Genomic DNA, 56,569 nt, shown 5'->3' on the forward strand with positions numbered 1-56,569 from the left:
CACCACGCTCGCGCTCGTCGACGACTTCATCAACGACAACCGCGAGCGCGTGAAGTCGAACGTCGACAAGCTGGCCGACGTCACCCAGGTGCTCGTGGATCAGCGCGCGGCACTGGCCGAGACGCTCGACATCGCGCCGCTCGCGCTCGGCAACCTCGCCAACACCTACAACGCCGCATCGGGAACCCTCGACGCCCGGCCCAACATGAACGAACTCACCGAACCGCCGATCCTCATGGTCTGCAACTTGCTCAGGCAGACCCCCGAGGCGCTCGACGTGCTCGGCAACCTCTGTGCCGACGTGGCGGGGGTCCTGGACGGCGTCCTGGAGCTGCCGTCGCTGGCCGAGTCGGTGAACGCCTTGAACAAGGGCAAGCTGCCACCACTGCCGCTTCCGCTGGTCGGACAGCTCACGAGCTCGGGAGGCCAGCGATGAGGCGACTGCGCACGGCCCTCGCCGCGGCGAGCGCCGCCACGCTCCTCGTGATCGGGGGATGCGGTTTCTCCGGGGCCCACGACATCCCCCTCCCCGGCGGCGCGGACCTCGGGGACGACCCCTACACGGTTCGCATCCACTTCCGCGACGTGCTCGACCTCGTCCCCCAGGCCGGCGTCCGGGTAGGTGAGGTGCCCGTCGGCACCGTCGAGGAGATCAAGCTGGCCGACGACGGATGGACGGCCGAGGTGGTGGTCTCCGTCAACCGGGACGTCGAACTGCCCGCGGGCGCCATCGCCAACCTGCGCCAGTCGAGCCTGCTCGGGGAGAAGTACGTCGAACTCGCCGCGCCCCCCGAGAGCACGGACACCCCGGCCGCGGGACGGCTCTCCGACGGTGACCTCATCCCCGTCGAGCGCACCAACCGTAGCGTCGAGGTCGAGGAAGTCCTCGGTGCGCTGTCCATGCTGCTCAACGGCGGCGGGGTGGAACAGCTCAACACGATCACCAGGGAGCTGGGCGCGGCCCTCAAGGGCAACTCGCCCGACGTCAAGGCGCTGCTGCGGAACGCGGAGGAACTCGTCAGGGCACTCGACGAGCAGTCCAGTGACATCACGTCCGCACTCGACTCGCTCAACCGGCTGTCGTCCACCCTCAGCACCCAACGCGACAAGATCGCCGTCGCCGTCGAGGACCTGAGTCCAGGCCTGGAGGTCCTCGAACGGCAGAGGGGCCAGCTCGTCGACATGCTGAGCGCGCTCGACAACCTGTCCGAGGTGGCCGTCGAGACCGTCAACGCGAGCCAGGAGGACCTCGTCGCCAACCTCGAGGCCCTGCTGCCCACGCTGCGCAAGCTCGCCGAGGCCGGGGCCGACCTGCCCAACGCCCTGGAGCTCCTGCTCACTTACCCGTTCACCGACGCGGCGGCCGAGGGCGTCAAGGGCGACTACATGAACCTCTACCTCGAACTGGACCTGAACCTGAAGGAGATCCTCGCCAACCTCGGCCGCAGCAGGCAGAACCCGTTGCAGAACCTGCCGATCGTCGGCGACCTCACCAACCCGCGCGAGACCGACCCCGAGGACACGTCGTCGTTGCTGCCGCTGCCGGGCGACGAGGACTACACCGAAGGCGGTGACGGCGGCGCCGGCCTCGGCGGCCTCATCGACGAGATCGTGGGAGGTGACCGCTGATGCTCGTTCGCAAGACGAAGATCCAACTCGTCGTCTTCCTCGTCGTCTCGGTCTTGGCCGTCGGCTACGCGCTGGTGCGCTTCACCGACGTCGAGAAGATGTTCGGCTCCGGCGGCTACACCGTTCACCTCGAACTGTCCGAGTCCGGTGGCATCTTCACCGGCGCGGAGGTCACCTACCGCGGCTACAACATCGGCGAGGTCGGCAAGCTCAGCCTCACCGCCGACGGCTTGTCCGCGGCCCTGCTCATCGACGCCGACGCCCCGCCGGTGCCGAAGAAACTTCACGCGGCCGTCGCCAACCGGTCCGCGGTCGGGGAACAGTACGTCGACCTGCGGCCCGTCACCGACGAAGGCCCCTACCTCGCCGACGGCGACGTCATCCGGGCCGTGAAGGTCGACACCCCGGTCTCGGCCCAGGAGATCATCACCGACCTCGACGGCCTCGCCTCCTCGGTGCCCACCGAGTCGTTGCGCACGGTGGTCGACGAGTCCTACGAGGCGTTCAACGGCACCGGCCGGCACCTCCAGGCGCTGCTGGACGCCACCGACGAGTTCACCCGCGTCGCGGGGGAGTACCTGCCGCAGACGGTGCGGCTGCTGGAGTCCGGCACCACGGTGCTGAGCACCCAGAACGACCTGAGCACGCACATGCGCTCGTTCAGCTCCGACCTGAAGGAGCTCTCGCAGACGCTGAAGGACTCCGACGGCGACATCCGCGAACTGCTCCGGACCGCCCCACCGGCGGCCACCACCGTCAGCGAGGTGCTCGCGGAATCCGGTGACAACCTGAGCACGGTGCTGGCCAACCTCCTGACCACGTCCAACGTCCTCATCACCCGGCTCGACGGGCTGGAGCAGGCCTTCGTCAGCTATCCCGTCGTCGCGGCGGGCGCGTACAGCGTGACGCCCGGCGACGGCACCGCCCACCTCGGGCTCGTGCTCAACCTGTTCAACCCGCCCGCGTGCACGAAGGGGTACCGTCCGCCAGAGGACTACCGGCCGGGCAACGAGACCAGCGAGCGCGAACCGTACGCCGACGCCTACTGCGCCGAACCCGAGGGCAGCCCCATCGCGGTGCGCGGCTCGCAGAACGCCCCGTTCAACGGCGTTCCCGTGGCGCCGACCGAGCAGCAGGTGCAGGCCCACCGCAACCGCGACTCCGAACAACTGGAGTTCCTGCGGCGGAACGCGCTCGGCCGCGTGACGGAGGACGCCGTGTCCATCACCAGCCTGCGGCAGCTCGTGGGCGTGGAGGACTGACCAGGAATTACCGACGAGTTCACCGCGACAACACCCACCCCGATCCAGTCTGGAGCGCCATGAGTTCGGACGAGCAGCGGCCGGAACCGGACGAGCAGGAGACTCGTCCGTCCGCCGGCACCGAGCACGACGACAGCGAAGCCGACACCGAGGCGCGTGAGCGCACCCCCGAGCCGGACGAGGAGAGCCCGGACGAGGAGGCGGACGCAGAGGGCCCGGACGGCCGGTCCGAGGTTCGGCGCCCGAAGCGGTCCGGGCCACCTCGGGCGCTCGTGTTCGGGGCCGCCGCCCTGGCCTCGGCTGCGCTCGTGGTCGCGGTGGTCTGCGGGGTGATGTGGCAAACCGCCGCGAGCAGCGACGACGTGAGGATCGCCGAGGCCAGGGAAGCCGTCGTGGCGGCGACGAGCAAGGCGGTGGTGGCGTTCACGGGGCTCGACTCGACGAATCCCGACGAGTACTTCCGCGGGCAGAAGGAGATCGCCACCGGGGACCTGTTGAAGGAGATCGAGGAGACCGAGCAGGAGTACCGCGACCTCCTCGGCAAGACCAAGGCCGAGGTGGAGTCCCGCGTGGCGGACGTGGCCGTCGAGGAGCTCAACGTCCACGAGGGCAAGGCGCTCGCCCTGGCCGTGGTCGAACTCACCGTCACCCAGGAGAACGACACCGGGACGAAGACGCTGCGGATGCAGTTGCAGCTCGAACGCGACCCGAGCGCGGGGGACGTCGAGGACCACCCGTGGAAGGTGTCGGGCATCTCGCCGGTCGGCTACGGCGCCGGCGGCTGACCCGTGGCGTCCCGTTCTCCCACACCATCCGCGCACGAGACCTGAGTCAGGAGATCCCGAAATGCCTCCCTCCCGGCGCCGTATCCCCGCCGCGCAGCGGCCGACCCCGACCCGCCGTCCCAAGGTCGCCGGACTGCGCAAGCCGTCCCCGACGAAGCGCGTTCCGGAGCCCACCGAGGAGACCGGCTCACCCGCCGAGACCACGTCCGAGGCCGAGGAGGCGGTCGAGCCCCGTCCCGAGCGGGCGCCGGAGTCGGTGTCCTCCGACGCTTCCGCACCCGCTCCCTCGGAGGACGAGGGGCCCCGCGAGACCGAGAGCGACCGGCCGAGGCCGCGACCCAAGACACGCGATCGGGGGACGGTACGGCCCACGGACACCGAGGAGGCCGGCGGCTCCGACGAAAACGCCGCGGCGACCACGTCCCGCGCCCTTCGAGGCTCCGCCGACGAAAGCGCCGAGCCGGACTCGGAGGGGGCCGCGGCGGCTCCCCGCTCGCGCCGGACCGGCTACCCCGTCCTGGCGGCTCTGCTGGCGGCCACGCTCGTCCTGGCGGGGCTCGCCGTGTTCTTCAAGACGAAGTACGACGAGGTCACGAGGCTGACGGGCAACACGGCGATGGTGGACGTGGCCGCGACCGCCGAGGTCAAGCAGGCGATGGAGGATGCCGCCCAACGCCTGTTCTCGGTCAACTACCAAAATATGGAGGCCACCAAGGAGGCCGCCGACCGCTTCCTCGCCAACGAGGAGGTTCGGAGCACCTATGACGCGCTCATGGGTGACTACCGACGGGAAGCACAGAAGCAGAAGATCGTCGTCACCACCACGGCGGTCCGGAGCGCTGTGGTACTCCTAGATGGTGACCGCGCCAGGGTCATGGTCTACGTTGATCAAGTGGCGACCCGAGCCGGTCAGGATCAGCCCATGGGTGGTCCCGCCGCCATGTGGTTCGAGGCCGAGCGTCGGGACGGCACGTGGAAGGTCGCGGGCTTGGACGTCTACGGTGCTGATCAACCCGATACTCGATCGGGGACGGCACCAACGGGGGCGGAAACACCGTCGTCGCAGGCAGAAGATTTGACGGAGGGTAACTGACGCTGCGCCAACTGGTGGTCAACCGCTGAAGGACGCTTGACTCAGAGTCTTCGGGGGTTCACGCTTACAGGCAACACGGCACGCCTTGCGGGAGGCGGGCCGGGGACACGAGAAGGAGAGCTCCGAGAACGAGGCGGGGCCCGGATCGCTGGACGATCGGGTGGCCCCCTCGACAACTCTCCTATGGCAGGCTAGACTGCTTCTTTGCGCTGCCCACTTTCAGGCTGCCCATGTCCGGTAGCTAGGATGGTCGGCAACACCGCACCCTTGACAGTCCGCGTTACGAGTTGCTAGCGCGGCTGCTCAACCAGCTATGTCCCCGGAAGGACGCATCTTGGCAGTCTCTCCCGCGAATCAGGCCACTGCTGCGACCAACTCGAATCGACCGTCAACGGGTGTTCCAGGAGCACCGAAGCGAGTCTCTTTCGGGGAGATTCGCGAGCCGCTCGACACCCCGCACCTGCTTGATGTGCAAATCCGGTCGTTCGAATGGTTCGCCGGCTCGGAGGCGTGGTACGAACGCGCCGTCAACGAGGGTGAGGAGAACCCGGTCAGCGGTCTCGAGGAGGTCTTGAACGAGATCTCCCCGATCGAGGACTTCTCCGGCTCCATGTCCCTGTCCTTCTCCGATCCGCGCTTCGACGAGGTGAAGGCCTCCGTCGAGGAGTGCAAGGACAAGGACATGACGTACGCGGCGCCGCTGTTCGTCACCGCCGAGTTCGTCAACAACAACACCGGTGAGATCAAGAGCCAGACGGTCTTCATGGGCGACTTCCCCGTGATGACCGACAAGGGCACGTTCATCATCAACGGCACCGAGCGCGTCGTGGTGTCGCAGCTCGTCCGTTCGCCGGGTGTGTACTTCGACCAGACGGTCGACAAGTCCACGGACAAGGACGTCTTCAGCGTCAAGATCATCCCGAGCCGTGGTGCCTGGCTGGAGTTCGACGTCGACAAGCGCGACACCGTCGGCGTCCGCATCGACCGCAAGCGTCGCCAGCCGGTCACGGTTCTGCTGAAGGCCCTCGGCTGGACCACCGAGCAGATCCGCGAGCGCTTCTCCTTCTCCGAGACGCTGCTCGCCACCCTGGAGAAGGACCACACGGCCAGCCAGGACGAGGCGCTGCTCGACATCCACCGCAAGCTGCGGCCGGGCGAGCCCCCGACGAAGGAGAGCGCCCAGGCCCTGGTGGAGAACCTCTTCTTCAAGGACAAGCGCTACGACCTCGCCAAGGTCGGCCGCTACAAGATCAACAAGAAGCTCGGTCTCAACCTGCCGTACGGCAACGGCACCCTCACCGAGGAAGACATCGTCACCACCATCGAGTACCTGGTCCGCCTGCACGCGGGTGAGGAGACGATGCGTGTCGGCGACGTCGAGGTGCCCGTCGAGACCGACGACATCGACCACTTCGGTAACCGGCGGCTGCGCACCGTGGGTGAGCTGATCCAGAACCAGATCCGGGTCGGTCTCTCCCGTATGGAGCGCGTCGTCCGGGAGCGGATGACCACGCAGGACGTCGAGGCCATCACGCCGCAGACCCTGATCAACATCCGCCCCGTGGTCGCGGCGATCCGGGAGTTCTTCGGAACCTCCCAGCTCTCGCAGTTCATGGACCAGAACAATCCGCTGTCCGGGCTGACCCACAAGCGCCGTCTCTCGGCGCTCGGCCCCGGCGGTCTGTCCCGTGAACGCGCCGGCATGGACGTCCGCGACGTGCACCCGAGTCACTACGGCCGCATGTGCCCGATCGAGACGCCGGAAGGTCCGAACATCGGTCTCATCGGCTCGCTGTCGGCCTACGCGAGGGTTAACCCCTTCGGGTTCATCGAAACCCCGTACCGGAAGGTCGTCGACGGCCGGGTCACCGACGAGGTGCACTACCTGACCGCCGACGAGGAGGACCGCTACGTCAAGGCGCAGGCCAACGCGCCGCTGACCGAGGACGGTTACTTCGCCGAGGACCAGGTCCTGGGTCGCCGGAAGGGCGGCGAGGTCGAGCTGCTCGATCCGATGGAGATCGACTACATGGACGTGTCGCCGCGGCAGATGGTGTCCGTGGCGACCGGCATGATCCCGTTCCTCGAGCACGACGACGCCAACCGCGCCCTGATGGGTGCCAACATGCAGCGCCAGGCCGTGCCGCTGCTGCGTAGCGAGGCCCCGCTGGTGGGCACGGGCGTGGAGCTGCGGGCCGCCGTTGACGCGGGCGACGTCATCATCGCCGAGGAAGCGGGCGTGGTCGAGGAGCTGTCGGCCGACATGATCACGGTCATGCAGGACGACGGCACCCGCCGCACGTACGGCCTGTACAAGTTCCGCCGCACCAATGCGGGTACCTGCTTCAACCACCGGCCCATCGTCAACGAGGGCGACCGGGTGGAGAAGGGCCAGGTCCTCGCCGACGGCCCGTCCACCGACAAGGGTGAGATGGCGCTCGGCAAGAACCTCCTCGTGGCGATCATGCCGTGGGAGGGCCACAACTACGAGGACGCCATCGTCATCTCGCAGCGGCTCGTGCAGGACGACGTGCTCACGTCGATCCACATCGAGGAGCACGAGATCGACGCCCGCGACACCAAGCTCGGTGCCGAGGAGATCACCAGGGACATCCCGAACGTCTCCGAGGACGTGCTGGCCGACCTCGACGAGCGCGGCATCGTGCGGATCGGCGCGGAGGTCCGCGACGGCGACATCCTGGTCGGGAAGGTCACGCCCAAGGGTGAGACCGAGCTGACCCCGGAGGAGCGCCTGCTGCGTGCCATCTTCGGTGAGAAGGCTCGCGAGGTCCGCGACACGTCGCTGAAGGTGCCGCACGGCGAGACCGGCAAGGTCATCGGTGTCCGCGTGTTCTCCCGCGAGAACGACGACGAGCTGCCCCCCGGCGTTAACGAGCTCGTCCGCGTCTACGTCGCCAAGAAGAGCAAGATCCAGGACGGCGACAAGCTCGCGGGTCGGCACGGTAACAAGGGCGTCATCGGCAAGATCCTGCCGGTGGAGGACATGCCGTTCCTGGAGGACGGCACCCCGGTGGACGTCGTGCTGAACACCCACGGTGTGCCGCGGCGTATGAACATCGGGCAGATCCTCGAACTCCACCTGGGCTGGCTGGCCTCCCAGGGCTGGAAGGTCGAGGGCAACCCCGAGTGGGCGAAGAACCTCCCCGAGGAGCTGATGGACGTCGAGCCGGGTACGAACACCGCGACGCCGGTGTTCGACGGTGCTCGGGAGCACGAGCTCACCGGGCTGCTCGGCTGTGCCAAGCCCAACCGCGACGGTGACCGCCTGGTCAACTCGGACGGCAAGGCGACGCTGCTCGACGGCCGTACCGGTGAGCCGTTCCCGTACCCCGTGGCGGTCGGCTACATGTACATCCTGAAGCTGCACCACATGGTGGACGACAAGATCCACGCGCGGTCCACGGGTCCGTACTCGATGATCACGCAGCAGCCTCTGGGTGGTAAGGCGCAGTTCGGTGGTCAGCGCTTCGGTGAGATGGAGTGCTGGGCCATGCAGGCCTACGGCGCCGCCTACACCCTCCAGGAGCTGCTCACGATCAAGTCCGACGACGTCGTCGGCCGCGTCAAGGTCTACGAGGCCATCGTCAAGGGCGAGAACATGCCGTCGCCGGGCATCCCCGAGTCGTTCAAGGTGCTGCTGAAGGAACTTCAGTCGCTGTGCCTGAACGTGGAGGTGCTCTCCACCGACGGAGCCGCCATCGAGATGCGCGACTCCGACGACGAGGACCTCGAACGCGCGGCCGCCAACCTCGGCATCAACCTGTCCCGCAACGAGTCGCCCTCCGTGGACGACGTCGTGCAATGACCCAGCCGCCCGGTGGGTCCGGGAGCACCGGACCCACCGGGTAGCCGAACCCCTCTAATCCGATGGGGTCGGGAAAGCACCCCGGACCCCCGAGAAGAACCCCAAGGGGATGCAAGAACGTGCTGGACGTCAATTTCTTCGATGAGCTCCGGATCGGTCTCGCCACGGCCGACGACATCCGTCAGTGGTCCTACGGCGAGGTCAAGAAGCCGGAGACCATCAACTACCGCACGCTCAAGCCGGAGAAGGACGGGCTCTTCTGCGAGAAGATCTTCGGCCCCACCCGCGACTGGGAGTGCTACTGCGGTAAGTACAAGCGCGTCCGCTTCAAGGGCATCATCTGTGAGCGCTGTGGTGTCGAGGTCACCCGCGCCAAGGTGCGTCGCGAGCGGATGGGCCACATCGAGCTGGCCGCTCCCGTCACCCACATCTGGTACTTCAAGGGTGTTCCGTCGCGCCTGGGCTACCTGCTCGACCTGGCGCCGAAGGACCTCGAAAAGATCATCTACTTCGCCGCGTACGTGATCACCAGCGTGAACACGGAAATGCGGCACAACGACCTGCCCACGCTGGAGAACGAGATCAGCGTCGAGCGGAAGACCATCGAGTCCCGCCGCGACGCCGAGATCGAGCAGCGTGCGCAGAAGCTCGAGGCCGACCTCGCCGCCCTGGAGGCCGAGGGCGCCAAGGCCGACGTGCGCCGCAAGGTGAAGGAGAGCGGCGAGCGCGAGATGCGGCAGATCCGCGACCGCGCCCAGCGGGAGCTGGACCGCCTGGAGGAGGTCTGGACGACCTTCACCAAGCTGGAGCCGCGTCAGCTCATCGTCGACGAGCAGCTCTACCGTGAGCTCTACGACCGCTACGGCGAGTACTTCACCGGCGGCATGGGCGCCGAGGCCATCCAGAAGCTGGCCAGCGAGTTCGACGTCGACGCCGAGGCGGAGGCGCTGCGCGAGACCATCCGCACCGGCAAGGGCCAGAAGAAGCTGCGGGCGCTGAAGCGGCTGAAGGTCGTGGCGGCCTTCCAGTCCACCGGCAACGACCCGCGCGGCATGGTGCTGGACGCGATCCCGGTGATCCCGCCGGAGCTGCGTCCGATGGTGCAGCTCGACGGTGGCCGGTTCGCCACGTCGGACCTCAACGACCTGTACCGCCGCGTCATCAACCGCAACAACCGTCTCAAGCGACTGATCGACCTCGGCGCGCCCGAGATCATCGTCAACAACGAGAAGCGGATGCTGCAGGAGGCCGTTGACGCGCTGTTCGACAACGGCCGTCGTGGTCGTCCGGTGACCGGTCCGGGCAACCGGCCGCTGAAGTCGCTGTCCGACCTGCTCAAGGGCAAGCAGGGCCGCTTCCGTCAGAACCTGCTCGGTAAGCGTGTCGACTACTCGGGCCGTTCGGTCATCATCGTGGGTCCGCAGCTCAAGCTGCACCAGTGCGGTCTGCCGAAGGACATGGCGCTGGAGCTGTTCAAGCCCTTCGTGATGAAGCGGCTGGTGGACCTCAACCACGCCCAGAACATCAAGTCGGCCAAGCGCATGGTCGAGCGGGCCCGCCCGCAGGTGTGGGACGTGCTGGAAGAGGTCATCAACGGCCACCCCGTGCTGCTCAACCGTGCTCCGACGCTGCACCGCCTCGGTATCCAGGCGTTCGAGCCGCAGCTCGTGGAAGGCAAGGCCATCCAGCTGCACCCGCTGGTGTGTGAGGCGTTCAACGCCGACTTCGACGGTGACCAGATGGCGGTGCACCTGCCGCTGTCGGCCGAGGCGCAGGCCGAGGCGCGCATCCTGATGCTGTCGGCGAACAACATCCTGTCGCCCGCGTCGGGTCGTCCGCTCGCCATGCCGCGTCTGGACATGGTGACCGGTCTGTTCCACCTCACGAAGCTCGACGAGAACGCCCAGGGCGCCGGCACGGCCTACTCGTCGCCCGCCGAGGCGATCATGGCCTACGACCGCAAGCAGCTCTCGCTGCACGCCCCGGTCAAGATCCGCATCCGCGACCGGCAGCCGAACAAGGAGCAGGAAGCGGCTCTGCGCGAGCAGGGTTGGGAGCCGGGCCAGCCGTGGCTCGCCGAGACCACGCTCGGCCGGGTGCTGTTCAACGACCTGCTGCCCGCGGACTACCCGTTCGTCAACGAGCCCCTGCCGAAGAAGCGGCAGGCCGCGATCGTCAACGACCTCGCGGAACGCTACTCGATGACGCAGGTCGCGCAGACGCTCGACGCCCTCAAGGACGCCGGCTTCCACTGGGCGACCCGCTCCGGCGTCACGGTCGCCATCTCCGACGTCCAGGTGCCGCCGCAGAAGAAGGAAATCCTCGACCAGTACGAGGCCAAGGCCGCGCAGGTGGAGAAGCGCTACCAGCGTGGTCAGCTCTCCCACGCCGAGCGCAACAACGAGCTCGTCAAGGTGTGGAGCCAGGCGACCGAGGACGTCGCCAAGGCGATGGAGGAGAACCTCTCCGACGACAACCCGATCGCGATGATCGTGAAGTCGGGTGCGGCGGGCAACATGACCCAGGTGCGGTCGCTGGCCGGTATGCGTGGTCTGGTGTCCAACCCGAAGGGTGAGTACATCCCGCGGCCGATCAAGTCCAACTTCCGTGAGGGCCTGTCGGTGGCGGAGTACTTCATCGCCACGCACGGTGCCCGTAAGGGTCTGGCCGACACCGCTCTGCGTACCGCCGACTCGGGTTACCTCACCCGTCGTCTGGTGGACGTGTCACAGGACGTCATCGTGCGCGAGACCGACTGTGGCACCAGCCGCGGCATCACGATGACGGTCGCCGACGAGCTGCCCGACGGCCGCCTGGTGCGGGCCGAGCACGTCGAGACCAGCGTCTACGCCCGCAACCTCGCCGCCGACGCGGTGGACGCGCAGGGCAACGTGGTGCTCAACGCGGGTGACGACCTCGGTGACCCCGCCATCGAGCGGCTCATCCAGGCCGGCATCAGCAAGGTCAAGGTCCGCAGCGTCCTGACCTGCGAGTCGGCGATGGGTGTCTGCGCCACCTGCTACGGCCGGTCGATGGCCACCGGCAAGCTGGTGGACGTCGGCGAGGCCGTCGGTATCGTCGCCGCCCAGTCGATCGGTGAGCCGGGTACGCAGCTGACCATGCGTACGTTCCACCAGGGTGGTGTCGCCGGTGACGACATCACCACAGGTCTGCCGCGTGTCACCGAGCTGTTCGAGGCCCGCGTCCCGAAGGGCAAGGCGCCCATCGCCGACGTCGACGGCCGCGTGCGCATCGAGGAGAGCGAGCGGTTCTGGAAGATCACGCTCATCCCCGACGACGGCAGCGAGGAGATCGTCTTCGACAAGCTGTCGAAGCGGCAGCGACTCGCCATCGGCCCGAACGGCCCGCTGGCGGACGGCGACCACGTCAAGGTCGGCCAGCCGCTGCTGGAGGGCACGCCGGACCCGCACGAGGTGCTGCGCGTGATGGGTCCCCGCGAGGCGCAGATGCACCTGGTGGAAGAGGTCCAGAAGGTGTACCGCGCCCAGGGTGTGTCCATCCACGACAAGCACATCGAGGTCATCGTGCGGCAGATGCTGCGCCGCGTGACGATCATCGATTCGGGTTCGACCGAGTTCCTGCCCGGCGAGCTGCCCGAGCGCACCAAGTTCGAGCAGGTCAACCGGCAGGCGGTGGCCGAGGGCGGCGAGCCCGCCTCCGGTCGTCCGGTGCTGATGGGTATCACCAAGGCGTCGCTGACCACGGACTCGTGGCTGTCGGCGGCCTCGTTCCAGGAGACCACCCGCGTGCTCACCGACGCGGCCATCAACGGCCGCAGCGACGCGCTGATCGGTCTCAAGGAGAACGTCATCATCGGTAAGTTGATCCCGGCCGGTACGGGCATCAACCGGTACCGCAACATCCAGGTGCAGCCGACCGAGGAGGCCAGGGTCGCCGCGTACGCGATCCCGTCCTACGACGACGGCTACTATACGCCTGACGTGTTCGGTACCGGTACCGGCGCCGCCGTCCCGCTGGACGACTACGACTTCGGTCGCGACTTCCGGTAGACGAACGCGGAAAAGCCCCCGACCCACCACGGTGGATCGGGGGCTTTCCCATGTCCGGGGACGGAGCGAACTTCGACCGGCCGTTCGGGGGAACTTTCGACCCCGCACCGTCCGTCCAGCGGTCCACGCTTGTGGGATGTCAGACCGACGTCGAAGATCGTTTTTGTGATCACACCTGACACCGAGGACTGGACGTGGGTGCTGGAACGGCCCTGCGCGGAGTGCGGCTTCGACTCGAACACCGTCGACCGGGAAGGCGTATCCGCGCTGGTGCGAGCCAACGCGGCCACGTGGTGTGACCTACTGAGTGCCGGCGTGCGGCTGCGGACCCGCCCGGGCCCGGACCGGTGGTCCACGCTGGAGTACGCCTGCCACGTCCGTGACGTACTCCGCGTGTTCGACGAGCGGCTGGTCCTGATGCTCACCGAGGAGGACCCGACCTACGCGGAGTGGGATCAGGACCGCGCCGCCGTCGAGGGCCGCTACAACGAGCAGGACCCGTCGCTCGTCGCCACCGACCTGAGCGTCGCCGCCGAGCGAGTCGCGACCCGGCTCGACCGGCTACCGGACGGCGCGATACGACGCGGCGGCAAACGCTCGGACGGTACTCGGTTCACAGTGGAGACCCTCAGCCGATACTTCGCGCACGAGGTGGTCCACCACCTCCACGACGTCGGCGTACCGGCCGCGGGGAAGTGACCCTGCCTCACATGTCGAGCAGGTCGCGGGTCTCCTGCGCACTGGCGCCCGAACCGATGTCGCCCTTGTCGACGGCGTCGGTGGCGTCCGAGATGTTGTCCCTGATCGTGCGGGAGGCGTCGAGAACGGTTTTGCCCACCTCGAGCGGAGAGGACTTGAGGTCGCTCGGCGATTCGATACCGGCGATGGAGGAAAGGGCCGCGGAGCCACCCGCCTTCAGCGACTCGGTGGCCGCCTCCTTCAAGGCACCACGTCGACCGAGTTCACCGACCTTCTTGATCATCTCGTCCTTGAGCTCGGTGTAGTTCGTCTGCTTGGCCCCGAGCCTCTCCCCGAGCTTGGCCAGCTTCGAGACAAACTTCTTGAAGAATTCGATGATCTTGTCCAGCAGCTTGCCGAGCTTGCCCATCTTGCTGGTGACTCGCGAGAACGCACTCGCGGCCTTGGCCACCGAGGCCGACATCGCCGTGGCGACCGAGGTACCGAAGGTCACCCACGACGACGCCAACGCGGGTATCCAGATCCAGATCAACCACGAGACGAACTCGGTGATGATCGCCTTGATGACCTCCTCGACGACCGTCATGATCATCGACGAGATCTTCAGGATCTGGGCCACACCACCCGCGCTGGTGGCCACACCCTCGATGCCCTTGGCGAAGTCGGCGAGGGCGTTGCGCGCGGCGTTGCTCGCCTCGCCCTGCCAGTCGGCGAGCGTCTCGTCGGCCACCCGCACGAATTCGTTCGAGTACTCGACGAGACCCTCACCGATCGCGGAGAAGTCGTCGGAGGCGGCGCTCAACGCCGGACCGTCCCCCGAGACCATGTGCAGGGCGTCCTGCAAGGGGGAGACGAGGTGGAGCACCATGCCGAGGCCGTTTTCGACCAGCCAGTTCACGGGGTCCGCCACGGCCGCGCCCGCTTCCAGGGCGCATTCGGCGGTGAAGCTGGCGGCGTCGGCCGCCACGTTTCCCACGTGCATCATGATGTCGGCGGCGTCGGGGTCCTCCGGCAGGCCCTGCCAGATGTTGGTGACGGTGTCGTAGCCCTTGATCACATGTTTGACGACGGGTGTCTGGGCCCCCAGGCCCAGCGCCATGTCGAGGACAGTTTCCTTGTTGTCACTCGACAGCTCGATGGAGCCCGCGATGTCGTTGACCTCGGTCATGAGTCCCCCTCCTCGTTCTAGGCCCCGGCCGGCCGGGCCTCGTCAACCTTGTCGATCTCGCCTTCGTATCTGCCGAGCAGGAAGACCCCGTGATCCTCGTTGCTCGCGTACAGATCCGCGGCCTTGTTGAACTTCTCGCCGGTGACGCTGAGCCCTTCCTGCATGCGCGCGAGGAGGTCACGAAGCTCCCCGAGCGCTTCGGTGTAGGCCCCTTTGGTGGCCAATCCGACGAGTCCCCAGGACTCGTCACCGACGTCGGCGCGGTCCACCAAGGCTCCGAACTTCTCGGCCTGCGACTTGAAGTCCTCCAACGCGTCACGGTAATTCCGTAGCGCCTTGACCTGGACTCTGAAGCCGCCCTGCGTCATGGTGTCCTCCTCGAGATCGGATTCTGTTCAGCGGGAGTTGTTCGGGTTCAGCTCGGGCGGGAGCTTGGCGAGCAGATCGATCATCGCGTCCGCGGTCGGAATGATTGCTTCGGGCTCCAGCCGGACTCCCTTGATGGTTCTGGCATGCATGACGCCCTTTTCGAGAACGATCGGCCCGACGGGCATACCGAACCGTTCGTAGATCCAGGTGAGCAGCTCCAGATCGACGACGGAGCGGGCGAACTGTTGGTCGTGCGCGGCCACCACGACGCGTCGGTGGAACTTGTTGATGGCGAGACCGGGAACGATGTGCCTGTACATAAGGTCGGTCGCCCATTTGTGGCCGATCCAGAGGAGCGGGCAGGGCGCGATGGGAATTTCGACGGTGGCGCTGTATTGAAGGACCGACCTTCCTTTCGGGTCCTTTCCCGCTCGTCGATACTCGTACGCGAGCACCTTGAAACCCCGATGTTTGAATTCGACCGCGTAGAAAAACGGTTTGTCGGGATTTTCCCTGAGGCTTTGCGGAAAGTGTCCGAACGAGGGCCGTGCCGGCTGGTCGGCGTGGTACTCGGTGCCGCCCACCTGGAGGGCGAACTCGTGGAGGCGGGCCTGTAGCTCCGCGGTCTGCTTGCGGTCTCCCCTCCCCATGAACGGGAGCAGAATTAGGCTGCCCACGACCATGAGTACGAGCAGGATGATTCCGGGGTCGTCTGGCATGGCGGCTTTCGTGGTACGGGATCTCGGCGTTGCTCAGTAGACCACGCCGACGAACCCGGAGGGTGTCGTTTTCGATACTTGGTGTTGTGGTGTTCCACGCAGAGCGCATCCCCGTGGTGAAGGGGACGGCGATTCCTCCGGGCGGGGCCGTGTGGCCCCGTTACAGCGACACCGCCAGCACGACGCAGAAGACCGTCAGCAGGAAGACGCCGGCGCTCACGAGGACCACTGTCGTCACTCTCGGGCGAGCCAGAGGGTCCGACCGTGGCGGCTCGGCGTCGAACAGGGCAGCGGGTGGCCCCGCCGGGGTCTGCTCGCCGTGCGGCCAGGCGTGCGTCGGGACCCGGCCCAGGAAGGCGATCAGGGCGTCGACGGCGGCCAACACCCGTTCGGCCGTCGGTCCCCCCTCCGTGACCAGGAACAGAAGGCCACCTTCGAGTCGAACGACACCGGGTAGGTGCTCCCAGGTCCGGACCAGCGCGTCAACGGCTTCCGGGGTGAGCACGAGCGAGGCGAACCGGGGATCGGTCGTTTCGACACCGAGATGCCGGGTGAGTTCCGAAGGGAGTCGCAGCTTCTCGGGGTGAGGGGCGGCGGAGCGGTTCGGACCGATCTCGATCCGCGGTGACGTCGGAGCCGGAACGTCGATCCGGCATTCCCAACGCACGTGGGAGTCGCCCCTGCTGGCGGCGAACCGCTGCTTCACCAGCATCGCCTCCGAAACCCGTACCGATCGACCGTGTCGGACGAAGTCGGTCGCGTGCGGGTACTCGGGCGGGGAGAACACGGTCATCCGGGCGAGGGGACCCGCCGTCACGATGCTTTCGAAAGCGGGTCTGAAACGGGCCGACCAGGGTGCCGTGTCGGCGGGAGGAGTACTGAGCCGGCCACCGGTCAGCGTGGCCAGCCGGGCCATCTCGTCGTGGTGGCGGCGGCGATCGCGGCGCAGGCCGCGGGCCTGGACCCGGAGCACCAGCAGGGGAATGACCGGGCAGAGAACGAGGACGACGACGAGCAAGGGGTTCATGGCGTGCGGTCACACCGTCCCGTGAGGTGATTGAAGCCGTGTCGCGGGCAGGCGCGCCACCGACCCCGCGAAGAGCGTCACAAAATGGTCCGACGCCGGAAATGTATTTCCACTGTGGACGTACTTGGTGGGTTCGACCAACGGGAGATCGACGCCGAGGCCGGACCGATTCGCCCCTCCGCCGTCCCGGTCCGGCTCCGCCGGGAGCCGGACCCGGCCTCATTTCCGGCGTCCCGACCTCGACGATCCGTTCCTTTCGTGACGACCGCGTCGGTGCCCGGTCACCCGGCCGGGCAAACCCGGCTCTCGACGGCGGGAGACCGATACCGGGCGCGATCGCCCCGACGTTCGTGTCGTCGGGGCCTTCGAGGCGCCGTGGAACGACGTCAGTGGCCTTCCTCGCCGAAGAGGTTCCGGAGGAACTCGTCACCGGCCGAGCCGCCGCTCGACGAAGGGGGAGGCGTGGGGGCTTGCGGGGCGCTGTCGGCGTCGAGGAAGTCCTGCTGGGAGTAGTCCTCGTGGTACTCCTCCTCGGGAGGCGGGCTCGGCTGCCTGGTGGGACGCTGCTGTTCCATCCGCTCCCGCAGCGCCTCGGGCGAGGTGCCGAAGAGCTGGGCCTGCGTCTCCAGGACCTGGTCGGTGACCCCGAGGCCCGCCACGTGCTCGTCGACGATCCCGGCCTGCTGGCGGGCGGCCTCGGCCACGGCCTGCTGGATGGTCGACATCAGCTCCGAGGCGAGAGCCTGCGGCTGCTGAGCGAGCGCCCGGTCGGTCAGCTGGATGTCCTTGATCGCGCCTCCGGGCCCGGCCACGACGGTCACGCTGCGATCGGAGTTCGACGCGGACGCTTCGATGGCCGCGATCTCGCTCTGCATTCTTCCCACGTTCGCGAGCTGATCGTCGACCTTCTTCATCTTCGACTGGAATCGCTCGAACTCCGCGACCAGTCGTTCGAACTCCGCTGACACCCGTTCCTCCGTCGTTACCTTGATCATTTACTCGGCCACGATGCGTGATCAATCATGGACGATGGTCGAAGGAGGCGGGGCGGGTCCGATCGGATTGGACGTAAGTCACTCACGACCGGCCCGAAAGAGCGGGACCGCCACCGTATGTGCCCACGTCAGGTAGACTGTGAAAACAAAGCCACCCGGTCGGATACCCACCGGCGGTCGTAGCCGACCCCCGATGTGGTAGCCCTGAATGCGGGCGGGTATCTTTGACGACCGTGCCCGGCACGCTGTCGGGCCCTCCGTGTGCCTTCAGGTCACGGCTGGGCGTTACGGCGCCTGTCCGCGGTCGAGTCAGGCGGAGTTCCACGGCAATCCCGATGGGAAGTTGAGGGGTCGTTAATCGATCCCGAAAGCGGGCCGACACGCCCGACCGCGGGGACCGGGGAGACAACGTAGAGCTAGGTAGACGCAACAGAAGGCTGGTCCATTGCCCACGATCCAGCAGCTGGTCCGTAAGGGCCGCCAGGACAAGGCTGCCAAGCAGAAGACGGCGGCGCTCAAGGGAAGCCCGCAGCGTCGTGGTGTGTGCACCCGCGTGTACACGACCACGCCCAAGAAGCCGAACTCGGCCCTGCGCAAGGTCGCCCGCGTGAAGCTGAGCAACGGCATCGAGGTCACGGCCTACATTCCCGGTGAGGGTCACAACCTTCAGGAGCACTCGATGGTGCTCGTCCGTGGCGGCCGTGTGAAGGACTTGCCGGGTGTTCGCTACAAGATCATCCGCGGTTCGCTTGACACCCAGGGCGTGAAGAACCGTAAGCAGGCGCGCAGTCGGTACGGCGCGAAGAAGGAGAAGAGCTAATGCCCCGCAAGGGTCCGGCCCCGAAGCGGCCGTTGACGGCTGATCCGGTGTACCAATCTCCGCTTGTCACCCAGTTGGTGAACAAGGTGCTGCAGGACGGCAAGCGTTCGATCGCCGAGCGCATCGTCTACGGAGCACTGGAGGGCGCGCGTGAGAAGACCGGCACCGACCCGGTCGTCACGCTGAAGCGTGCACTCGACAACGTGCGGCCCACCCTTGAGGTGAAGAGCCGGCGCGTCGGTGGTGCCACTTACCAGGTGCCGATCGAGGTCAAGCCCGGTCGCTCGACCACCCTTGCACTGCGTTGGATCGTCACCTACGCGCGTCAGCGTCGCGAGAAGACGATGATCGAACGCCTCCAGAATGAGCTGCTCGACGCGAGCAACGGCCTCGGGGCCAGCGTGAAGCGCCGCGAGGACACCCACAAGATGGCCGAGTCCAACAAGGCCTTCGCTCACTACCGCTGGTGAGCCAAGAAGCAGTGAACTTCAGGCAACACCGTCGGCCCGGTCCGATTGACGGCGCCAATGCCGGGTTCCACGTTCGAGACAGGGGAACATCAAGTGGCACGTGACGTGCTGACCGACCTCACCAAGGTCCGCAACATCGGCATCATGGCCCACATCGACGCCGGTAAGACCACCACCACCGAGCGGATCCTGTTCTACACCGGGATCAACTACAAGCTCGGCGAGACCCACGACGGCTCGGCGACGATGGACTGGATGGAGGAGGAGCAGAAGCGGGGTATCACCATCACCTCGGCTGCTACCACCACCTTCTGGCACGGCAACCAGATCAACATCATCGACACACCCGGCCACGTCGACTTCACCGTCGAGGTGGAGCGCTCCCTGCGTGTTCTCGACGGTGCGGTCGCCGTCTTCGACGGCAAGGAAGGCGTCGAGCCTCAGTCGGAGCAGGTCTGGCGGCAGGCCGACAAGTACGACGTTCCGCGTATTTGCTTCGTCAACAAGATGGACAAGCTCGGCGCGGACTTCTACTTCACCGTCGGCACCATTGAGGAGCGCCTCGGCGCCAAGCCGCTGGTCATCCAGCTTCCCATCGGCGCCGAGAGTGACTTCCAGGGTGTCGTCGACCTCGTCCGCATGAAGGCGCTGACCTGGCGTGGCGAGACCAAGAAGGGCGAGGACTACGAGGTCGAGGAGATCCCGGCCGACCTCGCCGACAAGGCGGCGGAGTACCGCGAGAAGCTCATCGAGACGGTCGCCGAGGCCGACGACGAGCTGATGGAGCGCTACCTCGGTGGTGAGGAGCTGACGGAGGCCGAGATCAAGGCCGGTATCCGCAAGCTCACCATCGCCCGCGAGGCCTTCCCGGTGCTGGCGGGTTCGGCGTTCAAGAACAAGGGCGTGCAGCCCATGCTCGACGCCGTGATCGACTACCTGCCCTCGCCGGTGGACATGCCGCCCGTCCAGGGTGTGCTGCCCAGTGGTGAGGAGGCGTCGCGTAAGCCCTCGATCGATGAGCCGTTCTCCGCGCTCGTCTCCAAGATCGCGGTGCACCCGTTCTTCGGCAAGCTCACCTACATCCGGGTCTACTCCGGCAAGATCTCCTCCGGTACCCAGGTTGTCAACGCGACCAAGGACCGCAAGGAGCGCATCGGGAAGCTCTTCCAGATGCACTCCAACAAGGAGAACCCGGTCGACGAGGCCCAGGCCGGCCACATCTACGCCGTCCAGGGGCTGAAGGACACCACCACGGGTGACACGCTCGCCGACCCGCAGAACCCGATCATCCTCGAGTCGATGAGCTTCCCCGAGCCGGTCATCAAGGTGGCCATCGAGCCGAAGACGAAGGCCGACCAGGAGAAGCTGTCGACCGCGATCCAGAAGCTCGCCGAGGAGGACCCGACCTTCCGGGTCAGCCAGGACGAGGACACCGGTCAGACGATCATCGAGGGTATGGGTGAGCTTCACCTTGAGGTGCTCGTCAACCGGATGAAGAGCGACTTCAAGGTCGAGGCCAACATCGGTAAGCCTCAGGTGTCCTACCGCGAGACGATCCGCAAGACGGTCGACAAGCTGGAGTACACCCACAAGAAGCAGACCGGTGGTTCGGGTCAGTTCGCTCGGGTGATCATCAAGCTCGAGCCGCTCGACACCACTTCGGCGGAGGGCGCACTCTACGAGTTCGAGAACCAGGTCACCGGTGGGCGTGTGCCGAAGGAGTACATCCCGTCGGTGGACGAGGGTGCGCAGGACGCCATGCAGTACGGCGTTCTGGCCGGTTATCCGCTCGTCGGGCTCAAGGTCACGCTGCTGGACGGCGCGTACCACGAAGTCGACTCGTCGGAGATGGCCTTCAAGATCGCCGGTTCCATGGCGCTCAAGGAAGCCGCGAAGAAGGCGAATCCGGTACTGCTGGAGCCGATGATGGCGGTCGAGGTGACCACGCCCGAGGACTACATGGGTGACGTCATCGGCGACCTGAACTCCCGTCGTGGCCAGATCCAGGCCATGGACGAGAGGGCCGGTACGCGCGTCGTCAAGGCGCTCGTGCCTCTGTCGGAGATGTTCGGGTACGTGGGCGACCTGCGGTCGAAGACCCAGGGTCGCGCCAACTACACGATGGTCTTCGACTCCTACGCGGAAGTTCCGTCGAACGTCGCGAAGGAGATCATCGCGAAGGCGACGGGGGAGTGAGCTCGCGCTGCTGAGCGCGTAGTCGAGCGATCTCGGAGTCGAGCAGTGAAGTCCGTGAAGGGCGAAGGGACCGGGAACGGTGTCGGTGCGGGTCTTCCGCACCGGCACGGTGAACGGATTCCACACCTTCGATCCGACACCGTGGCGACGGGGGAGTAAGAACCCGGAGCACCCAAACGCGGGCGCGAAAGGGGCCTTCCCCTAAGGTCCGCACAACCGAGCAGAACGAGTCGTCGATCGGCAGCCACGCCGGTCGGCAGCAAGAAAGTCCAGGAGGACATTCCAGTGGCGAAGGCGAAGTTCGAGCGGAGCAAGCCGCACGTCAACATCGGGACCATCGGTCACGTCGACCACGGCAAGACCACCCTGACCGCGGCGATCACCAAGGTTCTCCACGACCGGTACCCCGAGCTGAACGAGTCGCGCGCGTTCGACCAGATCGACAACGCGCCCGAGGAGAAGCAGCGCGGTATCACCATCAACATCTCGCACGTCGAGTACCAGACGGAGAAGCGCCACTACGCGCACGTCGACGCTCCGGGCCACGCCGACTACGTGAAGAACATGATCACGGGTGCGGCGCAGATGGACGGTGCGATCCTCGTGGTCGCCGCCACCGACGGCCCGATGCCGCAGACCCGCGAGCACGTGCTGCTCGCCCGCCAGGTCGGTGTGCCCTACATCGTCGTGGCTCTGAACAAGGCCGACATGGTCGACGACGAGGAGATCCTCGAGCTCGTCGAGATGGAGGTCCGTGAGCTGCTCAGCTCGCAGGAGTTCCCCGGCGACGACGCTCCGGTCATCCGTGTGTCCGGCCTCAAGGCGCTCGAGGGCGACGAGAAGTGGGCCGACAGCATCATGGAGCTGATGAACGCTGTCGACGAGTTCATCCCGGACCCCGAGCGGGAGATCGACAAGCCGTTCCTGATGCCGATCGAGGACGTCTTCACGATCACCGGTCGCGGTACGGTCGTCACCGGCCGTATCGAGCGCGGTGAGATCAAGCTGAACGAAGAGGTCGAGATCGTCGGTATCCGGCCCGAGTCGCGCAAGACCACCGTCACCAGCATCGAGATGTTCAACAAGATGCTGGACTCCGGTCAGGCCGGTGACAACGCCGCCCTGCTGCTGCGTGGTATCAAGCGCGAGGACGTGGAGCGCGGTCAGGTCGTTACGAAGCCCGGCACCACCACCCCGCACACCGAGTTCGAGGCTTCGGTGTACATCCTGTCCAAGGACGAGGGTGGCCGTCACACGCCGTTCTTCAACAACTACCGTCCGCAGTTCTACTTCCGCACCACCGACGTGACCGGTGTGGTCTCCCTTCCGGAGGGCACCGAGATGGTCATGCCGGGCGACAACACCGAGATCAAGGTGCAGCTGATTCAGCCGATCGCCATGGACGAGGGTCTGCGGTTCGCCATCCGCGAGGGTGGCCGCACCGTCGGCGCCGGCCAGGTCACCAAGATCATCAAGTAAGGCACCCACCCCGGGTGCGGGTGCCACGAGGCAGTGTGGCATCCTACTAAGGTTGCTCGACGCGGGGCGGTCGATTTCGCAAGGACATATCGCTTGAGAAATCGGCCGCTCCGCCGTGAGCGCCACGGGCTCGCGTATGGGCGAGTCAGGAGTCGTCGACCCTGTGGTTGGCGCTCCGTGGAGCAAGAAGACCTAGCGGCACGACAACGATTCCTGCGGGATCAGTCTGCGCAATGGGCGCGACACGCCCGACCGCGTGGACCGGAGGCAGGGCGCTGACGTGCGGTAACAGCGGTACGAGACGATTCCTCGACCGTCCGACGTCCCCCGCGGGGAGGCGCCTCGACGATCGAGGGCAGGCCGAAATGGCCGGCCCGAGGAGTCGATGTCGGGCCGGTCGAGGACGAGACGGTAAGGAACCATGGCGGGACAGAAGATCCGCATCAGGCTCAAGGCCTACGACCACGAGGCGATCGACGCCAGCGCGCGCAAGATCGTCGAGACGGTGACGCGCACCGGCGCCTCGGTCGTCGGACCTGTGCCGCTGCCCACCGAGAAGAACGTTTACTGCGTCATCCGTTCGCCGCACAAGTACAAGGACTCGCGCGAGCACTTCGAGATGCGCACGCACAAGCGTCTGATCGACATCCTCGACCCGACGCCGAAGACGGTGGACGCGCTCATGCGCATCGACCTTCCGGCGAGCGTCGACGTCAACATCCAGTAAGCGTTGGTCGAGCGGCGGAGATAGAGACTCATGTCTGAAAGGCAAGTGAAGGGCATTCTGGGCACCAAGCTCGGTATGACCCAGGTCTTCGACGAGAACAACCGGGTCGTCCCGGTGACCGTCGTCAAGGCCGGGCCGAACGTGGTGACCCAGGTGCGCAACAAGGAGAAGGACGGTTATTCGGCCGTCCAGTTGGCCTTCGGCGCCATCGACCCGCGTCGGGTCAACAAGCCGAAGGCCGGGCACTTCGCGAAGGCCGGTGTGACGCCCCGGCGCTACCTCGCCGAGCTGCGCACGGCCGACGCGGACACCTACGAGGTCGGTCAGGAGATCACCGTCGACGTGTTCTCCGACGGTGCGATCGTCGACGTCACCGGCACCACCAAGGGCAAGGGCTACGCGGGTGTCATGAAGCGCCACGGCTTCCGCGGCCAGGGCGCCAGCCACGGTAACCAGGCCAAGCACCGCGCTCCGGGTTCGATCGGTGGCTGCGCCACCCCCGGTCGCGTGTTCAAGGGCATGCGCATGGCGGGCCGCATGGGCCACAACCGTGTGACGACCCAGGGCCTGACCGTTCACTCGGTTCGTGCCGAGGACGGCCTTCTCCTGATCAAGGGCGCGGTCCCCGGTCCCAAGGGCGGCCTGGTGTTCGTGCGTAGCGCCGCGAAGGGTGGTGTGACCCAGTGACCGCGACGGTCGAGTTGAAGAGCCCCACGGGCGAGGCCCAGGGCACCGTCGAGCTCCCGGCCGAGATCTTCGACGTGCAGGCGAACATCCCGCTGATGCACCAGGTCGTGGTGGCCCAGATGGCGGCCGCCCGGCAGGGCACGCACGACACGAAGACCCGCGGTGAGGTTCGCGGTGGTGGCCGCAAGCCGTACCGCCAGAAGGGCACCGGCCGGGCCCGCCAGGGTTCGGTCCGCGCTCCGCAGTTCACCGGTGGTGGCACCGTCCACGGCCCCACGCCGAGGGACTACACGCAGCGCACCCCGAAGAAGATGAAGGCGGCCGCGCTCCGCGGCGCGCTTTCCGACCGCGCTCGTGCCGGTCAGGTCCACGTCATCACCGAGCTGGTCAGCGGCGAGAAGCCGTCCACGAAGGCGGCGAAGTCGGCCCTGGCCGCGGTGACGCAGGCCAAGCGTGTGCTCGTGGTGCTGCACCGGGACGACGAGGTGGGTACCTACTCGGCGCGGAACCTGCCGAACGTGCACCTGATCACGCCGGACCAGCTCAACACCTACGACGTGCTGGTCAACGACGACGTGGTGTTCACGAAGGCCGCCTTCGACGCGTTCCTCGCCGGCCCGGTGAAGGGCAAGCGCCCCGTGGCCGCGTCGAGTCAGGCTGAAGGGAGTGACGAGCAGTGAGCTCCGTGGCGATCCCCGACCCGCGCGACGTCCTGATCGCGCCGGTGATCTCCGAGAAGTCCTACGGGCTGCTCGACGACCACAAGTACACGTTCCTGGTTCGCCCGGACGCCAACAAGACCGAGATCAAGATCGCGGTCGAGAAGATCTTCGGCGTGAAGGTGGTCAGCGTGAACACGCTGAACCGGCCGGGCAAGCGCAAGCGCACCCGCTTCGGCTACGGCAAGCGCAAGGACACCAAGCGCGCGATCGTGACGCTGTCGCCCGAGAGCAAGCCGATCGAGATCTTCGGCGGACCAGCCGCGTAAGGGACTGAGACGACATGGGCATCCGCAAGTACAAGCCAACGACTCCGGGTCGCCGGGGCTCCTCGGTCTCCGACTTCGCCGAGATCACGCGGTCGGAGCCGGAGAAGTCGCTGCTGAGGCCGCTGCACGGTCGCGGTGGCCGTAACTCGGGCGGCCGAATCACCACTCGGCACAAGGGTGGCGGTCACAAGCGTGCGTACCGGGTCATCGACTTCCGGCGCAACGACAAGGACGGCATCCCGGCCAAGGTCGCTCACATCGAGTACGACCCAAACCGTAGCGCTCGCATCGCGCTGCTGCACTACGCCGACGGCGAGAAGCGCTACATCATCGCCCCGGACAAGCTGAAGCAGGGCGACCGGGTCGAGAGCGGCCCCAAGGCCGACATCAAGCCCGGCAACAACCTCCCGCTGCGCAACATCCCGGTCGGCACGATCGTGCACGCGATCGAGCTCCGGCCCGGTGGTGGCGCCAAGATCGCTCGTTCCGCGGGCGCACGAGTGCAGCTCGTCGCCAAGGACGGTCCGTACGCTCAGCTGCGGATGCCGTCGGGCGAGATCCGCAACGTGGACGTGCGCAACCGCGCGACGGTCGGCGAGGTCGGCAACGCCGAGCACTCCAACATCAACTGGGGTAAGGCGGGTCGTAACCGCTGGCGTGGCAAGCGCCCCACGGTTCGTGGTGTGGTCATGAACCCGGTGGACCACCCCCACGGTGGTGGTGAGGGTCGCACCTCGGGTGGTCGCCACCCGGTGAACCCGAACGGTAAGCCGGAAGGCCGGACCCGTCGTCGTAAGCCGAGCGACAAGTTGATCGTCCGCCGCAGGCGCACCGGCAAGAAGCGCTGAGTAGGGAGGTAGCCACAGATGCCACGTAGCCTGAAGAAAGGCCCGTTCGTGGACGACCACCTGCTCAAGAAGGTGGACGCGCTCAACGAGTCGGGCAAGAAGACAGTCATCAAGACCTGGTCCCGCCGGTCCACGATCATTCCCGACATGCTCGGCCACACCATCGCGGTGCACGACGGCCGTAAGCACGTCCCGGTGTTCATCACCGAGGCGATGGTCGGGCACAAGCTGGGCGAGTTCGCCCCGACGCGGACCTTCAAGGGCCACGTCAAGGAAGACCGTAAGTCGCGCCGCCGCTGAGCGCGCACCGAGAAGGGGAAGCAGCGATGAACGCGCGTAATGACGCGGTGGTCGAGGCAGAGGAGCTGCCTACGGCTTTCGCGCGGGCTCGCTTCGTCCGGGACTCGCCGACCAAGGTGCGCCGGGTGATCGAGCTGATCAAGGGTCGTAACGCGAACGAGGCGCTCGCCGTGCTCCGGTTCGCGCCGCAGGCGGCCAGCGACTCCGTGGCCAAGGTGCTCGCCAGCGCCATGGCCAACGCGGAGAACAACCTCGACCTCGACCCGGACACGCTCTGGGTGAAGAACGCCTACGCCGACGAGGGTCCGACCCTCAAGCGCATCCGCCCGCGGGCGCAGGGGCGTGCGTACCGGATCCGCAAGCGGACCAGCCACATCACCGTGGAGGTCGAGTCGCGTCCGGCCGACAAGGCGAAGTCGAAGAGCAAGAAGAAGGCAGGTGGCCGGTAGTGGGCCAGAAGATCAACCCGCACGGCTTCCGGCTCGGGATCACCACGGACTGGAAGTCCCGTTGGTACGCCGATAAGCAGTACTCGGAGTACGTCGGCGAGGACGTCAAGATCCGCAAGCTCCTGTCCACCGGGATGGAGCGTGCCGGCATCTCCAAGGTCGAGATCGAGCGCACCCGTGACCGGGTCCGTGTCGACATCCACACCGCCCGGCCGGGCATCGTCATCGGCCGCCGTGGTGCCGAGGCCGACCGGATCCGTGGCGCGCTGGAGAAGCTCACCGGCAAGCAGGTGCAGCTGAACATCCTGGAGGTCAAGAACGCCGAGGCGGACGCCCAGCTCGTGGCTCAGGGCATCGCCGAGCAGCTCTCCAACCGCGTGGCGTTCCGCCGCGCGATGCGCAAGGCGATCCAGACCTCGATGCGCTCGCCCCAGGTCAAGGGCATTCGCGTGCAGTGCAGCGGTCGTCTCGGCGGCGCCGAGATGTCCCGTTCGGAGCACTACCGCGACGGCCGGGTCCCGCTGCACACGCTGCGCGCCGACATCGACTACGGCTTCTTCGAGGCCCGTACGACGTTCGGTCGCATCGGCGTGAAGGTGTGGATCTACAAGGGCGACCTGATCGGCGGCCTGAAGGCGAAGCAGGAGCGGGAGGCGGCGGCCGCTGCCGAGCGTGCACCGCGCCGTGAGCGTCCTTCCCGTCGGCGTTCCGGTGCTTCCGGCAGCGCATCGTCTGCGAACGAGTCGAGCCGGGCCTCCGCGTCGCAGGGTGGCGCCAAGAGCGACACCGCGGCTGGCCAGGCCCAGCAGGTGGCGGCTACGGACGCCACAGAGAAAACGGAGGGCTGAGGCGTGCTCATCCCACGCAAGGTCAAGTACCGCAAGCAGCACTCACCGAGGCGTTCCGGCGCCGCCAAGGGCGGCACGAAGGTCAACTTCGGCGAGTTCGGCATCCAGGCGCTCGAGCACGGTTACGTCACCAACCGGCAGATCGAGTCCGCTCGTATCGCCATGACCCGGCACATCAAGCGTGGCGGCAAGATCTGGATCAACATCTTCCCGGACCGCCCGCTGACCAAGAAGCCCGCCGAGACCCGTATGGGTTCCGGTAAGGGTTCGCCGGAGTGGTGGGTCGCCAACGTGAAGCCCGGTCGGGTCATGTTCGAGATGAGCTTCCCGAACGAGGCCGTGGCCCGCGAGGCGATGCGTCGTGCGATCCACAAGCTGCCGATGAAGTGCAGGATCGTGACTCGTGAAGGTGGTGAGTTCTGATGGCGAAGGCCGGAGGAGTGGCGGCGTCAGAACTTCGTGAGCTCACTGCTGAAGAGCTCGTGCTGCGCCTGAAGGAGTCCAAGGAGGAGCTGTTCAACCTCCGGTTCCAGATGGCGACCGGGCAGCTCGACAACAACCGCAGGCTGCGCACGGTGCGCGCGGACATCGCCCGCATCTACACCGTGATGCGGGAGCGGGAGCTCGGTCTGTCCGTCTCCCCCGAGGAGAACGAGAGTGAGGGTGCCGCATGACGGAGGCGGTGCAGAACAAGGACGCCGGACGTAACTACCGGAAGGTCCGCGAAGGACTGGTCGTGTCCGACAAGATGGACAAGACGATCGTCGTGGAGCTCGAGGACCGGAAGAAGCACCCGCTGTACGGCAAGGTCGTGCGTAGCACCAAGAAGGTGAAGGCACACGACGAGCAGAACGCCGCTGGTGTGGGTGACCGGGTCCTGCTCATGGAGACCCGACCGCTGTCGGCCACCAAGCGGTGGCGGCTCGTCGAGATCCGCGAGAAGGCCAAGTAATCAGGGGCTGGGCAACAGCCCCCTTCGTTCCGCCAGGCTCGGCAAGGCCGAGAACCGGCGCGACATACAGGAGTTGACGTGATCCAGCAGGAGTCGCGACTGCGAGTCGCCGACAACACGGGTGCCAAGGAGATCCTGACCATCCGGGTGCTCGGTGGCTCGGGGCGGCGCTACGCGGGTATCGGTGACGTCATCGTCGCCACCGTCAAGGACGCCATCCCGGGCGCCAACGTGAAGCGTGGTGACGTCGTCAGGGCCGTCATCGTCAGGACCGCGAAGGAGAAGCGTCGCCCCGACGGCTCCTACATCCGGTTCGACGAGAACGCTGCGGTGCTCATCAAGAACGACAACGAACCACGAGGCACACGCATCTTCGGGCCGGTGGGCCGCGAGCTGCGCGATCGGAAGTTCATGAAGATCATCTCGCTCGCGCCGGAGGTGCTCTGAATGAAGGTCAAGAAGGGCGACACGGTCCTCGTCATCGCAGGCAAGGACAAGGGCGCCAAGGGCAAGGTCATCAAGGCTTACCCCGAGCGTCAGCGAGTTCTGGTCGAGGGTGTGAACCGCATCAAGAAGCACACCCGCATCACCCAGACGCAGCGCGGTGCCCAGTCCGGCGGGATCGTCACCCAGGAGGCTCCCATCCACGTCTCGAACGTGATGGTCGTCGACTCCGACGGCAAGCCGACTCGGGTGGGCTACCGCATCGGCGAGGACGGCAAGAAGGTTCGTATCTCGCGTAGGACGGGCAAGGACATCTGATGACGACCGCAGAGAAGACGTATCCGACACCGCGGTTGAAGACCCGGTACCGCGAGGAGATCGCCGGCCAGCTGCGCGAGGAGTTCGGCTACACCAACCCGCACCAGATCCCCGGTGTGGTCAAGGTCGTGGTCAACATGGGCGTCGGTGACGCCGCTCGGGACAGCAAGCTCATCGAGGGCGCTGTCCGCGATCTCGCCACCATCACCGGGCAGAAGCCCGAGGTGCGCCGGGCCCGCAAGTCCATCGCGCAGTTCAAGCTGCGTGAGGGCCAGCCGATCGGTGCTCGGGTGACGCTCCGTGGCGACCGCATGTGGGAGTTTTTGGACCGGCTGCTGACCATCGCGTTGCCGCGTATCCGTGACTTCCGCGGGCTGTCGGACAAGCAGTTCGACGGCAACGGCAACTACACGTTCGGTCTCACCGAGCAGTCGATGTTCCACGAGATCAACCCCGACTCCATCGACCGCCCGCGCGGCATGGACGTCACGGTTGTGACCAGCGCCAACACCGACGACGAGGGTCGCTCGTTGCTGCGCAAGCTCGGTTTCCCCTTCAAGGAGGCGTGATCAGATGGCCAAGAAAGCTCTGATCGCCAAGGCTGCCCGCAAGCCCAAGTTCGCGGTGCGCGCCTACACCCGCTGCCAGCGTTGCGGACGTCCTCGCTCGGTGTACCGCAAGTTCGGCCTCTGCCGGATCTGCCTGCGGGAAATGGCGCACGCGGGACAGCTCCCCGGCGTGAGTAAGTCGAGCTGGTGAAGGCTCTTTGACGTCCCCTGCCACCGTGCAGGGACCCATCCAACTTCGCCACAGGCCCCGACAAGGGGAACCAGGGCGAGAAAGGTTGACAGGTCACCATGACGATGACCGACCCGATCGCAGACTTCCTGACACGTCTGCGGAACGCGAACTCGGCGTACCACGACAAGGTCGTGCTGCCGCACTCGAAGATCAAGGCGAACATCGCCGAGATCCTCAAGCGTGAGGGCTACATCGCTGACTACCGCATCGAACCGGGTGAGAAGCACAAGAACCTGGTTGTGGAGCTGAAGTACGGCCCGAACCGTGAGCGCAGCATCGCCGGCCTCCGGCGCGTGTCCAAGCCCGGTCTGCGCGTGTACGCGAAATCGACCAACCTGCCCAGCGTTCTGGGTGGACTCGGCGTGGCGATCATCTCGACGTCCTCCGGGCTCCAGACCGACAGGCAGTGCAAGCGCAACGGCGTGGGCGGCGAAGTCCTCGCCTACGTCTGGTGAGGAAGGGGGACTGGCATGTCACGCATCGGTAAGCTGCCGATCACTGTCCCCTCCGGGGTCGATGTGACCATCGACGGGCAGCACATCACGGTCAAGGGCCCGAAGGGCACGCTGGAGCACACAGTTCCCGAGCCGATCACCGTCGAGCGCGGCGAAGACGGCGCCCTGCTGGTGAAGCGTCCCGACGACGAGCGGGAGAGCCGCGCGCTGCACGGCCTCACCCGCACTCTGGTGAACAACCTCGTCATCGGAGTGACGCAGGGCTACGAGAAGCGCATGGAGATCCACGGGGTCGGTTACCGCGTGCAGGCCAAGGGCTCGGACCTCGAGTTCGCCCTCGGCTACAGCCACCCGGTGCTGATCAAGGCTCCGGAGGGCATCACGTTCAAGGTGGAGAGCCCGACCAAGTTCTCCGTGTCCGGTATCGACAAGCAGAAGGTCGGCCAGATCGCGGCGGTCATCCGGCGCCTGCGTCGTCCGGACCCGTACAAGGGCAAGGGCTTGCGTTACGAGGGTGAGCGCATCCGCCGCAAGGTCGGGAAGACGGGTAAGTGATCATGAGCGAAACGGTTACGAAGCGCAAGCCGGTCGGCAAGGACATCTCCACCCGTCGTCGCGCTGGCAGGGTCCGTCGGCACAACCGGCTCCGCAAGAAGGTCAACGGCACCCCTGCGCGTCCGCGCATGTCGGTGAAGCGCTCCTCGCGTCACATCGTCGTTCAGCTGATCGACGATCTCGCGGGGCACACCCTGGCCTCGGCGTCCTCCTTGGAGGCGGACGTCCGAGCCGTCGAGGGCGACAAGAAGGCCAAGGCCGCCAAGGTCGGCGAGTTGGTCGCGGCCCGCGCCAAGGCCGCGGGCATTTCCAAGGTGGTGTTCGACCGCGGTGGCAACGCCTACCACGGTCGTATCGCCGCCCTGGCCGACGCCGCTCGAAAGGGCGGGTTGGAGTTCTGACATGAGCAAGATTCTCGAGAACGGAAGGAACGCCTGATGCCGGGACGTACGCGGCAATCCGGCGGCCAGGGCGGACAGGGCGACCGCGAGCGCGGTGGCCGGGACCGCAGGGACCGTCGTGACGGTGGCCGTGGCGGGGCGGCCCAGGACAAGACCCCGCACCTCGAGCGCGTCGTAGCGATCAACCGCGTGGCCAAGGTCGTCAAGGGTGGTCGTCGCTTCAGCTTCACCGCGCTGGTCGTCGTTGGTGACGGTGACGGTCAGGTCGGTGTCGGCTACGGCAAGGCCAAGGAGGTGCCCGCGGCCATCGCCAAGGGTGTCGAGGAGGCGAAGAAGAACTTCTTCCGCGTGCCTCGCATCGGTGGCACCATCCCGCACCCCGTGCAGGGTGAGGAGGCCGCCGGCGTCGTGCTGCTCCGTCCGGCCAGCGCCGGTACCGGTGTGATCGCCGGTGGCGCGGTCCGCGCCGTGCTGGAATGCGCCGGAATCCAGGACGTGTTGTCGAAGTCCCTCGGCAGCGACAACGCGATCAACATCGTGCACGCGACCGTGCGGGCCCTGAAGGACCTCCAGCGTCCCGAAGCGGTGGCTGCTCGGCGTGGTCTGCCTCTCGAGGACGTGGCTCCGGCTCGGATGCTGCGTCAGCGTGCGGGACAGGGGGTCTGACATGGCTCAGCTGAAGATCACCCAGACCAAGAGCACGATCGGGACCAAGCAGAACCACCGGGCGTCGCTTCGTACCCTCGGGCTGCGCAAGATCCGGCAGTCCGTGGTGCGTGAGGACACGCCGCAGGTGCGTGGTCTCATTCACACGGTCCGGCACCTGGTGACCGTGGAGGAGGTCAAGTAATGGCCATCAAGATCCACCACCTGAAGCCCGCACCCGGCGCGAAGCGCGAGAAGATCCGCGTCGGTCGTGGTGAGGGTTCCAAGGGCAAGACGGCTGGGCGCGGTACGAAGGGTACGAAGGCCCGGAAGAACGTGCCCGTCGGTTTCGAGGGTGGGCAGATGCCCATCCACATGCGGTTGCCGAAGCTGCGTGGCTTCAAGAACCGTTTCCGGACCGAGTACCAGGCGGTCAACGTGGGCGACCTCGCCCGCCTGTTCCCCGAGGGGGGCAAGGTCGGCAAGGACGAGCTGATCGCCCGTGGACTCGTCCACAAGGGTGAACTTGTGAAGGTTCTCGGCAACGGTGACCTGGAGGGCGTGAAGCTCGACGTCACCGCCGACGCCTTCTCCAAGTCCGCGAAGGAGAAGATCGAGGCGGCCGGTGGCACGGCCACCGCGCTCTGAGATCGCTTCCGCGCGGCTGAACCGCACCGATTCGAACAAGGCCCGCCGGACCGGAACGACGAGGTCCGGCGGGCCTTGCCATGTGGTCCGAACCGTTTTTGGCCCGCTAAACGTGGTCCGGGGGCCGCTGTGCCGGCCCCTTTACCGCAATCTGCCCGCTAAACGCGAGGGGCCGGGCGGCCGCGTCCTACTTTCGTCGTTCCTTGGGCGTGTGAACCCCGCACTAGATGCGGCACCCCTTGGCGATGCTGTTAGAGTCGAACCCACGCTTGGGACACCCCTGTGCCCCGAGCGTGTCTGGTTCACTGCCAGTGACAGAGTGTCCAGCCGGTCCAGTGCCGGCCAAAGCCGATCGTCGGTTCGCCGACGACGCCGAGGAGGTCCCCCGCGTGCTCAGCGCCTTCCGCTCGGCTCTCGCGACGCCGGACCTGCGCAAGAAGATCCTGTTCACGCTGATGATCGTGGTCGTGTACAGGATCGGTGCGGTCACACCGGCGCCTGGGGTTTCGTACCCGAACGTTCAGGCATGCCTGGAGCAGGTCGAGGATCAGAACATCTTCTCGCTGCTGAACCTGTTCAGCGGTGGCGCGCTACTACAGCTTTCGGTCTTCGCCACGGGCATCATGCCCTACATCACGGCGAGCATCATCATCCAGCTGCTCACCGTGGTGATCCCTCGCTTCGAGGAGCTCAAGCGAGAAGGTCAGGCCGGCCAGAGCAAGCTCACGCAGTACACGCGTTACCTCACCATCGCGCTGGCCATCCTGCAGGCCACCGGCGTCGTCGCGTTGGCCGACCGCGGTCAGCTCTTCTCCAACTGCGCGCAGCCGGTCCTGCCCGACAACAGCGTCTTCACGCTGTCGCTGACGGTGTTGACGATGACGGCGGGCACGGCCGTCATGATGTGGCTCGGCGAGCTCATCACCGAGCGCGGTGTCGGCAACGGCATGTCGCTGCTCATCTTCCTGAACATCGCCGCCCGAATCCCGACCGAGGGTCTCGCCATCCTCAACAACCAGGGCGGGCTGACGTTCTTCTTCATCTGCCTGCTCGCGCTGGCGATCATCGCGAGCGTCATCTTCGTCGAGCAGGGGCAGCGCCGGATTCCGGTGCAGTACGCCAAGCGGATGATCGGCCGCCGCATGTACGGCGGTACCTCCACCTATCTGCCGATCAAGGTGAACCAGGCCGGTGTCATCCCGGTCATCTTCGCGTCGTCGCTGCTCTACCTGCCCGACCTTCTCGGACAGCTCATCGGCGACCCGAACCAGGCCTCGGGCTGGCAGCGCTTCCTGCAGAACTACGTGACGAACCAGTCGCACTGGGTGCACATCGCGTTGTACTTCGCGATGATCATCTTCTTCACGTACTTCTACATCACGATCACGTTCAACGTGGACGATCGAGCCGAGGAGATGAAGAAGTTCGGCGGGTTCATCCCCGGCATCCGGCCGGGACGGCCCACCGCCGAGTACCTCGGGTACGTGCTCAGCAGGATCACCCTGCCGGGCTCCATCTACCTCGGTATCGTGGCGATTCTGCCGAACTTCTTCCTGTCGGTCACCGGCGAAGGGAACAACCAGAACTTCCCGTTCGGCGGAACAGCTGTGCTGATCATGGTGGGCGTCGGGCTCGACACCGTGAAACAGATCGAAAGCCAGCTGATGCAGCGTAACTACGAAGGGTTCCTCCGATGACGCGTGTAGTTCTTGTCGGCCCGCCCGGAGCGGGTAAAGGCACACAGGCAGCGGCGCTGTCGCAGCGGCTGGGGATCCCTCACATCTCGACCGGTGACCTCTTTCGCAAGCACGTTGGTGAGCAGACGCCCCTGGGCAAGGAGGCCAAGCGCTACCTCGACTCGGGTGAACTCGTCCCGGACACCGTGACCAACGAGATGGTCCGCGAGAGGCTGGCGGAGCCGGACGCCAAGGAGGGCTTCCTCCTCGACGGTTTTCCCCGCACCACCAAGCAGGCCGACGTGCTGGGGGAGCTGCTCACGGAGAACGGTTCCTCGCTCGACGCCGTGATCGAACTCAAGGTTCCCGAGGACATGCTCGTGGAGCGTCTGCTCGGTCGTGGGCGTGCCGACGACACCGAGGAAGTCATCCGGCGTCGGCAGCAGGTGTATCGCTCCGAGACCGCTCCGCTGCTGGAGTACTACTCGGACATCCTGGTCACCGTCGACGGGGTCGGTAGCATCGACGAGGTGACCGCCAGGATGCTCGACGCGCTCGGCAAGCGTGCGTGAGTCGACCGGTTCGTGCTCGGTATGTTTCGACGGCGGCGAATGATTGAGATCAAGACGCCCGGCGAGCTGGAAGCTATGCGGGCGGCGGGCCTTGTCGTCGCACGCACACTGCGGAAGGTGACGGAAGCGGCGCGGCCCGGAGTCAGTACGGGTGAGTTGGACGAGCTGGCCGAACAGACCATCCGCGAGGCGGGTGCGGTGCCGTCGTTCAAGGGCTACCACGGTTTCCCTGCCTCGATCTGCGCGTCGGTGAACGAGCAGATCGTGCATGGCATTCCCTCGAAGGACACGGTGCTCGCCGACGGGGACCTGTTGTCGGTCGACTGCGGGGCCATCCTCGACGGCTGGCACGGTGACTCGGCGGTCACGATCGAGATCGGCGAGGTCTCCGAGCGCGATCGCATGCTGTCGGCGGCCACACGGGCGGCTATGCTCGCGGGGATTGAGGCCGTGGCCCCCAACGCTCGACTGACGGACATCTCGCACGCCGTCGAATCCGCTGCTCGTCGGGCGAGCGCGAAGGACGGGGTCGAGTACGGCATGGTCGTCGAGTACGGCGGCCACGGCATCGGCCGCGAAATGCACATGGAGCCGTTCCTGCCGAATGTCGGCAAGCCCGGCAAGGGGCCCAAGCTGGCTGTCGGCATGGCGCTCGCCATCGAACCGATGTTGACGGGTGGCTCGGCCGAGACCATCGAACTGGACGACGGCTGGACGGTCATCACCGCGGACGGCTCCCGCGCTGCCCACTGGGAGCACACCGTCGCAATCACCGAGGACGGTCCGTGGGTGCTGACTGCCCCCGAGGACCACGTTTAGCGGGCTAAAAACGGTACGGCCGCGATCGGCCGGGTCCCAGTGACCGCATTTGGCCCGCTAAACACGGTGCGTGTTCATCCGTTACGCTGTCATACCAACGCGTCCTTCCACAGGGCCCCGTGGTCCGGCTTGACAACTGTTGCGTACACTGTTTAGTCGGCGTGCTCATCATGTCGACTCCAGCGTGCTCACGTAGTCGCTTGGGTCGAGGTGACGTGTGTGCCACCCAGGCAAGCACTCAAACGCTCACACCGATCACGAAACGCGGAGTACATGGCGAAGAAGGACGGGGCCATCGAGGTCGAGGGCCGCGTAATTGAGCCGCTTCCCAACGCGATGTTTCGCGTCGAGTTGGAGAACGGCCACAAGGTCCTGGCACACATCAGCGGGAAGATGCGGCAGCACTACATCCGCATCCTTCCGGAAGACAGGGTTGTCGTGGAGCTCTCGCCCTACGACTTGTCCCGTGGTCGCATCGTCTATCGCTACAAGTGATCACGGTGAGCGCGGTGGGAGGTGACTCCCGCCAGGGGGCGCGCAGCAACTCAGCACGAGCAGGAGAGCAGGAGACGTGAAGGTCAAGCCGAGCGTCAAGAGGATCTGCGACAAGTGCCAGATCGTCCGTCGTCACGGACGCATCATGGTCATCTGCGACAACCTGCGCCACAAGCAGCGTCAGGGCTGATCGCGGTCGTCGTCAGTGATCTGACAGTCGAATCGCAACCTCCCCGCGCCTGCCGGGTCGTGACGACCCGGTTCACCCCCGGAGCTTCGGGCCGGGGCCGGGATACCGTCCGCGAGAGCGGGCGGGTGACGGCGAGTCGTCCCGGGACGGGCAGGGAGCAGACCCGAAGAGAATGAAACGAAGGAGCACAACCGCCAATGGCACGACTCGCTGGCGTTGACCTCCCCCGCGAGAAGCGGTTGGAGATCGCGCTGACCTACATCTACGGCATCGGCCGTACACGCTCGAAGGAGATCCTCGCAGCGACGCAGGTCAACCCGGACACCCGCGTGAAGGACCTGGGTGACGACGACCTCGCCAAGCTGCGCGAGTTCATCGAAGAGAACTACAAGGTCGAAGGTGACCTTCGGCGCGAGGTGAACGCCGACATCCGTCGGAAGATCGAGATCGGGTGCTACCAGGGGCTTCGTTGGCGCCGCGGCCTGCCCGTTCGTGGCCAGCGCACCAAGACCAACGCCCGTACCCGCAAGGGCCCGAAGAAGACGGTCGCCGGAAAGAAGAAGGCGGGCAAGAAGTGAGTGCCAGCGGCAGACGAGTCCGTGCGGGCGCGGTCCAGCGTCGCGGGGCCCGGATGTCGCCGAAGGCTCTCTACGCCCGTCCGATGGCGCTGCGCCAGCTGTACACCGACGCCGGCACTTTGATGCGACGCGGGCAGCGTGAAGCCGCAGCAGCCCACCAGCAGAACTCGCGCTAACGAGGAGACACCCGACCATGCCACCGAAGTCTCGTACGTCGGGGACCAAGAAGGTCCGGCGTAAGGAAAAGAAGAACGTCGTTCACGGGCACGCCCACATCAAGAGCACGTTCAACAACACCATCGTTTCGATCACCGACCCCAACGGTGCGGTGATCTCCTGGGCGTCCTCGGGCCACGTCGGCTTCAAGGGTTCCCGCAAGTCGACCCCGTTCGCCGCTCAGATGGCCGCCGAGAACGCTGCGCGCAAGGCCGCCGAGCACGGCATGAAGAAGGTCGACGTGTTCGTCAAGGGCCCCGGTTCCGGTCGTGAGACCGCGATCCGCTCGCTGCAGGCCGCTGGCCTCGAAGTCGGCACCATCCAGGACGTGACCCCGCAGCCGCACAACGGCTGCCGCCCCCCGAAGCGGCGCCGGGTCTGAGGAACGGGGAGGAGTAAGGACTTATGGCTCGATACACCGGCCCCGCGACTCGTGTCTCGCGTCGGCTCAAGGTTGACCTCGTCGGTAACGACAAGGCGTTCGAACGTCGCCCCTACCCGCCGGGCCAGCACGGCCGCGGCCGGGTCAAGGAGAGCGAGTACCTGCTGCAGCTCCAGGAGAAGCAGAAGGCCCGCCACACGTACGGCATCCTTGAGCGCCAGTTCCGGCGCTACTACGAGGAGGCGGCCCGGCGTTCCGGCAAGACCGGTGACAACCTGCTGCAGCTGCTGGAATCCCGGCTCGACAACGTGGTGTACCGGGCCGGCCTGGCGCGTACGCGTCGGCAGGCTCGTCAGCTCGTCAGCCACGGCCACTTCCTCGTCAACGGCGAGAAGGTGAACATCCCGAGCTACCGGGTGTCGAAATTCGACATCATCGACGTTCGGCCCAAGTCGCTCAAGACGCTGCCGTTCGTCGCGGCCAAGGAGTCGCTGGGTGAGCGCCCCGTGCCCGCGTGGCTGCAGGTCGTTCCTTCGAACCTGCGCATTCTGGTGCACCAGCTCCCGGAGCGGGCCCAGATCGAGGTTCCGGTTCAGGAACAGCTGATCGTCGAGTACTACTCGAAGAAGTGAACCCGTACCCGGTCACGGCCGGGGACGGAACGTCGGCGGCGCCCCGAGTGCGTCGCCGCTACGCCACACCTATCGGCGTCATATGGCGGGCGCCGGCAGGAAAGGAAGAAGAACAGTGCTGATTTCCCAGCGGCCGACTCTCAGCGAAGAGACGGTCAACGAGACGCGCTCACGGTTCACCATCGAGCCGCTCGAGCCCGGCTTCGGCTACACCCTGGGCAACTCGCTTCGGCGGACCCTGCTGTCGTCGATCCCCGGTGCCGCAGTAACGAGCATCCGCATCGACGGTGTGTTGCACGAGTTCACCACCGTGCCCGGGGTGAAGGAAGACGTCACCGAGATCATCCTGAACCTCAAGGAACTCGTCGTCTCCTCCGAGGAGGACGAGCCCGTCACGATGTACCTGCGCAAGCAGGGGCCCGGTGAGGTCACCGCGGCCGACATCGTGCCGCCGTCCGGCGTGACCGTGCACAACCCGGATCTGCACATCGCGTCGCTGAACAGCAAGGGCAAGCTCGAGATCGAACTCGTTGTCGAACGCGGCCGCGGATACGTTCCCGCGCTTCAGAACAAGCAGGCGGGTGCGGAGATCGGTCGTATTCCGATCGACTCGATCTACTCCCCGGTGCTCAAGGTGACCTACAAGGTCGAGGCCACCCGTGTCGAGCAGCGCACCGACTTCGACAAGTTGGTGCTCGACGTGGAGACCAAGCCGTCGATCACCCCGAGGGACGCCGTCGCCTCGGCGGGTAAGACCCTGGTCGAGCTGTTCGGGCTCGCCCGCGAGCTGAACGTCGACGCCGAGGGCATCGAGATCGGGCCGTCGCCGCAGGAGGCGGACACCATCGCCGCCTACGCGATGCCGATCGAGGACCTCGACCTCACGGTGCGGTCGTACAACTGCCTGAAGCGCGAGGGAATTCACACGGTTGGCGAGCTGGTGTCGCGTAGCGAGGCGGACCTGCTCGACATCCGGAACTTCGGTGCGAAGTCGATCGACGAGGTGAAGATGAAGCTCGTCGGCCTCGGCTTGACGCTGAAGGACAGCCCGCCCGGATTCGACCCCACGGCTGCCGCGTCCACCTATGAGAGCGGCAGCGAGACGTGGGGCGCGGAGACACGGTCGCCGGGCCTTCCGGACACTGGCCACGACGACGGCCAGGACTACGCAGAGACGGAGCAGCTGTAAGTGACCTTGCGGCTGCGAAGCTGAACGAGGAGAACCGATGCCTACCCCGACCAAGGGACCCCGTCTCGGCGGATCGCCTGCGCACGAGCGGTTGATGTTGGCCAACCTGGCGACGTCGTTGTTCGAGCACGGCAAGATCACGACGACCGAGGCCAAGGCCAGGCGTGTGCGTCCGCTCGCGGAAAAGCTCATCACCAAGGCCAAGAAGGGCGATCTGCACAACCGGCGTCAGATCATGCGCGTCATCCGTAACAAGGACGTCGTGCATAAGCTGATCTCCGAGATCGGCCCCTTCTTCGTCGACCGCAACGGCGGTTACGTCCGCATCACCAAGACGCTGCCGCGCAAGGGCGACAACGCCCAGATGGCGGTCATCGAACTGGTGTCGGAGAAGACCGTCACCGCGGAGGCCGAGGCGGCAAGGAAGACGAAGTTCGCCAAGGACACCGCTTCCACCGAGGAGCCGAAGGCGGAGGAGAAGGTGGAGGAAGCCAAGGCTGCTTCCGAAACCGACCAGGACGCCGAGGCTCCCGAGTCGGCCACCAAGGACGCCACGGAAGAGCCCGCCGAGGGCGCGGACAAGAAGGACGAGTCCTGACGGAGACGAGTTCACGCAGCGAGCCCGCCGTTCCCACCGGGGAGGGCGGGCTCGCTCGTCTGCGTATCGACCTCAGCTACGACGGTACGGACTTCTCCGGCTGGGCACGCCAGCCCGAACGCCGCACGGTCCAAGGAGTCCTCGAAGAAGCCCTCCGGAAACAGCCCCCCGGAGCATCTTTAGCGGGCTCAATAGTGGTGGCAGGACGAACCGACGCCGGAGTCCATGCGCTCGGCCAGGTCGTCCACGCAGACGTGGTGCGTTTAGCGGGCGAAACTCGTTCTCGAAACATGCCGGTCTCGCCGGATGGTTTGCCGGACCTCGACTGGGCTCGCCACCGGCTGAACCGCCTTTTGCCCGCTGATGTGCGAGTACTGAGGATCAGCCGTGCTCCGGCCGGTTTCGACGCTCGCTTTTCGGCCGCTAAACGTCATTACCGGTACAAGGTGTCGGACGCTCCGTGGGGAGTCAGCCCGCTACAAAGACGCGATACGTTGGCGTGGGCGCGGCCCCTGTCCGTGGACGCAATGAACGAAGCCGCGTCGGCGCTGTTGGGTCTCCACGACTTCGCAGCTTTCTGCAAGCAGAGGGAAGGCGCCACCACCATCCGGGAGCTCCTCGAACTGCGTTGGGAGCGGGTGGACGAGTACGAGCTGCATCTCTCGGTGGCGGCAGACGCTTTCTGCCATTCCATGGTCAGAAGTCTGGTCGGAGCCCTCCTGTGGGTCGGTGACGGGCGGCGATCTACGAGTTGGCCCGCGGAACTGTTGAAGAGCCGAGAGCGGAGCAGCGTGGTGGCACCGGCCCACGGCCTCACCCTCGTCAAGGTTGACTATCCACCTGACGACGAATTGGCGGCTCGCGCCGAGAAGACTCGGCATCTGCGTGATCTCGATGTGCCTGGAAGCCCGCGTCGAAACTGAGCTCGGCGCACCTCTTCCAGAATTCTTCGGTGATCGCCAGCCAGTTTTTCCGCGGTGACGATGACGAAGTTCCATCCTTCCGTCATCAGTCGTTTTCTACGCGCTTTATCTCGCCGAATATTCCTTCGTGAGCGATGCCATCGACCGTCGTACTCGACGGCTGTTTTCGTATCTTCCAGGACGAGGTCGAGGCGAGCTACTTCACGCCCTTTTCTGGTTATCGAATACTGTGGGATGGGATCGAACCCTCCCGCCCTGAGGACAACTCTCAACTCGGATTCCGGCAACGACTCGGCGCGTGGATCGACCATTGACAGCGCGGCACGGGCCAATCGGATGCCGCGATTGCGCCGTCCTCTCCAGGTACGTCGTAGTTTCGTCACCGTGACACGACCCGAACGCACGAAAGCATCGAGGTCAGGCACTGCGATCCGCAGCCTGCGAACCCAGCCGTGGACGCGTGGCGACAGTCGTAGAACCAGGTCGAGAGCTATTCGCCACGGCCGTGCTATACGAATTCCGTTCCACGGTCGCGATTCCTTCGGCTTCACCTCGGTGCGGCGCACGTGAATACCTTTGATGGGGCCGAAGCGGTGAGCTTCGGGCACGACGAATTCGACAGGGTCGTAGGGTTTTGCGAGTTCGACACCGAGGACGGTTGCCGCTGATCGGCCGGTGAGAACTGCTTCTTTGGGAACGATGAGTGCCGCACCGCGGCAACGAAGCTCGTGGGTCACCGGTACATGTGCTGGGACGTAAACGTCCTGGAAAAGGCGTCGAAACCGGGGCCCACGCAGTTCCGCTGCGGTGACATAACCGTGCGCTTTCGCGACGGAGCCACGAAAAACGTCGTTGATATCGATGGTTGTGTTCATGTCCGCAGCATTGCGTGTGCCGCAGACCTTCACGTCCGTTCGAGTCGAGTTGTCCACAGCCCCTGGGGAAGATTGCCGGTTGTCCACAAGCCGGGCGAGGCACCAGGAGCCTGGAGTGTCGAGTCCCCACATACAGCCGGAGGGGCGTGTTTAGCCCGCTAAACACGCCCCTCCGGGAAGGCCGGCAGGTCAGTCCCCTCGGCGGATGGGGCCCAGGAGCTGTTGTTCCTTGGCTGTCGTGACCAGGCGCAGTGGACGCCACAGGTTGCGGCCCAGCGCCACGATCTGGTCGTCCTTGAGCGTCGTCAGCTGCCGCATCATCTGAGGCGGCAGCCGCCAGATGCGAGCAGCGAGTTCCGCCTGGCCCGCGGGCAGGCGCTGCATCAGTACGAGATCGGCCGCGTTGGCCAACGTCCCCGCCTGCGGGTGGAGGTACGGCAGCACGTAGATGGTTGTCTGCCACGGCGACCTCGGAGGGAACAGATCCTGCGGCGTCGGCCCCCCGTCGTGGACGACCAACAGCGGTGCGTCCTCGGACGGGCGCGGCAATTCCACCGGCGACAGCCGACGGATCTGCACCAGCGGTGAGGGCTGCCCATTCGGCTGCTGTCCCGCGGCGTTCGACAGCACGTGCCAGGCCGTCGGCCGCCCCGTCGCGATGACGACCCACGCGCCCACCGCCATTGCTCGCATGGCGACCTGGCGCGCCAGGTACATGCCTCCGACGAGCACGATCCTGGTCGGGGCGGCGCGTAGCGCGGACACCGTCAACGGCTCGCCCTGAAGGCCGGAGCCGAGGACGATCCCACCCCGGTCGCCGGAGGGGCTGATCGCGTCGAGCAACGCGGGATCGACCACGAACTCGGGCGCCACCCCCATGGCTTTGTTGACGTCGTGAACCCGTGCGCTCATGCCGTGCCTCCCAACGGCAAGGTGGCGGCGAAACCGGCCGCTTGGCGTCCGCGCAGGGGCGTCAGGGTGACCCCGATGCGCTCCGAGACGCTGGTCAGTCGCTGGTCACTGGTGTCGAGCTCCCGCGGGTTGCGTGCGCTGATCCGCACCACGCCTCGAAGCCCGATGCGGTTCTCCTCGTCGGCCGGCGAGATCGACATCGCCACGGTGGCGGACAACGCCCGAACACTCGTCAACGCGTTGAGGGTCGTGGTGATCTTGCCCTTGGGCCACCCCGTGATGGCGTAGCTCGCATGGCCGATGCTGGCCGCCGTCACGCTCGTCCACCGTTCCTGCATCCGGACCTGTGAGTTGGAGCCGGCGACACCGGTGAGTTCCGCGGCCGAAATGCCGGCGCGCAACAACTCGTCGGGGCTCAGCGGCCGGGTCGGGACACCGTGCGACTCCAGGGCGTTTCGGACGCGAGACAGCGCACCGATCAACGCTCTGTGGGCGCCCACGACGCCGCCGCCACGTTCCCGTATGGCGGCCGGGCACCGCTTCGGGTCGAGCTTGACGGAGACCCATGTCGTCCGCCGAGCAGCGGCGGGCAGCGGTCCCAGGACTTCCATGTACGACGCCAACGCAGGCGAGTCAGCGGGGAGTGCTGCGCTGCCGGGGTAGCAGTGCCACGTCATCTGAATGGAGTCCAGCACCACACCCCGGTCCTCCAGGCAGGGCGCCAACGCCGACAGCGGCAGACTCGGCGCACCGCCGGCCTGGGTGATCAACGCCGGAGTCGGTTCCACGAGGAGAACGGCCGTCCAGGCGCCGTCGTGGTAGGCGAATCCCACTTCCTGATGCTCGTGGTCCCGTCCCTGGGCGACGACGAGATCGGGCACGGCCAGGCGCAGCAGGCTGACGCGTGCGTCTTCCGAACCGATCACCTTGTCGTCGTCCTGCGCGGCGAGTGTTTCCACATCCGTGGGCGCGGGAGGAACGACCACACGATCGTGTGACCTGAAGGCGTAGCGAGTCGTCAGCCCGGCCCACTGGGTGAACCACTGGCCGCCCCAGCGCAGGAACGCCAGGATCAGCATGACGGCGGCAACCCCGATCGCGACGTAGACCAACGACTCGTTGATCGCGATGAGGATCAGTCCAATCGCGAGACCGACCTCGAGCAGCACGAGGTTGGTGACGGGGATCGGGCCGAAGTTGGCACCGAACGTCCGACGTCGCGCCGGAGGAGCGACACGAGGGGGCGGGTTCGGTGTCGGTGGCTTCGGGGGGCCACCGGAATCTCCCGGTCCACCCGGTCCTCCGGGACCACCGGGACCGCCGGGGCCTCCAGGGCCACCCGGCCCACCCGGCCCACCTGGTCCTCCGGGACCACCAGGGCCGCCGGGACCACCAGGGCCGCCGGGACCACCAGGGCCGCCGGGACCACCCGCGGGGCCACCAGGTCTCCGAGGAACTCCGGGAGGTTGAGAACCGCGAGGACGACCCGGTCCTCCGGGACCACCCGGTGGAGCCGGAGGTACACCCTGCGGTCCACGGGGGCCGGAGCCTCCACCAGGGCCTCCCGGTGCCATGGGGCGTCCCGGTCGCTGCGGTGGGCCCGCTGGCCGCCCCGTGGGGGGCGGAGGCCCTTGCGGCGGGCCCGGCGGACGTGGAGGAGTGCTGACGGACATCCGCTCGATCTCTTCCCCTTGTGCCTGTAACTGAGCTGATAGCCGATCCCGGCGAGTCGCACACTAACCGGAGTTGGTAGAAACCAACACCGAACGGTCCCCGTACGGCTATCCTGCGGAACCGTACCGCGAGTGGGAGAGCTGTAGGTCAAGAATGCCGTCAACACCGACAACAAAGTCGCAAGTCCAGGCCTACCAATTCGTGCTGCGTCGGATGCAGTCCGCCTTGGTGCGCAAGGACGCCGTGATGCTGCACGACCCGATGCGCACACACTCGCGTGCCACCATCGTGGGCGTCGTGTTGAGCTGCCTGGGGATGCTGGGCTTCATCATCTTCGGCCTTTTCAAGCCTGATCCGAAGGCGCCGGACTCCGGCATCGTCATCGGCGAGCAGTCCGGAACGGTCTACGTGATCGCCGGTAATCCGAAGAAGCTCATCCCGACGTTCAACCTGGCGTCGGCGCGGCTGATCCTCATGGCCCAGAACCAGAGCGAAGGGCAGGAGGGCGGCCAGGGAGCCCCCGGCGGTGGTGCCATGGAGGCCGTGGAGCCGCAAATCGTGTCCGACGAACAGCTCAAGGACATTCCCAAGGGGCGGCTGCAGGGCATTCCGGACGGGCCCGACCTGCTGCCGACGGAGGAGCAGCTGATCTCCACCGACTGGGGAGTCTGTGACCAGATCAACGTCGACCGCTCCCTGAACGATCCCGTGGCACGGGAGAAGGCCGTGACGGAAACCACGGTGTTGGCCGGTGTCAAGAACCTCGGTCGCGAACTCGCTCAGAACCAGGCGTTGCTGGTGGAGGCCGACGACGGCAAGCACTACCTCGTGTACCGGCAGAAGACCGACGCCAACAAGCTGAATGCCAACACCGTGCGGGCCGAGGTGGATCTGACGCAGAACGCGGTCACCGCCGCGCTGAAGCTCGACGCACGTATGGCCCGGCACATCTCGACGGGGTTGCTCAACGCGATCCCGTCGGTGGGAACCCTCGACCTGCCGGCCATTCCGGGCGTCAACGAGCAGCCGGACTTCGACGGCACCGCGCTCAAGGTCGGCGACGTCTTCGTGACCGAGGCCGCCGGCGGCACGGACTTCTACGTGGTGCTGAAGGAGGGTGTGCAGCGGGTGTCGAAGGCCGTGGCGGACATGATCCTGTACACCCCGGGGATTGGCGGCAGCAACATGTCCAGCGTGACCCCCGACGTGCTGCAGGGCCTGCCCCAGGTGACTCCGGGGTCCCCCGGTTATCTCGACGTGGAGCACTACCCGGACACCGTGCCGACCGTGCTCGACCCGCTGCAGCACCCGGTGTCGTGCCTGGGATGGAACATCAGGGGTGAGGGCGAGCAGCGCGACGCCTTCACGTCGGTGTACATCTCGAGCGTTCTTCCGGTGCCGTCGAACCCGGACGGCACTCCGCAGGTCGTGAAGATCGGCACCCCGTCCCCGGACGGCCAGAAGATCGACAACTTCTACATGCAGCCCGGCTACGCGGCGGCCGTGCAGGGGGCGACGACGAAGGACACCTTCGGTCGCGGCAGCATCCAGCTCATCTCCGACCGCGGGGTGCGTTACGGGGTTCCGAACCAGGACATCGCGAAGGGACTGGGGCTCACGAAGCTCTCGCCGGCGCCTGAGTCGATCATCAAGTTGTTGCCCACGGGGCCTTCGCTGAACCTGCAGGACGCTCAGCGGACCTACGACACGGTGCCCGTGGACGCGCAAGCGGGCGCCGTGATCCAGCCTCAGGAGCAGGCGGCTCCGCAGGGCGGTAACTGAGGCGCTGAGAACGGCTCTCAAGCCGGGCGGGCATGACTCCGGAGTGAGTCACCCGCCCGGCTTTTTGTTGCGCGAGGGCAAGTTTGGGAGGGCTTTTGGGAGGAGGGGCCGTTTTATTTTTGCCCGCTAAACGTGCCCTGGGGGGGCCGGTGACCACTTTGCGCAAAACCTAGCGGTAAGCCCGATTTGGCTGATCCGTTCTCGTGAGTAAAGGGGGCCCGCTGGGGAGCGCGTCTTCTCCTACCCGCTTGAACGAATTTAGCCCGCTAAACACGGTGTGGGGCCCCACGGACGGGGTCCGTCTTCGTGTTTAGCGGGCTAAAAACGGTTTGGGTCAGGCGCGCGCAGGCTTCTCGGTGTCCTTCTGGTTGCGGCGGATGGTGTGGACCACGAAGAGGGTGATCACCAGCGCCGCGAGTGCGCCGCCGGCGCCCGTCAACGCCACGATGGTCGGTGTCCAGTCGCGGTTCGACGCGGGAGGCATGTCGGAGGGCAGCTCTTCGGCCTGCGCGGAAGGCATGCCCTCCTCGGAGGGCACGGTGGCCGTCAACGCCGCCATGGGGTCGATAACGCCGTAACCCACGAAGTTGTCGCGACCGTTCGACGCCGCGGGATGCTGCGCGGTGAACTTGATCCGGTGCATGACCTCGTAGGCGTTGAGGTCCGGATACTTCGCGCGCACCAACGCGGCCAGGCCCGCCACGTACGGCGCCGCGAAGCTGGTTCCCCTGATCTCCTGTGTCTCGCCGCCGTCGACCATCAGGTTGGCCAGGCGGTCGGACCCTTCCGCGGGGTCGAGCGAGATGATCCCGGTCCCCGGCGCGGCCACGCTGACCCAGGGGCCGTTCATGCTGAAGTCGGCCACGCCGCCGGTCTCGTCGATGGCCGCCACGGACAGGACGTTGTCGGAGAACCACGGTGGTGTCACGATGGTCGTGGGTTTCTCCGCCAGCGCTTGGTCGTTCTGCTTGCAGCTGGTCGCGTCCGAGACGTTGCCGGCCGCCGAGACGACGACGGCGTCCTTCACTCTGACCGCGTAGTCGATGGCGGCCTGGAGCTGTTGCTCGTCCGGAGTGATCGGACCATTGGCGGGGCGGCAGTTGTTGATGGAGATGTTGATGACCTGCGCGCCCTTATCGGCCGCGCGGACCACGGCCTTCGCCAAGGTGGACAGCGTTCCGGCGCCTTCACTGTCCTGAGTGCGGCTGTCCTGGGACGGTCCCGTGCCAGGGGTGGACCCACCGCCCGAATTTTGCTTGGGAGCGTAGTTCTGGCTGGACTGCCTGATCGACATGATCTGGGCGTCGGGAGCGACGCCGATGAAGCCGATGTGGTCGGGGGTGTCCGCGGCGATGATGCCGGCGACCTCGGTGCCGTGACCGTCGCAGTCCTCGAGGCCGTTTCCGCCCTTCCGCACGTAGTCGCCCTCGCCCAGGACCTCGTGCTTGAAGTAGGGGTGCTGCCGGACCCCGGTGTCGATCACCGCGACCTTGATCGGCTTTCCCGTCTTCGGGTCGATACCGACGTGGCCCGTGGTCGAACGCATGAGGGCATGGACCTCGTCGATGCGGAGGTACTGCTGCCCCCACGGCGCGTTCTGGAGGTCCTCGCTGTACTCGAGGTTGCGCTGGACGCACTCGACCTTTTTCTCGTAGGTCTTGTCCGGCTGCCCGTCGTCGTTGGGACGCTGACCAGGGTCCACCGGTGGCGGAGTGGCGTAGCCGACGGTCTCCTGAGACGCCGCGTCGTCCTGCGCCCATGCGGGCGTCGGCGCCAACACCGCGCCGCCGATGCCGATGGTGGCGGCGAGCGCCAACGCCCTGCGTCGTTTCATAGTCCGGGCCGAACGCACGCGAACCCCCTGGAAGTCGTGGCGCTTATGGTCTGGTTCACCCGAGGTCGAGGTGGCGCAGCGTGGAGTAGAGGTCCATCACGGCGAGCGCCAAGGGCAGGACCGCCGCGATGCAGGCGGCCTCGAAGATCTCGACGGCGCGCCGCATCGGCGGCGTGAACCGCTGGTTGGGGAACACGACGCCGAGCACGAGCGCGGCCGCGCCGAGCAGGATGAGCGTGCCGAACACCCAGATCAGACGGCCCTGGGCGTCCTCGGTCCACATCCATCCGAACACGATGCCCGCCGCGGCGATCAGCCCGGTGGTGAGCAGGGCGACGGCCTGGTTGCCGTTGGCGTAGGTGCGAGCGCGCAGCAGGAGCACCAGCGTGGCGATGACCGCGGTGAGGATGCCCCAGATGTCACCGGAGGTGGAGGTGATCACCGCGGAGATCGCGGTGACGGAGCCGCTACCGATGAGCAACCCGGTCATGTAGTTGTGCGCGGTGCTGGTCTTGCGCTCGATGGAGGAATAGTCGGGGTAGCCCGTGTCCTCCTTCAGCTCCTCCGCGGTGCTGGGGATGTGGGGCAGAGGCAGCTTCGCCAGCCAGATGGTCGCCCTCGGCAGCATGGAGATGCCCGCCAGCGCGACGGCGGCGGTGCCCGCTGCGATGCCGGGCGCGGGGTGGGCGATGAGCGTCGCGACGAGGAAGGCGACGACCCCGAAGAGACCGGCCGTGGCGGCGGCGATGAATGTCGTGATACCGGTGCCCATCACCAGGATGCAGGCCGCGGCCACGACCACCACCAGCGCACTGCTGAGAAGAAGATTGGCTCGGATCGTGGCGTCCGGGACGATGTAGAAACCGCTGACGAAAGCCAGTGGAAGGCCACCCGCCGCGGCGACCACGACTCCGGTCGCCTGGGCGTCGTAGGCCTTCGCCAGAGTGGCTCCCACGGCCACGCAGACGATGGCCGCGACACCGGCCGTGATGGCGATGGCGAGACCGTTGCCGCCGAAGAGCGGGCCCGCGAAGAACAACGCCACCGCGGCGCTGAACAACGCGAGGCCGCCGGCGATGTGCCCGATGCGCTGGGCGGTCTCCTTGGTCCACGGCCGGAAGCTGTCCGGTTCGGCCTCGGCGATGGCGTCGACGACGTCGTCGTACAGCGGAGGTGGCGGATTCTCGTTGCGCTTCCGGAGCTGGAGGAGCTCGCCGTCGACGATGCCGAGCGACGCGAGGGTCCGACTCGGGTCGAGAGGGGCGTCACCCAGCTTCGCCAGTGCCCAGCCGCCGTGGCGGGCACCGCCGTCGGGGCTCACCTCCTTCGCCATCTCCAGCAACATGGGCATGAGGTCGGCCACCGCCACATCGGCGGGCAGCGCGACATCGATGCGGGTTCGCGGCGCGACCACCGTGACCCTGCTGAAAACTGTCGTGCCCGTTGCCACCTTTTCGCCCCCTACCTGGAGATTTCGCCGCAGGCTGTTTATACCGCGTCGCGGAAACAACTTGCCTGTGGGCCGGTAACCTTGCCGAACCGACCACATGGTGTCGTGATGCCGCCCTAGTATTAACGCACCTGAGCCACACGTGGGGGCGGTTCCGGCGAAAGTCGCCGGTGCGCGTTTCCCACTATGGCCGCCAGTCGCCGAGTCGAAGAGGGGTCCTTTCGGTGAGCACGCTGCAGTTCAAGCGGTCGCCACGGCTGGCTGCTCCCAGGCCGCCGGGTGGCGAAGTGCATCTCGAGCCACCGCCCGAGGTCCCGAGGACGATCCCCGGCAACATCATCATGAAATTGATGCCGGTGGTCATGGTGGTGGCCATGCTCGGCATGGTCGTCTTCATGTTCACGGCGGGCGGCGCGATGGGGCGCAGCCCGTTCTTCCTGATGATGCCGCTAATGATGATGATGTCGATGGTCGGCATGTTCGTCGGCGGCGGGAAGGGCGGCCAGCAGAAGAAGGCCGAGATGAACGAGGACCGCAAGGACTATCTGCGGTATCTCGGTCAGATGCGGGACAGGGCGCGCGAGGCGATGATCGACCAGCGCGCTTCTCTGGAGTGGGTGCACCCGGACCCCGAGACGTTGTGGTCGATGGCCTCCACCCGCCGTATGTGGGAGCGGCGGCAAAGCGACCAGGACTTCCTGCATCTGCGTGTGGGCCGGAGCTCGCACCGTCTCGCCACTCGGCTGGTGCCGCCGCAGACGGGGCCCGTGGAGGAGCTGGAGCCGATCGCCACGCTCGCGTTGCGGCGTTTCGTGCGAGCCCACTCGATCGTGCCCGACCTCCCCACGCAGATCACCTTGCGTGGTTTCGCGGCCGTCGGCATGCAGGGCGACAAGAAACTCACCCGTGGCCTGGCCAGGGCGATGCTGGCGCAGCTCGTCACGTTCCACAGTCCCGACGACGTCCTCGTCGGTATCGCCACCACGGGCCGGGCGAAGGAGGAGTGGGAATGGGCCAAGTGGCTGCCCCACGTCCAGCACCCGACCCTGTCCGACGGCATCGGTCAGCTGCGCATGATGAGCGGCTCCCTGGCCCAGATCGAGCAGTGGCTCGACGAGGAGCTGCGTGACCGGCAGCGGTTCTCGCGCAACGCCACGCCCGCGCCCGACCAGCCGCACATCGTGATCGTGCTCGACGAGGCCGACGTCACCGGCGAGGAACAGATCCTGCTGGAAGAAGGACTCGTCGGGGTCACGCTCATCGACTTGTCCGACTCCATCGGCAACCTCGCCGCGCGCCGCGGTCTCCGGCTCGTGGTGGAGGAGGAACGCCTCGGTGCGCGCAGCGCGGGTGGCGTGGAGTGGTTCGGCCGTCCCGACAAGCTCAGCGTCGTGGAGGCCGAGGCGCTCGCTCGCAAGCTCTCGCCGTACCGGATGAGCACCGGCGCGGCCGACGACAGCGAGGAACAACCGCTGCTGTCCAACCCGTCGTTGCTGGAACTGCTGGGCATTCCGGGCGACCCGATGACGTTCGACGTCCAGCAGGCGTGGCGGCCGAGGCCGATCCGGGACCGCTACCGCGTGCCGTTCGGGGTCGGTGAGTACGGCCAGCCCGTCGAACTCGACATCAAGGAAGCGGCCATGGAGGGCATGGGCCCCCACGGCCTGTGCATCGGGGCCACGGGTTCCGGTAAGTCGGAGTTCCTGCGCACGCTCGTCCTCGGACTGTTGGCGACCCACTCCTCGACGACGCTCAACTTCGTGCTCGTCGACTTCAAGGGTGGTGCCACGTTCCTCGGCCTGGACAAGGCTCCGCACGTCTCGGCGGTCATCACCAACCTTGCCGACGAGGTCACGCTGGTCGACCGCATGAAGGACGCGCTCGCCGGTGAGATGAACCGGCGGCAGGAGGTGCTGAAGAACGGCGGCAACTTCAAAAACGTCTGGGAGTACGAGAAGGCGCGCGAGAACGGTGCCGACCTCGACCCGCTGCCGGCGTTGTTCATCGTGGTCGACGAGTTCTCCGAGCTGTTGTCCGCGAAGCCCGACTTCATCGACCTGTTCGTCGCCATCGGACGTCTGGGCCGGTCGCTGCAGATGCACATGCTGCTGGCGTCCCAGCGTCTGGAGGAGGGCAAGCTCCGAGGGCTGGACTCGCACCTGTCCTACCGCATCGGTTTGAAGACGTTCTCCGCCGCGGAGTCGCGGGCCGCGATCGGTGTGCCCGACGCGTTCGAGCTGCCGTCCGTGCCCGGTGGCGGGTACTTGAAGTACGACACCTCCACGCTGGTGCGGTTCAAGGCGGCGTACGTGTCCGGCCCGTACCGGCCGGCGGGTATCAAGACCGCCGCGCCCAGCGCGAAGGTGGTCCGGGCGGACAAGCGTCCTCAGCTGTTCGTGCCCGACTTCGTGGAGTTGCCGAAGGAGCCGGAGCCGGAACCCGAGCCCGTCGAGCAGCCGCAGCAGCAGTCGGAGGAGGCCGTCGAACCGAGCGAGCTCGACGTCATCGTCAGCCGCCTCGTGGGGCAGGGCCCACCCGCTCACGAGGTGTGGTTGCCGCCGTTGAAGGAGCCGAACTCGCTCGACACGTTGCTGCCGAACCTGAACCCGACCGAGGACCGGGGTCTGTCGCCGGTGGGGTTCTTCGGCAACGGCCGCCTGCAGGTGCCGCTGGGCATCGTGGACCGGCCCTACGAGCAGCGGCGTGACCCGCTGTGGGCCGACTTCTCCGGTGGCGCCGGTCATGGTGTGGTCGTGGGCGGCCCGCAGTCGGGTAAGTCCACGCTGCTGAGGACCATCATCATGTCGATGGCGTTGACCCACACGCCGGAGGAAGCGCAGTTCTACTGCATCGACCTCGGTGGTGGCACGCTGGCGGCGTTGGAGGGCCTGCCGCACGTGGGCGGTGTCGCCGTGGCGCGGCGGGAGCCGGACAAGGCGCGGCGCATCGTGGCGGAGTTGACCACGCTGGTCAACGAGCGCGAGGCCCGGTTCGGGGCGCTGGGTGTGGACTCGATGAACGACTTCCGCAACCGCAAGCGCCGCGGGGAGATCACGGCGGAGCAGGACCCGTTCGGGGACGCGTTCCTCATCGTCGACGGGTGGCGGGCGCTGCGGGACGACTTCGACGAGTTGGAACCGCAGATCACCAAGCTCGCCGTGCAGGGCCTGACCTACGGCGTGCACGTCATCATCGCGTCGAACCGGTGGGCCGACATCCGGCCCGCGATCAAGGACATGCTCGGTACCCGGTTTGAGCTGCGGCTCGGTGACCCGAGCGAGTCCGACATCGACCGTCGGGTGGCCGTCAACGTGCCTCCGGGCCGTCCGGGGCGTGGTCTGACCCATGACAAGCTGCACTTCCTCACCGGCTTACCGCGGATCGACGGCTCCAGCAACGACGCCGACCTCGGTGACGGTGTCGCCGACGCGGTGAAGAAGATCGCCGGTGCGTGGAAGGGCAGGCACGCGCCGCAGGTGCGGCTGCTCCCCGACCTTCTGCCGTACGAGGAGCTGCTGCTTCAGGACAAGCACAGGGACAGCAAGCTCATCCCCATCGGCGTCGACGAGGACGAGCTCGCGCCCGTCTACCTGGACTTCAACGCCGAGCCGCACTTCCTGGCCTACGCGGACAGCGAGTCGGGCAAGACGAACCTGCTGCGGCAGATCGTGCGGGGCATCACCGACCGGTACACCAAGAAGGAAGCCCTCATCATCCTGGTGGACTACCGGCGCACCATGCTCGGCTTCGTCGAGGGCGATCAGCTTCTCGGCTACGCCGTCTCGGCCAACCAGCTCGACGGCATGATGAAGGAGGTCGCGCAGTCGATGGCCAAGCGACTGCCCGGCCCCGACGTGACACCGCAGCAGTTGAAGGAACGGTCGTGGTGGACCGGGCCGGAGCTGTTCGTGGTGGTCGACGACTACGACCTCGTGGCCACGTCGACCAGCAACCCGTTGCGGCCGTTGGCCGAGTACCTCCCGCAGGCCAAGGACGTCGGTCTGCACGTGGTGGTCGCCCGCCGTACCGGTGGTGCCGCCCGTACCGGTATGGACCCGATCATCGGGAAGCTGAAGGAACTCGCCATGCCGGGTCTGGTGATGAACGGGTCGAAGGACGAAGGCCAGTTGCTCGGCAACGTGAAGGCAAGCCCCATGCCTCCTGGCCGCGGTTATCTTGTCAGCCGCAAGGTGGGCAAGAAGCTCATGCACGTGTCGTGGATCGCGCCTGAATGATGTGGTGGCGTACGGTCGCCGTTGTCCGACGGCCGTACGCCACCAAACTTGGACACGGTTCGGCGGACGGACTACCACAGGGTGATCGAGTAGAAGCGACGACTGGCGGGAGCAGCGGGTGACACTGCGGGTGGCGGTGGACTTCGGGACATCGAGCACCTGTGTCGTCGCCTCCATCAACGGTCGCGAACCTCAGCTCGTGGTCATCGACGGGCAGCCGCTCATGCCCTCGGCGGTGTACGCCGCGCAGGACGGCACGATCTTCGTGGGGCAGGAAGCCGAACGGCAGGCGGCCGTCGACCCGTCACGGTTCGAACCGCATCCGAAGCGGCGTATCGACGAGGGAGAGTTGCTGCTCGGCGACACGGTCCTGAGCGTGGTGGACGTCGTGCACGCCGTGCTCCGGCGTGCGGTGTCGGAAGCACGCCGGATCGCGGGGAACGCCGAGGTCTCGCTACTGGTGTTGACCCATCCCGCCGAATGGGGCGCGTTGCGTACCCGGCTGTTGCGACAGGCGGCCGGACAGCTTGCCCACGAGGTCGCGTTGGTTCCGGAGCCGGTGGCCGCTGCCGTGTACCACGCGGCGACGTTCGCTCCCACCGAGGTGAATCAGGAGCGAACCGTCGAGTTCAGCGGTCGCCCCGGCGACACCACGGCGGTGTTGGATCTCGGTGGCGGCACCATCGACGTCAGTGTGGTACGGCGGGTGCAGGTCAACGGGCAGACTCGGTTCGAGGTCTTGGCGACTCGGGGGGACCCGAGCTTCGGGGGTGCGGACATCGACCAAGCCCTGTTGGAACACGTCGGGGCGCTGGTGTCCAAGGCCGACCCGGAAGCCTGGGAACAGCTCGTGCAAGGACGCGAGCTGGCCGATCGGCGTCGCCGTCGCGCGTTGAGACAGGACATCAGGGGCGCCAAGGAGACGTTGTCGCGGCATGCCTACACCGATGTGCCGATGCCGCCGCCGTTCGCGGACGCCCATGTGACCCGCGAGGATCTGGAACAGCTCGTGCGGACGCCGCTGGGGCGAGCCGCCGAACTCACCAGGGCGACGATCGAGGAAGCGGGGCTGCGGCCACAGCAGTTGACCGCGATCTTTCTCGTCGGTGGGTCGAGTCGGATTCCGATGGTGTCGAGGCTCGTGCACGAGCGCACGGGAGTGGTTCCCACCACGCTCGACCAGCCCGAGACCGTCGTCGCTCGCGGCGCGCTGCGAGCGGTGCAGGTGCTGCCCGATCGGACGGGAGTGCTGCCGGGCACGCTGTCCGCGCGTTTCGCGGGCAAAACTTCGTCGCAGGGCGATCACCGCACCGAAGTCGTGGCCCAGCCGGGAGCGCTGTCGTACCAGAGGGTTCCGCGGAACGTCGGCTCGGCGCCGTTGCCCGCGCCGAGAGCGCAGGGCCCCATGAGTCCTCCGTCCGTTCCGATGGGCGCACCGGTGACCGCGCCCCCACTGTCTCCGCCCAGGGGACAGCCGATGCCGATGTTGTCCCACGCGGCGTCGTCTCCGCGGGAGCGGGCCGGTTCGACCGACTTTCGCCGGCGAAACCGTGTCGTGGCCGCGTCGGTGGCAGCCGCCGTGGTGCTCGTGGCCGGTCTGGTGGCGTTGGTGCTCGCCGTCGTCGACGGCGATGGCGAGAAGGACTATTCGGGGCGGACCTACGCGCAGTACTCGTACAAGTTCGTCGCTCCGAACGACTGGACGCAGACGGACGACAACGTCGAAGCCCGCCAAGTGGTCGTGAAACCGCAGGAGGCTCAGGAGAGCACCGACGACGACCTAGTGGTGGTGCAGGAGATCGTGCTGCCGTACGACGGCGGGGCCCAACGACAACGTTTAGCCCGCGAACTTCGTGAGCTGACGAGCTCGAACCCCGACGTCTACTCCAATTTCGTGGAGCACTACGACTACGCGGGCCGGGACGTCATCTACTACCGGGAAGACAAACCCGCCGCCACGGTGCATTGGTACGTCCTCGCACACGGCACCGCGCAGGTGAGTGTCGGCTGTCAGGAGGCGCGAGCGCCGGAGCGGGTTCGTACCGCTTGCGAGCAGATCGTCCGCACTCTCGAGTTCACCAACTGACGGCCTCGGCGAGCGCGTTTAGCGGGCGAAATGTGGTGTGCTGTCCCCCTGGTTCCGCGGTTCCCGGCTTTTTCGTTCACGCTCGCAACTACTTGTCGGCTTTGGGGGACAACCGGGAACCGGACATGGCACTGTCTCCGTCGTAGAGCCAGTACGAACGAAGTACGGCATCCACGAGCGAAGGGGGTAAAACCCAATGGCAGGCGGTTTCACCGGGACACCGGAACAGTTCCAGCAGGCTTACCGGGACGTCGACGAGATCAAGGCGTCGATGGACCAGAACCTCAACCAGCTGCGCGACAACATCGAGGCGACGCAGGCCGGCTGGCAGGGCATGGCGGCGAAGGCCTTCCAGAACGTGATGGCCGCCTTCGACGAGAAGACCCGCAAGCTGAACGAGGCGCTCGGCAACATCGGTGAGCTGCTCCAGCAGTCCGGTGTCAAGTACCAGCAGGCGGAAGAGGAGCAGAACGCCGCGATCAGCAACATCGGCAACGCGCTCGGCGGTCTGTGAGTTACCGGGAACCCTCGACCATCCACTGACTTTTACTGAACGGGAGGAATCATGCCGGACGGCATCGTTGTTGATTACGCCACTATTCACACTGCGGCCGAGGACTGCCAGCGCACCGGTTCGGAGCTGGAGGCCCTGTTCGAGGACCTCAAGGCTCGCCTGGCTCCGCTGACCGACTCCTGGACCGGTGAGGCCATGGAGGCCTGGATGCAGTGCCAGAACGAGTGGAACCAGTCGCTTGAGGAGATGAAGCAGGTGCTGGCTCAGATCGCCACCGCCCTGCCGCAGATCGCCGACGGCTAC

Annotated in this window: 60 protein-coding genes (2 of these 60 cut by a window edge); 50 read left to right on the forward strand and 10 right to left on the reverse strand. The window is 66.5% G+C overall.

The window, feature by feature from the left end:
- The 8 genes from SACGLDRAFT_RS02000 to SACGLDRAFT_RS02035 all read left to right on the forward strand — a co-directional run.
- Positions 1-436 carry the 3' end of an MCE family protein gene (locus SACGLDRAFT_RS02000; protein ID WP_005461332.1) on the forward strand. 749 nt of this gene lie to the left of the window's left edge, so the window shows 436 of its 1,185 coding nt (coding positions 750-1,185); its start codon lies beyond the left edge, outside the window; it ends in the stop codon at positions 434-436.
- Positions 433-1,629, forward strand: coding sequence for an MCE family protein (locus SACGLDRAFT_RS02005; RefSeq protein ID WP_005461333.1), 1,197 nt, complete (start codon positions 433-435; stop codon positions 1,627-1,629). Before SACGLDRAFT_RS02000 ends, SACGLDRAFT_RS02005 begins: the two co-directional genes overlap by 4 nt.
- Positions 1,629-2,891, forward strand: a complete 1,263-nt coding sequence (locus SACGLDRAFT_RS02010; protein WP_005461334.1) for an MCE family protein — start codon at positions 1,629-1,631, stop codon at positions 2,889-2,891. The genes SACGLDRAFT_RS02005 and SACGLDRAFT_RS02010 overlap by 1 nt, the downstream gene beginning before the upstream one ends.
- 59 nt (positions 2,892-2,950) lie before the next feature.
- Entirely contained in the window at positions 2,951-3,676 is a 726-nt protein-coding gene (locus SACGLDRAFT_RS02015; protein WP_005461336.1) for a hypothetical protein, read from the forward strand.
- 61 nt (positions 3,677-3,737) lie between these two features.
- A complete protein-coding gene (locus tag SACGLDRAFT_RS02020; protein ID WP_005461337.1) occupies positions 3,738-4,769 on the forward strand; it encodes a hypothetical protein in 1,032 nt (343 codons plus the stop codon).
- A gap of 334 nt (positions 4,770-5,103) precedes the next feature.
- A complete protein-coding gene (rpoB, locus tag SACGLDRAFT_RS02025) occupies positions 5,104-8,595 on the forward strand; it encodes a DNA-directed RNA polymerase subunit beta (RefSeq protein WP_005461338.1) in 3,492 nt (1,163 codons plus the stop codon).
- 119 nt (positions 8,596-8,714) lie between these two features.
- A complete protein-coding gene (locus SACGLDRAFT_RS02030; RefSeq protein ID WP_005461339.1) occupies positions 8,715-12,626 on the forward strand; it encodes a DNA-directed RNA polymerase subunit beta' in 3,912 nt (1,303 codons plus the stop codon).
- A 165-nt stretch (positions 12,627-12,791) separates the two neighbouring features.
- The gene (locus SACGLDRAFT_RS02035; protein WP_040918395.1) at positions 12,792-13,325 is read left to right on the forward strand and encodes a DinB family protein; all 534 of its coding nucleotides are present in this window, start codon (positions 12,792-12,794) and stop codon (positions 13,323-13,325) included.
- 7 nt (positions 13,326-13,332) lie between these two features.
- Here the strand turns inward: SACGLDRAFT_RS02035 and SACGLDRAFT_RS02040 are convergent, their stop codons facing one another.
- The 5 genes from SACGLDRAFT_RS02040 to SACGLDRAFT_RS02060 all read right to left on the reverse strand — a co-directional run bounded on the left by SACGLDRAFT_RS02040 (position 13,333) and on the right by SACGLDRAFT_RS02060 (position 17,576).
- On the reverse strand, positions 13,333-14,493 hold the full coding sequence (locus tag SACGLDRAFT_RS02040; RefSeq protein ID WP_005461341.1) for a WXG100 family type VII secretion target: 1,161 nt from the start codon (positions 14,491-14,493) through the stop codon (positions 13,333-13,335).
- 17 nt (positions 14,494-14,510) lie between these two features.
- A complete protein-coding gene (locus tag SACGLDRAFT_RS02045) occupies positions 14,511-14,861 on the reverse strand; it encodes an RNA methyltransferase (protein WP_005461342.1) in 351 nt (116 codons plus the stop codon).
- A gap of 27 nt (positions 14,862-14,888) precedes the next feature.
- Entirely contained in the window at positions 14,889-15,581 is a 693-nt protein-coding gene (locus SACGLDRAFT_RS02050; RefSeq protein ID WP_005461343.1) for a hypothetical protein, read from the reverse strand.
- A 160-nt stretch (positions 15,582-15,741) separates the two neighbouring features.
- Complete coding sequence (locus SACGLDRAFT_RS02055; RefSeq protein ID WP_005461344.1) at positions 15,742-16,608, reverse strand: hypothetical protein; 867 nt, start codon at positions 16,606-16,608, stop codon at positions 15,742-15,744.
- A 386-nt stretch (positions 16,609-16,994) separates the two neighbouring features.
- Positions 16,995-17,576, reverse strand: coding sequence for a YbaB/EbfC family nucleoid-associated protein (locus tag SACGLDRAFT_RS02060; RefSeq protein WP_040919507.1), 582 nt, complete (start codon positions 17,574-17,576; stop codon positions 16,995-16,997).
- A 472-nt stretch (positions 17,577-18,048) separates the two neighbouring features.
- Here SACGLDRAFT_RS02060 and rpsL point away from each other — a divergent pair, with 472 nt between their 5' ends.
- From rpsL to truA, 37 genes are all read left to right on the forward strand, one after another.
- Entirely contained in the window at positions 18,049-18,423 is a 375-nt protein-coding gene (gene rpsL / locus SACGLDRAFT_RS02065) for a 30S ribosomal protein S12 (RefSeq protein WP_005443238.1), read from the forward strand.
- Positions 18,423-18,893 (forward strand): 30S ribosomal protein S7, encoded by a 471-nt coding sequence (rpsG, locus tag SACGLDRAFT_RS02070; protein WP_005461347.1) that lies wholly within the window; start codon positions 18,423-18,425, stop codon positions 18,891-18,893. Before rpsL ends, rpsG begins: the two co-directional genes overlap by 1 nt.
- Before the next feature lie 93 nt (positions 18,894-18,986).
- A complete protein-coding gene (gene fusA, locus SACGLDRAFT_RS02075) occupies positions 18,987-21,089 on the forward strand; it encodes an elongation factor G (protein WP_005461349.1) in 2,103 nt (700 codons plus the stop codon).
- A 285-nt stretch (positions 21,090-21,374) separates the two neighbouring features.
- Positions 21,375-22,568 carry an elongation factor Tu gene (gene tuf, locus SACGLDRAFT_RS02080; RefSeq protein WP_005461350.1) on the forward strand — a complete coding sequence of 398 codons (1,194 nt, stop codon included), beginning with the start codon at positions 21,375-21,377 and terminating at the stop codon, positions 22,566-22,568.
- 421 nt (positions 22,569-22,989) lie between these two features.
- The gene (gene rpsJ / locus SACGLDRAFT_RS02085; RefSeq protein ID WP_003883485.1) at positions 22,990-23,295 is read left to right on the forward strand and encodes a 30S ribosomal protein S10; all 306 of its coding nucleotides are present in this window, start codon (positions 22,990-22,992) and stop codon (positions 23,293-23,295) included.
- Positions 23,296-23,325: 30 nt separating this feature from the next.
- Positions 23,326-23,982, forward strand: a complete 657-nt coding sequence (rplC, locus tag SACGLDRAFT_RS02090; RefSeq protein ID WP_005461351.1) for a 50S ribosomal protein L3 — start codon at positions 23,326-23,328, stop codon at positions 23,980-23,982.
- Complete coding sequence (gene rplD, locus SACGLDRAFT_RS02095; protein WP_005461352.1) at positions 23,979-24,662, forward strand: 50S ribosomal protein L4; 684 nt, start codon at positions 23,979-23,981, stop codon at positions 24,660-24,662. The genes rplC and rplD overlap by 4 nt, the downstream gene beginning before the upstream one ends.
- On the forward strand, positions 24,659-24,970 hold the full coding sequence (rplW, locus tag SACGLDRAFT_RS02100; protein ID WP_005461353.1) for a 50S ribosomal protein L23: 312 nt from the start codon (positions 24,659-24,661) through the stop codon (positions 24,968-24,970). Before rplD ends, rplW begins: the two co-directional genes overlap by 4 nt.
- 14 nt (positions 24,971-24,984) lie before the next feature.
- A complete protein-coding gene (gene rplB / locus SACGLDRAFT_RS02105) occupies positions 24,985-25,818 on the forward strand; it encodes a 50S ribosomal protein L2 (RefSeq protein WP_005461354.1) in 834 nt (277 codons plus the stop codon).
- A gap of 18 nt (positions 25,819-25,836) precedes the next feature.
- Positions 25,837-26,118 carry a 30S ribosomal protein S19 gene (gene rpsS / locus SACGLDRAFT_RS02110; RefSeq protein WP_005461355.1) on the forward strand — a complete coding sequence of 94 codons (282 nt, stop codon included), beginning with the start codon at positions 25,837-25,839 and terminating at the stop codon, positions 26,116-26,118.
- 26 nt (positions 26,119-26,144) lie between these two features.
- A complete protein-coding gene (gene rplV / locus SACGLDRAFT_RS02115; RefSeq protein WP_005453246.1) occupies positions 26,145-26,567 on the forward strand; it encodes a 50S ribosomal protein L22 in 423 nt (140 codons plus the stop codon).
- Positions 26,567-27,415, forward strand: a complete 849-nt coding sequence (gene rpsC / locus SACGLDRAFT_RS02120; protein WP_005461356.1) for a 30S ribosomal protein S3 — start codon at positions 26,567-26,569, stop codon at positions 27,413-27,415. Before rplV ends, rpsC begins: the two co-directional genes overlap by 1 nt.
- A 3-nt stretch (positions 27,416-27,418) precedes the next feature.
- On the forward strand, positions 27,419-27,838 hold the full coding sequence (gene rplP / locus SACGLDRAFT_RS02125; RefSeq protein ID WP_005461357.1) for a 50S ribosomal protein L16: 420 nt from the start codon (positions 27,419-27,421) through the stop codon (positions 27,836-27,838).
- Complete coding sequence (rpmC, locus tag SACGLDRAFT_RS02130) at positions 27,838-28,089, forward strand: 50S ribosomal protein L29 (RefSeq protein ID WP_005443256.1); 252 nt, start codon at positions 27,838-27,840, stop codon at positions 28,087-28,089. The genes rplP and rpmC overlap by 1 nt, the downstream gene beginning before the upstream one ends.
- On the forward strand, positions 28,086-28,367 hold the full coding sequence (rpsQ, locus tag SACGLDRAFT_RS02135; RefSeq protein WP_005461358.1) for a 30S ribosomal protein S17: 282 nt from the start codon (positions 28,086-28,088) through the stop codon (positions 28,365-28,367). The genes rpmC and rpsQ overlap by 4 nt, the downstream gene beginning before the upstream one ends.
- Before the next feature lie 78 nt (positions 28,368-28,445).
- A complete protein-coding gene (rplN, locus tag SACGLDRAFT_RS02140) occupies positions 28,446-28,814 on the forward strand; it encodes a 50S ribosomal protein L14 (protein WP_005461359.1) in 369 nt (122 codons plus the stop codon).
- On the forward strand, positions 28,815-29,129 hold the full coding sequence (gene rplX / locus SACGLDRAFT_RS02145; RefSeq protein ID WP_005453255.1) for a 50S ribosomal protein L24: 315 nt from the start codon (positions 28,815-28,817) through the stop codon (positions 29,127-29,129).
- Positions 29,129-29,698, forward strand: a complete 570-nt coding sequence (gene rplE, locus SACGLDRAFT_RS02150) for a 50S ribosomal protein L5 (protein WP_005461360.1) — start codon at positions 29,129-29,131, stop codon at positions 29,696-29,698. The genes rplX and rplE overlap by 1 nt, the downstream gene beginning before the upstream one ends.
- A 4-nt stretch (positions 29,699-29,702) precedes the next feature.
- A complete protein-coding gene (locus tag SACGLDRAFT_RS02155; RefSeq protein WP_005461361.1) occupies positions 29,703-29,888 on the forward strand; it encodes a type Z 30S ribosomal protein S14 in 186 nt (61 codons plus the stop codon).
- A 98-nt stretch (positions 29,889-29,986) separates the two neighbouring features.
- The gene (rpsH, locus tag SACGLDRAFT_RS02160) at positions 29,987-30,385 is read left to right on the forward strand and encodes a 30S ribosomal protein S8 (protein ID WP_005461362.1); all 399 of its coding nucleotides are present in this window, start codon (positions 29,987-29,989) and stop codon (positions 30,383-30,385) included.
- 15 nt (positions 30,386-30,400) lie between these two features.
- Positions 30,401-30,940, forward strand: a complete 540-nt coding sequence (rplF, locus tag SACGLDRAFT_RS02165; protein ID WP_005461363.1) for a 50S ribosomal protein L6 — start codon at positions 30,401-30,403, stop codon at positions 30,938-30,940.
- 2 nt (positions 30,941-30,942) lie between these two features.
- Positions 30,943-31,341 (forward strand): 50S ribosomal protein L18, encoded by a 399-nt coding sequence (gene rplR, locus SACGLDRAFT_RS02170; RefSeq protein ID WP_005461369.1) that lies wholly within the window; start codon positions 30,943-30,945, stop codon positions 31,339-31,341.
- A 36-nt stretch (positions 31,342-31,377) separates the two neighbouring features.
- Positions 31,378-32,007, forward strand: a complete 630-nt coding sequence (gene rpsE / locus SACGLDRAFT_RS02175; protein ID WP_005461378.1) for a 30S ribosomal protein S5 — start codon at positions 31,378-31,380, stop codon at positions 32,005-32,007.
- 1 nt (position 32,008) lies between these two features.
- A complete protein-coding gene (gene rpmD / locus SACGLDRAFT_RS02180; protein WP_005461381.1) occupies positions 32,009-32,191 on the forward strand; it encodes a 50S ribosomal protein L30 in 183 nt (60 codons plus the stop codon).
- On the forward strand, positions 32,191-32,634 hold the full coding sequence (rplO, locus tag SACGLDRAFT_RS02185; protein WP_005461382.1) for a 50S ribosomal protein L15: 444 nt from the start codon (positions 32,191-32,193) through the stop codon (positions 32,632-32,634). Before rpmD ends, rplO begins: the two co-directional genes overlap by 1 nt.
- 389 nt (positions 32,635-33,023) lie before the next feature.
- Positions 33,024-34,331 carry a preprotein translocase subunit SecY gene (gene secY / locus SACGLDRAFT_RS02190; RefSeq protein ID WP_005461383.1) on the forward strand — a complete coding sequence of 436 codons (1,308 nt, stop codon included), beginning with the start codon at positions 33,024-33,026 and terminating at the stop codon, positions 34,329-34,331.
- On the forward strand, positions 34,328-34,882 hold the full coding sequence (locus SACGLDRAFT_RS02195) for an adenylate kinase (protein WP_005461384.1): 555 nt from the start codon (positions 34,328-34,330) through the stop codon (positions 34,880-34,882). Before secY ends, SACGLDRAFT_RS02195 begins: the two co-directional genes overlap by 4 nt.
- Before the next feature lie 39 nt (positions 34,883-34,921).
- Entirely contained in the window at positions 34,922-35,701 is a 780-nt protein-coding gene (gene map, locus SACGLDRAFT_RS02200) for a type I methionyl aminopeptidase (RefSeq protein WP_005461386.1), read from the forward strand.
- Between the two features lie 273 nt (positions 35,702-35,974).
- Positions 35,975-36,196 carry a translation initiation factor IF-1 gene (gene infA / locus SACGLDRAFT_RS02205; protein WP_005443304.1) on the forward strand — a complete coding sequence of 74 codons (222 nt, stop codon included), beginning with the start codon at positions 35,975-35,977 and terminating at the stop codon, positions 36,194-36,196.
- 76 nt (positions 36,197-36,272) lie between these two features.
- Positions 36,273-36,386, forward strand: a complete 114-nt coding sequence (rpmJ, locus tag SACGLDRAFT_RS02210; RefSeq protein ID WP_005461389.1) for a 50S ribosomal protein L36 — start codon at positions 36,273-36,275, stop codon at positions 36,384-36,386.
- 197 nt (positions 36,387-36,583) lie between these two features.
- Positions 36,584-36,964: a 30S ribosomal protein S13 gene (gene rpsM / locus SACGLDRAFT_RS02215; RefSeq protein WP_005461390.1), complete on the forward strand. Its 381-nt coding sequence runs from the start codon at positions 36,584-36,586 to the stop codon at positions 36,962-36,964.
- Positions 36,961-37,140: a hypothetical protein gene (locus tag SACGLDRAFT_RS22625; protein ID WP_083852922.1), complete on the forward strand. Its 180-nt coding sequence runs from the start codon at positions 36,961-36,963 to the stop codon at positions 37,138-37,140. The genes rpsM and SACGLDRAFT_RS22625 overlap by 4 nt, the downstream gene beginning before the upstream one ends.
- A 17-nt stretch (positions 37,141-37,157) precedes the next feature.
- On the forward strand, positions 37,158-37,562 hold the full coding sequence (gene rpsK, locus SACGLDRAFT_RS02220) for a 30S ribosomal protein S11 (protein ID WP_005443310.1): 405 nt from the start codon (positions 37,158-37,160) through the stop codon (positions 37,560-37,562).
- A 23-nt stretch (positions 37,563-37,585) separates the two neighbouring features.
- Positions 37,586-38,194: a 30S ribosomal protein S4 gene (rpsD, locus tag SACGLDRAFT_RS02225; RefSeq protein ID WP_005461392.1), complete on the forward strand. Its 609-nt coding sequence runs from the start codon at positions 37,586-37,588 to the stop codon at positions 38,192-38,194.
- A gap of 115 nt (positions 38,195-38,309) precedes the next feature.
- Positions 38,310-39,383 carry a DNA-directed RNA polymerase subunit alpha gene (locus tag SACGLDRAFT_RS02230; protein WP_005461393.1) on the forward strand — a complete coding sequence of 358 codons (1,074 nt, stop codon included), beginning with the start codon at positions 38,310-38,312 and terminating at the stop codon, positions 39,381-39,383.
- A 37-nt stretch (positions 39,384-39,420) separates the two neighbouring features.
- A complete protein-coding gene (gene rplQ, locus SACGLDRAFT_RS02235) occupies positions 39,421-39,981 on the forward strand; it encodes a 50S ribosomal protein L17 (protein ID WP_005461394.1) in 561 nt (186 codons plus the stop codon).
- Positions 39,978-40,904, forward strand: coding sequence for a tRNA pseudouridine(38-40) synthase TruA (truA, locus tag SACGLDRAFT_RS02240; protein WP_005461396.1), 927 nt, complete (start codon positions 39,978-39,980; stop codon positions 40,902-40,904). The genes rplQ and truA overlap by 4 nt, the downstream gene beginning before the upstream one ends.
- Here the strand turns inward: truA and SACGLDRAFT_RS21695 are convergent.
- The 3 genes from SACGLDRAFT_RS21695 to eccE form a co-directional block, all read right to left on the reverse strand.
- Entirely contained in the window at positions 40,814-41,779 is a 966-nt protein-coding gene (locus SACGLDRAFT_RS21695) for a hypothetical protein (protein WP_083852923.1), read from the reverse strand. The genes truA and SACGLDRAFT_RS21695 overlap by 91 nt on opposite strands.
- A gap of 189 nt (positions 41,780-41,968) precedes the next feature.
- Positions 41,969-42,691, reverse strand: coding sequence for a hypothetical protein (locus SACGLDRAFT_RS02245; RefSeq protein ID WP_005461400.1), 723 nt, complete (start codon positions 42,689-42,691; stop codon positions 41,969-41,971).
- A complete protein-coding gene (eccE, locus tag SACGLDRAFT_RS02250; RefSeq protein ID WP_040919508.1) occupies positions 42,688-43,878 on the reverse strand; it encodes a type VII secretion protein EccE in 1,191 nt (396 codons plus the stop codon). Before eccE ends, SACGLDRAFT_RS02245 begins: the two co-directional genes overlap by 4 nt.
- 640 nt (positions 43,879-44,518) lie before the next feature.
- On the opposite strand from eccE, the gene eccB reads away from it, so the two are divergent.
- Positions 44,519-46,147, forward strand: a complete 1,629-nt coding sequence (eccB, locus tag SACGLDRAFT_RS02255) for a type VII secretion protein EccB (RefSeq protein WP_005461403.1) — start codon at positions 44,519-44,521, stop codon at positions 46,145-46,147.
- A gap of 334 nt (positions 46,148-46,481) precedes the next feature.
- On the opposite strand, the gene mycP is transcribed toward eccB, so the two are convergent.
- Both mycP and eccD read right to left on the reverse strand, forming a co-directional pair.
- Positions 46,482-47,981, reverse strand: coding sequence for a type VII secretion-associated serine protease mycosin (mycP, locus tag SACGLDRAFT_RS02260; protein WP_232284053.1), 1,500 nt, complete (start codon positions 47,979-47,981; stop codon positions 46,482-46,484).
- Between the two features lie 55 nt (positions 47,982-48,036).
- Positions 48,037-49,431: a type VII secretion integral membrane protein EccD gene (gene eccD, locus SACGLDRAFT_RS02265; RefSeq protein ID WP_005461405.1), complete on the reverse strand. Its 1,395-nt coding sequence runs from the start codon at positions 49,429-49,431 to the stop codon at positions 48,037-48,039.
- Positions 49,432-49,655: 224 nt separating this feature from the next.
- Here eccD and SACGLDRAFT_RS02270 point away from each other — a divergent pair, with 224 nt between their 5' ends.
- The 4 genes from SACGLDRAFT_RS02270 to SACGLDRAFT_RS02285 all read left to right on the forward strand — a co-directional run.
- Positions 49,656-53,666 carry a type VII secretion protein EccC gene (locus SACGLDRAFT_RS02270; protein ID WP_005461407.1) on the forward strand — a complete coding sequence of 1,337 codons (4,011 nt, stop codon included), beginning with the start codon at positions 49,656-49,658 and terminating at the stop codon, positions 53,664-53,666.
- 118 nt (positions 53,667-53,784) lie between these two features.
- Entirely contained in the window at positions 53,785-55,752 is a 1,968-nt protein-coding gene (locus SACGLDRAFT_RS02275; RefSeq protein WP_005461409.1) for a type VII secretion-associated protein, read from the forward strand.
- 196 nt (positions 55,753-55,948) lie between these two features.
- Positions 55,949-56,266, forward strand: coding sequence for a WXG100 family type VII secretion target (locus tag SACGLDRAFT_RS02280; RefSeq protein ID WP_005461411.1), 318 nt, complete (start codon positions 55,949-55,951; stop codon positions 56,264-56,266).
- Between the two features lie 51 nt (positions 56,267-56,317).
- Positions 56,318-56,569, forward strand: partial view of a WXG100 family type VII secretion target gene (locus SACGLDRAFT_RS02285; RefSeq protein ID WP_005461417.1) — the 5' portion only. 36 nt of this gene lie beyond the right edge of the window; the window shows 252 of its 288 coding nt (coding positions 1-252); the start codon lies at positions 56,318-56,320; the stop codon falls past the right edge of the window.

Origin of the sequence: Saccharomonospora glauca K62 (assembly GCF_000243395.2) — a bacterium.
In the GTDB taxonomy this organism is placed as follows: Bacteria; Actinomycetota; Actinomycetes; order Mycobacteriales; family Pseudonocardiaceae; genus Saccharomonospora; species Saccharomonospora glauca.

Coding starts and splice junctions, on each gene's coding strand:
- rplV (WP_005453246.1), top strand. CDS start 26,145: ATGAACGCGCGTAATGACGCGGTGGTCGAGGCAGAGGAGCTGCCTACG.
- rplE (WP_005461360.1), top strand. CDS start 29,129: ATGACGACCGCAGAGAAGACGTATCCGACACCGCGGTTGAAGACCCGG.
- SACGLDRAFT_RS02280 (WP_005461411.1), top strand. CDS start 55,949: ATGGCAGGCGGTTTCACCGGGACACCGGAACAGTTCCAGCAGGCTTAC.
- rpsH (WP_005461362.1), top strand. CDS start 29,987: ATGACGATGACCGACCCGATCGCAGACTTCCTGACACGTCTGCGGAAC.
- rpsK (WP_005443310.1), top strand. CDS start 37,158: ATGCCACCGAAGTCTCGTACGTCGGGGACCAAGAAGGTCCGGCGTAAG.
- SACGLDRAFT_RS21695 (WP_083852923.1), bottom strand. CDS start 41,779: ATGAACACAACCATCGATATCAACGACGTTTTTCGTGGCTCCGTCGCG.
- SACGLDRAFT_RS02195 (WP_005461384.1), top strand. CDS start 34,328: ATGACGCGTGTAGTTCTTGTCGGCCCGCCCGGAGCGGGTAAAGGCACA.
- rpsG (WP_005461347.1), top strand. CDS start 18,423: ATGCCCCGCAAGGGTCCGGCCCCGAAGCGGCCGTTGACGGCTGATCCG.
- rpsE (WP_005461378.1), top strand. CDS start 31,378: ATGCCGGGACGTACGCGGCAATCCGGCGGCCAGGGCGGACAGGGCGAC.
- rplR (WP_005461369.1), top strand. CDS start 30,943: ATGAGCGAAACGGTTACGAAGCGCAAGCCGGTCGGCAAGGACATCTCC.
- eccB (WP_005461403.1), top strand. CDS start 44,519: ATGCCGTCAACACCGACAACAAAGTCGCAAGTCCAGGCCTACCAATTC.
- rplX (WP_005453255.1), top strand. CDS start 28,815: ATGAAGGTCAAGAAGGGCGACACGGTCCTCGTCATCGCAGGCAAGGAC.
- rpmD (WP_005461381.1), top strand. CDS start 32,009: ATGGCTCAGCTGAAGATCACCCAGACCAAGAGCACGATCGGGACCAAG.
- SACGLDRAFT_RS02020 (WP_005461337.1), top strand. CDS start 3,738: ATGCCTCCCTCCCGGCGCCGTATCCCCGCCGCGCAGCGGCCGACCCCG.
- SACGLDRAFT_RS02245 (WP_005461400.1), bottom strand. CDS start 42,691: ATGAGCGCACGGGTTCACGACGTCAACAAAGCCATGGGGGTGGCGCCC.
- SACGLDRAFT_RS02015 (WP_005461336.1), top strand. CDS start 2,951: ATGAGTTCGGACGAGCAGCGGCCGGAACCGGACGAGCAGGAGACTCGT.
- rplB (WP_005461354.1), top strand. CDS start 24,985: ATGGGCATCCGCAAGTACAAGCCAACGACTCCGGGTCGCCGGGGCTCC.
- rpsS (WP_005461355.1), top strand. CDS start 25,837: ATGCCACGTAGCCTGAAGAAAGGCCCGTTCGTGGACGACCACCTGCTC.
- SACGLDRAFT_RS02155 (WP_005461361.1), top strand. CDS start 29,703: ATGGCCAAGAAAGCTCTGATCGCCAAGGCTGCCCGCAAGCCCAAGTTC.
- SACGLDRAFT_RS02005 (WP_005461333.1), top strand. CDS start 433: ATGAGGCGACTGCGCACGGCCCTCGCCGCGGCGAGCGCCGCCACGCTC.
- SACGLDRAFT_RS02010 (WP_005461334.1), top strand. CDS start 1,629: ATGCTCGTTCGCAAGACGAAGATCCAACTCGTCGTCTTCCTCGTCGTC.
- rplO (WP_005461382.1), top strand. CDS start 32,191: ATGGCCATCAAGATCCACCACCTGAAGCCCGCACCCGGCGCGAAGCGC.
- rplQ (WP_005461394.1), top strand. CDS start 39,421: ATGCCTACCCCGACCAAGGGACCCCGTCTCGGCGGATCGCCTGCGCAC.
- SACGLDRAFT_RS02045 (WP_005461342.1), bottom strand. CDS start 14,861: ATGACGCAGGGCGGCTTCAGAGTCCAGGTCAAGGCGCTACGGAATTAC.
- rpsM (WP_005461390.1), top strand. CDS start 36,584: ATGGCACGACTCGCTGGCGTTGACCTCCCCCGCGAGAAGCGGTTGGAG.
- mycP (WP_232284053.1), bottom strand. CDS start 47,981: ATGAAACGACGCAGGGCGTTGGCGCTCGCCGCCACCATCGGCATCGGC.
- SACGLDRAFT_RS02050 (WP_005461343.1), bottom strand. CDS start 15,581: ATGCCAGACGACCCCGGAATCATCCTGCTCGTACTCATGGTCGTGGGC.
- rplC (WP_005461351.1), top strand. CDS start 23,326: ATGTCTGAAAGGCAAGTGAAGGGCATTCTGGGCACCAAGCTCGGTATG.
- infA (WP_005443304.1), top strand. CDS start 35,975: ATGGCGAAGAAGGACGGGGCCATCGAGGTCGAGGGCCGCGTAATTGAG.
- rpmC (WP_005443256.1), top strand. CDS start 27,838: ATGGCGAAGGCCGGAGGAGTGGCGGCGTCAGAACTTCGTGAGCTCACT.
- rpsJ (WP_003883485.1), top strand. CDS start 22,990: ATGGCGGGACAGAAGATCCGCATCAGGCTCAAGGCCTACGACCACGAG.
- SACGLDRAFT_RS02040 (WP_005461341.1), bottom strand. CDS start 14,493: ATGACCGAGGTCAACGACATCGCGGGCTCCATCGAGCTGTCGAGTGAC.
- SACGLDRAFT_RS02055 (WP_005461344.1), bottom strand. CDS start 16,608: ATGAACCCCTTGCTCGTCGTCGTCCTCGTTCTCTGCCCGGTCATTCCC.
- rpsQ (WP_005461358.1), top strand. CDS start 28,086: ATGACGGAGGCGGTGCAGAACAAGGACGCCGGACGTAACTACCGGAAG.
- rplF (WP_005461363.1), top strand. CDS start 30,401: ATGTCACGCATCGGTAAGCTGCCGATCACTGTCCCCTCCGGGGTCGAT.
- map (WP_005461386.1), top strand. CDS start 34,922: ATGATTGAGATCAAGACGCCCGGCGAGCTGGAAGCTATGCGGGCGGCG.
- rpsD (WP_005461392.1), top strand. CDS start 37,586: ATGGCTCGATACACCGGCCCCGCGACTCGTGTCTCGCGTCGGCTCAAG.